Here is a 57,671-nt window from a genome sequence, read left to right as displayed (position 1 = left end):
GCGTGAGCACTGTGTAGAGAGCACTGATTCGTCGTGCTCACTTCGCATGTGCGATGTGCTTCGAAGGTCTTCGCGACATCGAGAGCGTGTGTGAAAGACGGTGTTCGCCGCGCGCTTTTCGCTTGCGCTGCGAGTGCGTTTTCACGCGCCGCTCACTGCTTGCCGCGCGCGGCGCTGGAGGCTCGCGCGGCCTTGAGTCTTGTCCCTGCGAGAAACTCCAGGGATTCCTTCCTGTTGCCTCTTTCGCGTACTGCAACGCGCGTGGCGCGAGTTGCCGGGGGAGTCGGCGCGCATTGCGCGCGCCTCTTTCGTTGTTACATCTCGCTACGACCGCTTCGACTACTGTTTACTACTGATGCTTCGGTCCTCGCATGATGCGAGCGGCGTTGCACCGCACGCATCATGCGCAGCCGGCTTTACTGGCAAGCCTCGCACTCTTCGAAGCCGGGGTCGCCCGGACGCATCATGCACACCGGACCCTCTGCTTGCGGCGCCGCTTCAACCGCGGCTTGCGGGGCGGCCTGCATCTTGGTCGCCCCTGCTGCACCGCCGAACGCGCCGCCCGTTGCGCCGCCGAATGCGCCGCCTGCATTGCCGCCACCTTCGCCGCCCGTCGGCACGGCGTTGAGCGCGCCATGCGCAACCGTCGACTTCTCGACGTGCGTCGCCGCCATCGTGCGCAGGTAGTACGTGGTCTTCAGGCCGCGCACCCATGCGAGCTTGTAGATTTCGTCGAGCTTCTTGCCCGACGCGCCCGCCATGAAGATGTTCAGCGACTGCGCCTGGTCGATCCACTTCTGACGACGCGATGCGGCTTCGACGAGCCACGTCGGGTCGACTTCGAACGCCGTTGCATACACAGCGCGTAGATCGGCCGGCACGCGATCGATGCGCGAGAGCATGCCGTCGAAGTACTTCAGGTCGGCGACCATGACTTCGTCCCACAGGCCGCGCGCCTTCAAGTCGCGCACCAGGTAGTCGTTGACCACCGTGAATTCGCCCGAGAGGTTCGACTTCACGTAGAGGTTCTGGAACGTCGGCTCGATGCAAGGCGACACGCCGATGATGTTCGAGATGGTCGCGGTCGGCGCGATCGCGATGCAGTTCGAATTGCGCATGCCGTGCGTCGCGATGCGCTCGCGCAGCGCCGTCCAGTCCATCGACTCGCTCGAGTCGACTTCGACGTAGCCGCCGCGCGCTTCGGCGAGCAGCTTGAGCGTGTCCTGCGGGAGGATGCCGCGATCCCACAGCGAGCCGCGGTAGGTCGAGTAGCGGCCGCGCTCGGCTGCCAGCTCCGTCGACGCCCAGTACGCGTAGTAGCAGACGGCTTCCATCGAGCGGTCGGCGAACTCCACGGCTTCCTGCGAAGCAAACGGCGTGCGCAGAACGTGCAGGCAGTCCTGGAAGCCCATGATGCCCATGCCCACCGGACGGTGCTTCAGGTTCGAGTTGCGCGCCTTCGACACCGCGTAGTAGTTGATGTCGATGACGTTGTCGAGCATGCGCATCGCCACGCTGATGGTGCGCTTGAGCTTGTCGTGGTCGAGCGCGTACGTGCCGTCGGCCTGCTCCACCATGTGCGCGACGAGGTTCACCGAGCCCAGGTTACACACGGCGATTTCGCTGTCGCTGGTGTTCAGCGTGATTTCCGTGCACAGGTTCGACGAGTGGACGACGCCTACGTGCTGCTGCGGCGAGCGGATGTTGCACGGATCCTTGAACGTGATCCACGGGTGACCCGTTTCGAACAGCATGCCGAGCATCTTGCGCCACAGTTGCGCGGCCGGCAGCTTCTTGAACAGCTTGATCTCGCCGCGCGCGACCTTCTCTTCGTAAGCCGTGTAAGCCTGCTCGAACTCGGCGCCGAACTTGTCGTGCAGATCGGGGCAGGTCGAGGGCGAGAAGAGCGTCCAGTCGCCGCCTTCCATCACGCGCTTCATGAACAGGTCGGGAATCCAGTTCGCCGTGTTCATGTCGTGGGTGCGGCGGCGGTCGTCGCCCGTGTTCTTGCGCAGCTCGAGGAATTCCTCGATGTCGAGGTGCCACGATTCCAGGTAGGCGCACACCGCGCCCTTGCGCTTGCCACCCTGGTTCACGGCGACAGCCGTGTCGTTCACGACCTTCAGGAAGGGAACCACGCCTTGCGACTTGCCGTTGGTGCCCTTGATGTGCGAACCGAGCGCACGCACGCGCGTCCAGTCGTTGCCCAGACCGCCGGCGAACTTCGAGAGCAGCGCGTTGTCCTTGAGCGCTTCGTAGATGCCGTCGAGGTCGTCGGCAACCGTCGTGAGGTAGCACGACGAGAGCTGCGAGCGGTGCGTGCCCGAATTGAACAGCGTGGGCGTGGACGACATGAAGTCGAACGACGAGAGCACGTTGTAGAACTCGATCGCGCGCGCTTCGCGGTCGATCTCGTTGAGCGAGAGGCCCATCGCGACGCGCATGAAGAATGCCTGGGGCATTTCGATGCGCGTGCCGCCGACGTGCAGGAAGTAGCGGTCGTAGAGCGTTTGCAGGCCGAGGTAGCCGAACTGCAGGTCGCGGCTCGCGTCGAGCGCGTTGCCGAGACGCTTGAGGTCGAACTGCTGGAGCTTGTCGTCGAGCAGGCCCGCTTCCACGCCGCGCTTGATGAACTGCGGGAAGTAGTCGGCGTAGCGCACGGCCATTTCGGCTTGCGTCACTTCCTCTTCGAGAATTTCGCGACGGATCGTGTGCAGCAGGATGCGCGAGGTCACCTGGCTATACGCCGGGTCCTTTTCGATCATCGTGCGCGCAGCGAGGATGGCCGAGTCGTAGACCTGGCTCATCGGCACGCCGTCGTACAGATTCTTCACCGTCTCCGCGACGATCGGCTCAGCGTTGACCGCGTCGCCGAGACCGTCGCACGACGAGTCGATCAGCGCGCGCAGCGCACGCATGTCGAGCGGGCGCGTCACGCCGTTGTCCGTGACGTTGATGCCGGGCGCTGCGGGCGCTGCCGTCTCCACCGCGTGCGCGCGCTCCTGGTTGCGCTTCTCGCGATACAGCACGTAGGCGCGCGCGACGTTGTGCTCGCCGCCGCGCATCAGCGCGAGTTCGACCTGATCCTGGATGTCTTCGATATGGAACGTGCCGCCGTTCGGACGGCTGCGCACGAGTGCGCGCACGACGTTCTGCGTGAGCTGCTCGACGAGTTCGCGAATGCGCGCCGAAGCCGCGCCCTGGCCGCCGTTCACGGCGAGGAAGGCCTTCGTCATCGCGATCGCGACTTTCGAAGGCTCGAACGACACCACGCTACCGTTGCGGCGAATCACCTTGTGGTCGGCGAACTGCTGCGCGCTCGTCTGGCCGTCCTGCGGTTGGCCACCCAGCGTGTGCGCGGCAGGCGCGCCTTCATACCGGGTCGAGACGTTATCGGTCGTTTGCATGTGCAAAGCTCCTGGGTCCTGGAAAGGTGCGAAGAGAGTTCGCGGATTAGTACGGACGCCGACGCCGCGCCCCCGAGTGCGCGATCGATCGGGCAGAGAAAAAAGTCCAGCCTGGCGAGGCTGCCGGATGCGACAAGGCAGATGAAATACGGACAGCTTCGGTCTTCATCGTGGATGTCGCGATCATTGGCTGTACCTTCTCTCTCGATTACAGCCGGTGCGCCGGTTCTCTCGGCCGACGGCACCGTACAAAGTTTCTGTTTTTTCTATGCCGGTAACGCGCGCGGCGCCGTGCTCGTGAAGCGGGGCGCCGCAGTACAACACAACATATGGTGTGAAGCCTTGTTTCGGGTACCAAGTATAGTGGAAGAAACAGTACGATCAAACGGCTTTTTTTGCTGGTCCTATCTTGACAAGGCCACAAGGCAAGCCACGCGGGGCCTGGCGGCGAATGCCCCATCGAGTGGTCTGCGAGGCGCGCGCGAAGACCCTGCGTTTGCGCGCAAGAGGTGCTTATTTCTTGTGCAGCCGGAGCGGGTTTGTGCAGGCGTTCGAGCGTGTCACGTCGCCGCGTTTTGCGCGCCGCGCCCCTGGATATAGGGGAAGCTGGCATCGGCGAGCTGCGTATCGTGTTTGAGGCGCGCCCAGTCGAAGTGCGGGCCGGGGTCGGTCTTGCGGCCAGGCGCGATGTCCGAATGGCCTGCCAGCGCCTCGATCGGATAGTGCGCGACGAGCGCCTTCACGAGCGCGGCGAGCGTGGCGTATTGCGGCGCCTCGAAGGCCGTCGTGTCGCTGCCTTCCAGCTCGATGCCGATGGCGAAATCGTTGCAGCGCTCGCGCCCGAAGAAGCTCGACGCGCCCGCGTGCCACGCGCGCTCGTCGCACGAGACGAACTGCTCGAGCGCGCCGTCGCGATGAATGACGAAATGCGCCGAGACGCGTACGCCGCGCAGGTTGGCGTCGAAGTACGGATGCGCGTCGCAGTCGAGGCGGTTGAGAAAGAGATCGGCGATCTCGGGGCCGCCGAAAACGTTGGGCGGCAAGCTGATGTTGTGAACGACGATGAGTGTCGGCACGGCGCCTTGCGGGCGGGCCTCGAAGTTAGGCGAAGGCAGGCGGCGCGCGCCGGACACCCAGCCCTGCGCGTCGACTTCGTACGCGCGAGACACTGGCAAACCTGGCGATGCAGCAGCGCTCATCGTGCGGGGCGGTCCTGGGCCGTGGTGCGCGCGTCGTAGGCGCGCGCGTGCCCGGAACTGCAGAACGAGCGCGCGCCGACATTCACCGACTCGCTGCGCGGCGCATGCACGCCGCACTCGGCGCAACGGACCATCGGCTCGGGCAGCGCAGCCTTGCCGCTCGCGCCACCATTGGCGCTGCGCGCGGCGCCCTGCCCCGGCTGCGCCCCTTGCCCCGGTTGCGTACCGGCACGCGTTTGCGTCTGCGCACGGCGCAGCGCCTTGACGAACCACTGTCCGACCACGAACAGCAGGACGAGGAGAAGAATCTGTCTCATCGGAACACGCGACTCACACGACTCACACTACAGGGCGGTGCAGCAGCACCTCGAAGACGAACCGGCTGCCCACGTAAGCGAGCAGCAAGGCGATGAACGACGCGATCACCCAGCGCAGCGCAGCGCGGCCGCGCCAGCCGGAAATCTTGCGCGCGGTGAGCAGCGCGCCGAACATCAGCCACGAAAGAATCGCGAAGACGGTCTTGTGATCGAGCGAAAGCGGCCGGTCGATCAACTGCTCGCTGAACACGATGCCCGAGACGAGCGTGGCCGTGAGGAGCACGAAGCCCGCGCCGATCAGGCGGAACAGCAGCTTTTCCATCGTCAGCAGCGGCGGCAACGTTTCGATCCAGTTAGAGAGCCAGCCGCCGCCGCGATTGCTCGCGTTGCGCTGGAAGCCGGCGCCCTTCAGGGCATGCAGCCGGCGCTCGACGGCGAGCATCAGCACCGCATGCAACGCCGCGATCGCAAAGAGCCCATAGGCGATGTTCGCGATGACGAAGTGCAGCTTGAACATCGGCGCGGCCGCATAGGGCAGCACGCGCACGCCGCCGAACACGAGCGGCAGGACCGACGCGACGGCCGCCAACGGCAGCAGCAGGAGACGCAGGCCGTCGAGCGCAAAGAAAAAGCTCTCGATCCAGTAGATGCCTGCGCCGAGCCAGAACATGGCCGACAGCGCGAAGGCGAAGCCGAACACCATTTCGTTGGCGGGGAAGATCGTCATGTGCAGGAGCACACCGTGCGCGGCGAGCGCAACGAAGAGCAGCGCGCGGGAAAGCGGGCCGAAGGTCCGCGCGCGCAGGGCGTCACCACCCAGGCCCGCGCCCGCGCCGAGCGTCACCGGAACGGGCGGCACGCTGCCGAGCAGCGGCGCGGCGCCCGCGCGGCGCAGCGCGCGCCAGTCGGCGGCGCACAATCCGCCGTACAGGAGCACGGTGAGGGCATACAGTACAATATCCATGTTCGAAGTTTACTATAGGCCCCCTGGCCGCGCGGCAAACACACAGAAGCGCGGCGAAACGCGGCGCATTCCCGTTTTTGCGTGCGCGGGCCGGGCCGCACTGCTCACCGCCTCCCCATGCTCGACACTCTCACTCAACGGATGGCGCGCGTCGTCAAGACGCTGCGCGGCGAAGCCCGGCTGACCGAAGCCAATACGCAGGAAATGCTGCGCGAGGTGCGTCTCGCCCTGCTCGAAGCGGACGTGGCGCTGCCCGTCGTGCGCGAATTCATCGCCAAGGTGAAGGAGAAGGCGCTCGGCGAGGAAGTGATCGCCAGCCTCTCGCCGGGCCAGGCGCTCGTCGGCGTGGTGCAGCGCGAGCTGACCGCCGTGATCGGCGGCGACTATGAAGGCAAGGCCGCGGAACTCGATCTCGCCGTCACGCCGCCTGCCGTCATCCTCATGGCGGGTCTGCAGGGCGCCGGTAAAACCACCACCACCGGCAAGCTCGCCAAGCTCCTGCGCGAGAAGTACAAGAAGAAGGTCCTCACCGTTTCGTGCGACGTCTATCGCCCTGCCGCTATCGCGCAGTTGAAGACGGTGACGGAACAGGTCGGCGCCGACTTCTTCCCCTCGCAGCCGGACCAGAAGCCCGTCGAGATCGCCGCCGCGGCGGTCGACTGGGCCAGGCGCCACTATCACGACGTGCTGCTCGTCGACACGGCCGGCCGCCTCGGTATCGACGAGGCGATGATGAACGAGATCACCGCGCTGCACGCGTCGCTCAAGCCGGCTGAAACGCTCTTCGTGGTGGACGCCATGCTCGGCCAGGACGCGGTCAACACCGCGAAGGCGTTCAACGACGCCCTGCCGCTCACCGGCGTCGTGCTCACCAAGCTCGATGGCGACTCGCGCGGCGGCGCGGCGCTCTCCGTGCGCCACATCACGGGCAAGCCGATCAAGTTCGTCGGCGTCGCCGAAAAGCTCGACGGCCTCGAGGTGTTCCACCCGGACCGCATGGCGAACCGTATTCTCGGCATGGGCGACATTCTCGCGCTCGTCGAGGAAGCGCAGCGCGGCGTGGATGTTCAAGCCGCGCAAAAGCTCGCCGACAAGGTCAAGAAGGGCGGCGACTTCGACCTCAACGACTTCCGCGCGCAACTCACGCAGATGAAGAGCATGGGCGGCCTGTCGTCGCTCATGGACAAGCTTCCCGCGCAGTTCCAGCAGGCGGCGTCGGGTGCCGACATGGGCCAGGCCGAGAAACAGATGCGCCGCATGGAAGGCATCATCAACTCGATGACGCCCGCCGAGCGCGCCAAGCCCGAACTCATCAAGGCCACGCGCAAGCGCCGCATTGCGGCGGGCGCGGGCGTGCAGGTCCAGGAAGTGAACCGCATGCTCAACCAGTATGAGCAGATGCGCACCATGATGAAGAAGCTCAAGGGCGGCAATCTGCAAAAGATGATGCGCGGCATGAAGGGCATGATGCCCGGCATGCGCTGATCCTGCGGGCCGCGCGGCGCACCTCGCGCGCACGGCGGCCCCGCTCGAGGCGGCGCACGACGGACCCAATGCGCGGGTTTATGCTGTAGCGCGCACCGCCGTTATTTTCCACACTTCAGTAGCGACCGCTACCTTCCCGCCAGAGTCATGAATCGCGAAGAAGCCCTGCACATTTTCCGCCACTCCGAAGAGATCGTTTCGGAAGGCGACGTCAATGCGTCGATCGGCCGGATGGCCGACGCCATCCGCGCCGAGATCAGCGAGGACTTCCCGCTCGTGCTCTCGGTCATGGGCGGCGCCGCCGTGTTCACCGGCATGCTGCTGCCGCACCTCGACTTCCCGCTCGAGTTCGATTACATCCACCTCACGCGCTACCGCAACGCGATCAAGGGCAGCGCCGAGATGCAGTGGCGCGTGGCGCCGCGCGAGTCGGTCAAGGACCGTGTGGTGCTCGTGCTCGACGACATCCTCGACGAAGGCGAGACCATGGCCGCGATTCGCGACCGCATCATGGACATGGGTGCGAAGCGTTTCCTCTCGGCCGTGTTGTGCGAGAAGACGCTCACGAAGACCAAGCCGCTGTATCCCGACTACTGCGGCTTTTCGGTGCCGGACCGCTACGTGTTTGGCTGCGGCATGGACGCCAAGGGTTACTGGCGCAATCTGCCGACCATCCGCGCGCTGACCGAAGGCGCGTGAAGCGCGCGTCCGCCTTTGGACGCACCATCGAAAAAGCAGCCCGCGGGCTGCTTTTTTGTTGCGCGCGACGCCCGCTGCACGCGGCATCAGAGGTGATGCACGAAGTTGGCGATGCCCGCGAGAATCATTTCCACCGATATCGCCACGAGCACGAGGCCCATCAGCCGCTCGAAGGCCGTCACCACGCGCTCGCCCAGCCACTGCTGGATGCGTTCCGCCATCACCAGCACGACCGCGCAGATCACCATCGTCACGACGAGCGCGGCCACCCATTCATAGAGCTTGCCGGGCGCCTGCGAGGTAAGCAGCATGACCGTGGCGAGCGCCGAAGGCCCCGCCAGCGCGGGAATGGCGAGCGGCACGATGAGCGGCTCGCCGCCCTTGTCGCCGCCGCCGAACGGGCCGCCCGGATGCGGAAAGATCATGCGCAGCGCGATGAGGAACAGCACGATGCCGCCGCCGATGCGCAGCGAGGTATCGGTGAGCCCCATCATGCGCAGGAAGCTGTTGCCGGCGACCATGAAGACGAGCAGGATCATGAACGCAATCGCGACCTCGCGCAGGATCACGATCGCGCGGCGCTGCTTGGCAACGCCGCGCAGGCAGCTGATGAAGAGCGGAATATTACCGAGCGGGTCGGTGATGAGGAGCAGCAGGACCGTAGCGGACAGAAAACTGTACTGCACGCTCGCAGCGCTCCTTTACCCGGAATGAACCGTCGTTAAACCGCGAGCGCCGCGCGGACCTTCTGCGCCGCCGTCTGCGCGGCCTCATCGGCTGCGAGCAGCGTCGCTTCGGTATCGCGGCGGCCCTGGTACTCGATCTTGCCGTCCTTCAGGCCGCGCTCGCCGATCACGAGACGATGCGGCACGCCGATCAGCTCCCAGTCGGCGAACATCACGCCCGGGCGCTCGCCGCGGTCGTCGAGAATCACGTCCACGCCCGCTTCGAGCAGTTCGTTGTAGACGCGTTCGGCGTGCTCGCGCACGAGCTCGCTGCGGTCCATGCCCATCGGGCACACGACGACCTGGAACGGCGCGATCGACTCAGGCCAGATAATGCCCTTCTCGTCGAAGTTCTGCTCGATGGCTGCACCGAGAATACGCGTGATGCCAATGCCGTAGCAGCCCATCTGCATCGGCGCGGGCTTGCCGTTCTCGGCGAGGAACGTGGCGTTCATCGCTTCCGAGTACTTCGTGCCGAGCTGGAACACGTGGCCCACTTCGATGCCGCGGCAGATGTCGATCACGCCCTTGCCGTCCGGCGAGGGATCGCCCTTCTTCACGTTGCGGATGTCGGCGACAACGGGCTCCGGCAGGTCGCGGCCCCAGTTCACGCCCGTGGTGTGGAAATCGACTTCGTTCGTGCCCACCACGAAATCGCTCATGTTCGCGACCGTGCGATCGGCGATCACCTTGACCGGCTTCTTCGTATTCAGCGGTCCGAGGTAGCCCGGGGGCGTACCGAACCACTCGACGATTTCCGCTTCGGTCGCGAAGCGAAAGCCGCTCAGGCCTTCGAGCTTGCCGACCTTGATCTCGTTCAGGTCGTGGTCGCCGCGCAGCATCAGCAGCCAGATCGTGGGCTCGGCGCCTTCGTTGTCCGTCGCGAGGATGATCGACTTGATGGTGCTCTCGAGCGGGATGCCGAGCAGCTCGGCAACTGCCTCGCACTTGGCCGCGCCCGGCGTGGGCGTTTTCGTGAGCGCCTGGGTGGGGGCGCCGCGCTGCGCGATGAGCGGCAACGCTTCGGCGGCTTCGACGTTGGCCGCGAAGTCCGAGGTCGGACAATAGGCGATGTCGTCTTCGCCCGTTTCCGCGATCACGTGGAACTCGTGCGAGCCGCTGCCGCCGATCGAGCCGTTGTCGGCCGCGACCGCACGGAATTGCAGGCCGAGACGCGTGAAGATGCGCACGTAAGCGTCGTACATCTTCTGGTACGAAAGCTTGAGCCCTTCGACGTCCTTATCGAACGAGTACGCGTCCTTCATGATGAATTCGCGCCCGCGCATCACACCAAAACGGGGACGGATTTCGTCGCGGAACTTCGTCTGCACCTGATAGAAGTTCACCGGCAGCTGGCGATAGCTCTTGATCTGGCCACGCGCGATGTCGGTGACGACCTCTTCGTGCGTCGGGCCCATCACGAAGTCGCTCTGCTTGCGATCCTTGAAGCGCAGCAGTTCCGGCCCGTATTGTTCCCAGCGACCCGATTCCTGCCACAGCTCGGCCGGCTGCACGGCCGGCATGAGCAGTTCGATGGCGCCGGCGCGGTTCATTTCCTCGCGCACGATCTGCTCGACCTTGCGGATCGAACGCAGGCCGATCGGCAGATAGTTGTAAATGCCGCCGGCGACGCGACGGATCATGCCCGCGCGAACCATCAGCTTGTGGCTGACGATTTCCGCGTCAGCGGGCGCTTCCTTCAGGGTGCCGATAAAGAAACGGGAGGCTTTCATTCAAATTATCCAAAAGCGGCGGCCCGGTGCAGACCGCCCGAAGAAGTGACCAACGGAGGAGTTCACGAACTCGCCATTATGACAACGCGCCGCGAGCCGCGCCGATGACGCCGGCCAGATTCCAGGCCGATCGCGCCCCGAGGCTGTTTTGCGCGGCCGTGGCCATTCGCTCGACTTTCCGGATGGCGGGTCACGGACGGCGGGTGCGTGAGGGCCGTTATCTGTTTATAATCAAAGCAATTTTAAAGGATTCGAAGGTGGTTGTATGCTGGATCGTGAGGGGTTTCGCCCGAACGTCGGCATCATCCTCTTGAACGCGCGAAACGAGGTGTTTTGGGGCAAGCGGGTTCGCGAACATTCCTGGCAGTTTCCGCAAGGGGGCATCAAGTATGGTGAAACCCCCATGCAGGCAATGTTTCGGGAGTTGCACGAAGAAACCGGTTTGCATCCGGAGCACGTCAAGATCGTCGGTCGCACACGCGACTGGTTGCGTTATGAGGTGCCGGACAAGTTCATCAAGCGCGAAGTGCGCGGCCATTATCGCGGCCAGAAACAGATCTGGTTTCTGCTGCGTATGGTCGGGCGCGACTGCGATATCTGCCTGCGGGCAACGGAGCATCCCGAGTTCGATGCGTGGCGCTGGAATGAATACTGGGTGCCGCTCGAAGCGGTCATCGAGTTCAAGCGCGACGTCTATCAGCTCGCGCTGACCGAACTCTCGCGCTTCCTGCGTCGGCCCGCGCCGCGTCAGGAACGCCTGGGCGCGCAGGCTCACGAGGTGCGCTACCCGCGCATCGTGACGTCGGCGCACGCGAACGCGGTGCACGCCGAGCCGTATGAGGCCGCGCCGGAAGGCGTACCCGAACGTACGCCGCGTACGCCGCGTACGCCGATCGAAAGCGATTGCGCGTCGGCGCAGAGTATCATCGAGCCTGCGCAGGACGAGCAGGATCAAGGGGCTTGAGCCAACGCAAAGAACGCCCGAACCGGCGGGGCCCGGCGCATCGCGCGCAGGGCCCCGCCGGTTCGCATTCGCGGCGCAGTTCGTTCGCAACGCGCGCCCGTGCTTCGAGGAAAACCAATTTGAAACGATTTGCTCTTGCTGCGGCTTGCGCCGCAGGCGGTGTGCTGCTTGTGTCAGGACTGGCCGCGTGCTCCAGTTCCGGTCCCACGAACAAGGACGACAGCGCGTTCGTCTACCTTCTGGACCGCAAGGGCGAATGGCAGGAAAACAAGCTCGAGGGCCTGCCGCCGCTGCCGCAGGCCGGCGCGACGCTGCTGCCGTTCGACGTCTCGAACAATTCGCCGCTCAAGTTCGCCGTCGATCCAGCTTCGGTCACGGTCGGCACGGACGGCGTCGTGCGCTACACGATCGTCATCACGAGCCCGAGCGGTGCGCGTAACGTGAACTACGAGGGAATTCGCTGCGACACTTACGAGTGGCGCCTCTACGCGAGCCTCGACGCCGATCACAACGGCTGGGACCAGACCGTCGCGAACAACTGGTCGCGCATCGAGAACGGCACGCTCAATGCGTACCAGTCGAGGCTGTATCAGGACTACTTCTGCGCCAACAAGATGCCGATCGCGAAGGCGCCGACCATCATCGAAAATCTGCGCTACGGCCGCACGCAGTCGACGCTGGTGCGTTAAGCCGCGCTACGTCATGCTGTGGTGGGCATGAAGAAAGCCGCTGTGGACCTTTGGTCACAGCGGCTTTTTAACTTCAGGCGAAGCGCGGCTGGCTGGGGCTGGCCGGGAACGGCTGTCAAACCAGCACGAGATTGTCGCGGTGGATCAGCTCCGGCTCGAGCATATAGCCCAGGATGCCCTCGATCTCGCCGCTCGGATGGCGCTGGATCAGCTTCGTTTCCGCGCTGCTGTAGTTGGTGAGCCCGCGCGCCACTTCCACGCCCGCGCCGTTCAGGCAGGCGATGACTTCACCGCGCGCGAACGCGCCCTGCACGCCGGTCACGCCGATGGGCAGCAGGCTCTTGCCGTCCGCCGTGAGCTTCTGCACCGCGCCGTCGTCGATCACGACGTGGCCGCGCACCTGCAGGTGGTCGGCCATCCACTGCTTGCGCGCCGCCATGCGCGCCGTGCGAGCGATGAGCTGCGTGCCGATCGCCTCGCCGGCAGCGAGGCGCACGAGCACTTGCGCTTCACGCCCGCTCGCGATCACCGTGTTCGCGCCGCTATGCGCGGCACGCTTGGCCGCGAGGATCTTGGTGAGCATGCCGCCGCGACCGATGCTCGAGCCGGCGCCGCCCGCCATTGCCTCGAGTTCCGGCTTGCCTGCGTCGGCCTCCTGGACGAGCGTTGCGCTCGGATCCTTGCGCGGATCGGCCGTATAAAGGCCGCTCTGGTCGGTGAGGATGATGAGCGCGTCGCCTTCGATCAGGTTCGCGACGAGCGCGCCGAGCGTGTCGTTGTCGCCGAACTTGATTTCGTCGGTGACCACGGTGTCGTTCTCGTTGATGATCGGCACGACGCCGAGGCGCAGCAGCGTGAGCAACGTGGAGCGCGCGTTGAGATAGCGTTCGCGGTCGGCCAGATCGGCATGCGTGAGCAGGATCTGCGCAGTGCGGATGTCGTGCTCGGCAAAGCGGCTTTCGTAGACCTGCGCGAGCCCCATCTGCCCGACTGCCGCGGCAGCCTGAAGCTCGTCGATCTCGCGCGGACGCTTCGTCCAGCCGAGCCGTTGCATGCCTTCGGCGATCGCGCCCGAACTCACGAGCACGACTTCCTTGCCCTGCGCACGCAGCGCCGCAATTTGCGCGGCCCAGCGGCCGATTGCCGCATGATCGAGCCCGCGGCCGTCGTTGGTGACGAGGCTCGAGCCGACTTTCACTACCAGACGCCGCGAATCGGCGATGACGGAACGCATGCTGCGCGGTCTCCCAAATGACTGATGACGCGTGAAGTTTCCCTGGCTCGGCCTGCGCGGCTCGCGTGCCGGCCGGTGCGGCGAATTACTCCTGTGGCTGCTGCGCGTTCCCGCCCTGCCCTTCGCGGAAGCGCACGTCGGAGGCGAGGTCTTCGGCTTCGGCCGCACGGCGCGCGTCCGAGTGCGCGGAAACGTAGTCGTACACCGCGTAGCACAGATTTTCGCAGCCCTGCCCTGTGAGCGCGGAAATCTCGAACACGGGACCGTCCCACTCGAAGCGCTTCACAAAGTCGGCAATGCGCTCGGCGCGCTCTTCCTCCGGCACCATGTCGAGCTTGTTCAGCACGAGCCAGCGCGGCTTTTCATAGAGCGTCTCGTCGTACTTGCGCAGCTCGCCGACGATCGCCTTCGCCTCGGCAACCGGATCGACGCTTTCGTCGAACGGGGCGAGGTCGACCAGATGCAGCAGCAAATTCGTGCGCTGCAGATGGCGCAGGAACTGGTGACCGAGGCCCGCGCCTTCCGCGGCGCCTTCGATCAGGCCCGGAATATCGGCGATCACGAAGCTCTTGCTCGGCCCCACGCGCACCACACCCAGATTCGGCGCAAGCGTCGTGAACGGGTAGTCGGCGATCTTGGGCTTCGCGTTCGAGACCGAAGCGATGAACGTGGACTTGCCCGCGTTCGGCATGCCGAGCAGGCCGACGTCGGCCAGCACCTTCAGCTCGAGCTTGAGCATGCGGCGCTCGCCGGGCTTGCCGTCGGTCTTCTGACGCGGCGCGCGGTTCGTGGACGACTTGAAATGCAGGTTGCCGAGGCCCCCCGCGCCGCCCTTCGCGACCATCACCTGCTGCTCGTGCTCGGTCAGGTCGGCGATCAGCTCGCCCGTGTCCTGGTCGGTGATGACCGTGCCCACCGGCATGCGCAGCGTGATGTCGTCGCCGCCCTTGCCGTAGCAGTCGGAGCCGCGTCCGTTCTCGCCGTTGCGCGCCTGATGCTTCTTCGTGTAGCGGTAATCGATGAGGGTGTTGATGTTGCGGTCCGCGACTGCGTAAACGCTGCCGCCGCGCCCGCCGTCGCCGCCGTCCGGCCCGCCGAACGGGACGAACTTCTCGCGTCGCATCGACGCGCTGCCATCGCCCCCATCGCCGGCGATGACTTCGATCTTCGCTTCGTCAATGAACTTCATGAGTTACTCCGTCCCGTGAATGTCGATATTTTGCCCGCCATGGCCGAAACTGGCCAACCTGGCCGAACGGCCAACGCCGCTCGCGCAGTCAAACCGAAGCCCGTTACGACCCCGAAAGACTGTGGGTAAATAAAAAGGCCCCGCAAACTTCGCGGGGCCTTTCTTGCGTCGCGTGTAGCCCGCTCGCGAGCGGTCTAAAGCTTAAGCCGCTGCCGGGACGACGTTGACCGTGTGCTTGTTGGCTGCGCCCTTGGTCGTGAACGAGACATGACCGTCGACCAGCGCGTAGAGCGTGTGGTCCTTGCCGATGCCGACGTTGTTGCCCGGGTGCATGCGCGTGCCGCGCTGGCGAACGATGATGCCGCCGGCGAGGATGGCCTGGCCGCCGTACACCTTCACGCCAAGTCGTTTCGACTCTGAGTCGCGGCCGTTGCGTGACGACCCGCCTGCCTTTTTGTGTGCCATTTGTTTGCTCCTTTACCTGCGTGCGCTTACGCGTTGATCGCGTCGATGCGCAGTTCGGTGTAGTTCTGGCGGTGGCCGCCATGCTTCTGGTAGTGCTTCCGGCGACGCATCTTGAAGATGGTCACTTTGGCGTGCCGACCTTGCGACACAACGGTGGCCTTGACGGAAGCCCCACTCACCAGCGGCGTACCGAACTTAATCGATTCGCCTTCGCCCACTGCGAGAACCTGGTCGAGCGTGATTTCTGCGTCAATGTCAGCCGGTATCTGTTCTACTTTAAGTTTTTCGCCAACGGCAACCTTGTACTGCTTGCCGCCGGTTTTTATGACCGCGTACATTGAGAACCTCACTCTTCAATAATTTCGGGACACACTGCGCGCCCGAAACCTTAGATTATACATAGAGTTAGCTTCGCGGTCAAAAGGTGTGCAAGCGGTGTGCAAGGCCGTTGCGCGTGTATGCGCGAGGGATCTGGAGCCTGTCTGACGGGTTCCGGGGCTATGCGCACGGCATAGCGCCAGCATCCATGCGCCCGTCCGGGCCGCGAGAAAATAGAAGGGGCCCTCAGCACTGCGGCAGCGGAGCGTCCGGCATGCAGCCGATTCGCCTTATAATCCGCGGCACTACCCCTATTTGCCATCATGTCGTCCACCGCCACCCCATCCCCCAGCGCAGCCACCCTGCTTGCCCCCATCGCCAGTGACATGGAGCAGGTGAATCGTGTCATCCGGCAGAGCCTGGCGTCCGAGGTGATGCTGATCAACCAGATCTCCGAGTACATCATCGGCGCGGGCGGCAAGCGGCTGCGTCCGGCGCTCCTGCTGATGGTGGCCGGGGCGCTCGGCGACCGCGGCACGCAGCGCCATGTGCTCGCGGCGGTCGTCGAGTTCATTCATACGGCGACCCTCCTGCACGACGACGTCGTCGACGAATCGGACCTGCGGCGCGGCCGCCAGACGGCCAATGCCCTCTTCGGCAACGCCGCCAGCGTGCTGGTGGGCGATTACCTGTATTCGCGCTCGTTCGAGATGATGGTGGGCGTCGGCAAGATGCGCGTGATGGAAATCCTTTCCGCCGCCACGACGATCATTTCCGAGGGTGAAGTCCTGCAGCTGCTGAACATGCATGACGCCGACGTGGACACCGACCGCTACATGCAGGTGATCCGCTACAAGACCGCCAAGCTTTTCGAAGCCGCGGCGCAACTCGGCGCGGTGCTTTCGGGGGCGGATGCACGCACCGAGGAAGCCGCGGCCGAGTACGGGCGGCGCATCGGCACCGCGTTCCAGATCATGGACGACTGGCTCGACTACACGGGCACGCCCGAATCGATGGGCAAGAACGCCGGCGACGACTTGCGCGAAGGCAAGCCCACGCTGCCGCTCATCTGGCTGATCGAGCACGGCACGGCGGCGGAAGCCGCGCTTGCGCGCGAAGCGATCGAGCAAGGCGGCACGACGCGCTTCGACGAAATCTTCGCGGCGATCACGCGCTCGGGAGCGCTCGAGCACACGCTGCAATGTGCGCGTACCGAGGCCCAGGCCGCCGCCGATGCGATTTCAACGTTCCCCCCTTCCATTTACAAAGATAGCCTGCTAGAATTATGTTCTTACTCGACGACGCGCCTGTCTTGAAACAGACGGACAGATGAAACGGGTCGTGGAGTCCAGCAGTCAATTCGGGGTGTAGCTTAGCCTGGTAGAGCGCTACGTTCGGGACGTAGAGGCCGGAGGTTCGAATCCTCTCACCCCGACCAGAATTCGAAAAAAACCGCGCAATGCATTGCGCGGTTTTTTTTCGTCCGGATCTCGCGTACTTGCGTCCTGTCCGGGCAACCCTCGGCGCACCACGCCTCGCCCGGCCGGCAGCGGCCTTGTCCGTTCGGCCAGTGGCCCATGGAACTGCAGTACCCCTCTGTTATAGTTTCCCCATCCGCCCCCCTCATTTTCTCGACGCGTGGACCACCTCCCCTTATGGGCGCAGATTTGCGCCGTCTTCGTCCTGCTCATCTGCTCCAGCTTCTTCTCCATCTCCGAAACGGCGATGATGGCGCTCAATCGCCATCGCCTAAAATACCTCGCCAATCACGGCACGCTCGGCGCGAAAACCACCCAGAAGCTGCTCGCGCGCACCGACCTGCTGCTTTCGGTGATCCTGATCGGCAACAATCTCTTCAACACCATCATCCCGGTCCTCACGACCTCGATCGCGCTCCATACCTTCGGCCGCAACAACCTCGTGCTGTCGATCGCAACGGGCATCGTTGCGTTTCTCATCATCGTGTTCGCGGAAATCACGCCGAAGATTGTGGGCGCAACGTTTCCGGAAAAAATCGCGCTGCCCGCGAGCCTCCTGATCGCGCCGCTCATGCGTGTGACGAAGCCGATCATCTGGTTCGTCAACATGTTTGCGAACACCATCCTGCGCATCCTGCACATCAATACGCACAAGGCGCACGACCAGCGGCTCTCCACCGAGGAGTTGCGCACCATCGTGCTCGAGTCGGGCAGCTTCATGCCGACCAAGCACCGCAGCATCCTGCTGAACCTGTTCGACCTGGAGAACATCACCGTCGACGACGTGATGATTCCACGCCGGCGCATCGAGGCGCTCGATTACGACGCCCCGCTCGAGGACATCCTGCATCAGCTCGAGACCTGCTATCACAACAAGCTGATCGTCTATCAAGGCGACATTGACCGCGTGCTTGGCGTGCTGCACGTGCGCAAGACGCTGGCCGCGCTGCACAACCAGGATTTCGAGCGCGAAACGCTGCGCGAACTGCTCGCCGAGCCGTACTTCGTGCCCACCGGCACGCCCGGGTTCCAGCAACTTCAGTATTTCCAGGAAAGCCGGCATCGCATTGCACTCGTCGTGAACGAGTACGGCGAGATGGAAGGCCTCGTGACGCCCGAAGACATCATCGAGGAGTTGATCGGCGAATTCACCACGTCGATGCCGCGCAGCGGCACCGGACGCGGCGGCTGGAACGACGAAGGCGAATGTATCGTGCCGGGCAGCATGCCTTTGCGCGAACTCAACCGCTGGCTTCATATCAAGCTGCCGACGGATGGGCCCAAGACGCTCAACGGCCTGATCCTCGAAGTGCTAGAAGAGATTCCCGAAGGCGACGTGTGCCTGCAGATCGGCGACGTGAAGCTCGAAGTGCTTCGCAGCGACGACCAGGCCGTACGCACGGTCAAGCTCTTCAAGCCCGGCGCCAAACCGCGCCAGGGCACGCTGCAAAAGGCGAAGAAGCTGCTGCCGGGACGTTAGCCGCTCGGCCAGGTGGCGGCGCAGTGCGTCGCGCGCCATGATGAAGGCGTCATCCGTTCGAGGCGGCTTCGCGCCGGCATGCCGATGCTTTCTACTCCTTATCGTGCGATCTTTACTCCTTATCGCGCGCGCCCTTTGGCTGCCGCGGCCGCCGAAGGCGGTGCGGGCGGTGGAGAAACGGCGCGCACATCTCCACCTGTCTCCGCACCGCAGCTCGACGACGCACCCGCCGTTCGCCTGCTCTCCGAAACGTTGCGCGAAGCCGCACGGCGCAACGCCTCCGATCTGCACATCGAGCCGATGGAACACGGCTGGCGCGTGCGTCTGCGCATCGACGGCGTGCTACATGAAATGGCGCGGCCGCCTGCGCATCTGCGCGATGCGTTCGTCACGCGCATCAAGGTGCTCGCGCGCATGGACATCGCCGAGCGGCGCATTCCGCAGGACGGCAAACTGCGGCTCGCGTCCTCGATGGCGTCGCGCGCCGCCGAGGACTATCGCGTGAATTCGCTGCCCACGCTGCACGGCGAAAAGCTCGTCTTGCGCAGGCTCGAAGCGCTTCCCGCCGATCTGTCGCTCGCCGAACTCGGGCTCGACGAAGCCCAGCAGCACGCAGTAGCCGAAGCGATCGGCGCGCCGCACGGTCTTGTCCTCGTCACGGGCCCCACCGGCAGCGGCAAGACGCTCTCGCTCTACTGCTTCCTGCAAAGGCTCAACATCACGGCGCGCAATCTCTGCTCGGTGGAAGATCCCGCCGAAATCCAGCTCGCGGGCATCAATCAGGTCAACGTGCGCGAGAAGGCCGGGCTCACCTTTGCGGTGGCGCTGCGTGCCCTGCTGCGCCAGGACCCGGACGTCATCATGATCGGCGAAATTCGCGACGAAGAAACCGCCGGTGTGGCCGTCAGGGCCGCACAGACGGGCCATCTCGTACTCTCGACCGTGCACACGAACGACGCCAGCGCGGCCTGCGCACGGCTCGTCGACATCGGCGTCGAACCGTACAACCTGGCGGGCTCGCTGCGGCTCGTCACGGCGCAACGTCTCGTGCGGCGGCTATGTCCGTCATGCCGCGTGCACGGCGAAGCTTCGCCGGCGGCGCTCGTCGCGGCGGGGCAGAACATTCGCAACAGTGCGATGACGCAGCCTTATGTCCCGCGCGGCTGTGAGGCTTGCCATGGCATCGGTTATCGCGGTCGCGTGGGAATTCACGAGGTATTGCCGATCTCGGAGACCATACGTGACCTGATCGTCACAGGCCGCGGCGCGCCTGAAATTGCTCGCGAAGCACGCAGAAGCGGCGTGGCAACCTTGCGCGACGCGGCGCTCGCACGCGTGCGGGACGGCACCACGAGCCTCGCCGAAGCGCTTGCGGCTACGGAAGCACCATGAGCGCCGTGCACGCCCATCGCGGCCCACCGGAGTGGCGCTTCGCGTGGCGCGGCCTCGACGCATCGGGCGCGACCAGACGTGGCACGCTGATCGCGCTCGACGCCGCGGCTGTACGCGTCGCGCTCAAGCGCGAGCGCATCACCGTGCTCGCCATCGAGCGCAGAGCGAGCGCGGGCGCGCCCAAGGCGCGCCACGCGGACGTCACGCGCTTTACACGTCAGCTCGCGAGCCTCCTGCGCGCGGGACTGCCGCTTGCGAACGCGCTCGAGCTGCTCGCCCTCTCGCCGGGGCCGAACGGCATGCCGCGCATTGCCGCGGCGCTCGCGCGCGACATCGCCGGAGGCCTGCGCTTTGCCGACTCGCTCGCGCAACATCCGGCGCGTTTCAACGCACTGTATTGCCAGCTCGTGGCCGTTGGCGAAGCCTCGGGTGCGCTTGCCGCCGTACTCGCGCGCCTCGCCGACGACCGCGAGCGTGCCGCCGCGCAGCGCGCCAAGGTGCGGGCCGCGCTCACCTACCCCGTCGCGGTGCTGCTGCTCGCGTTTGTCATTACCGCCGCGTTGCTGGTCTGGGTCGTGCCCACGTTCAAGCAGATCTTCGACGGCTTCGGCGCCGCACTGCCCGCGCCCACGCAGTTCGTGCTGGTGCTCTCCGCGGGCGCCGCGCGCTGGAGCGTGCCGGCCGCCGTAGCCGCAGCCACCGGCACGCTCGCCCTGCAAGCGGGTTTACGCCGCTCGGAAGCCGCGCGCCTCGCGTTCGGACGCGCGCTGCTGAGGCTTCCGCTTTGCGGCGCGCTGCTCACCACACTGTGCGCCGCCCGCTGGAGCCGAGCGCTCGGCACGCTGCTCGCCGCCGGCACGCCGCTCGCCGACGCCTTCGATTCGCTCGCGCACGCAAGCGGCAACGCATTCTTCGATCGCGCGAGCGCGGGCATCAGCGAGCGCCTGCGCCACGGCGAGCGGCTTGCCGCAGCCATGCGCGCGGCAGGATGCTTTCCGGCCGATGTGGTTCAGCCCGTTGCCGTCGCGGAAGAATCGGGCGCGCTCGACGCGATGCTGCTCGATGTCGCCTCGCTCGCCGACCGTCAGGTCGACGAAAAGATCGCGCTCGTGTCGAGCCTGTGCGAGCCGCTCGTGATTGTGGTGCTCGGTGCGCTGGTCGGCGGCCTCGTCGTTGCGATGTATCTTCCCATCATTCAACTGGGCAACGTGGTGTAGCATCGCTGCCAGTATCCCGGTTCCGTCTCATGCCCGTCCAACTCCTTTCCGCGTCCGATACTACAACGCCGCTCGCAGCCGCTCTCGCCGGTCTGCCCTTCGGCGTGCTCATGGTCTTCGCCATTGCGTTCGGGCTCGTCATCGGCAGCTTTCTCAACGTCGTCGTACACCGGCTGCCAATCATGCTGGAGCGCGCGTGGCGCGCCGATGTGGCCGAAGCGACCGGCACACCCGGTCCGCTCTTCGAAGAAGACGGGCTGCCCGTGCGCTACAACCTCTGGCTGCCGCGCAGCGCGTGCCCGCACTGCGGTCACGTCTTGCGCGCCTGGGAAAATATTCCGGTGCTCAGTTGGGTCGCGTTGCGCGGGCGCTGCTCGCACTGCCATATACGCGTGAGCGTGCGCTACCCGCTCATCGAGATCGCGAGCGCGGCCTGCGCGGCCGGTGCATTGCTCGCCTTCGGGCCCACCGGCAAAGCGCTCGCCGCCTTCGTGCTGTGCGCCACGCTCATCGCCGCGAGCGCCATCGACCTCGAACACCAGATGCTGCACGACGAGATCACGCAGCCGCTGCTGTGGGCCGGGTTGCTGGTCAATTTTGCCGGCACCTTCGTCACGCTGCGGACAGCGGTGATCGGTGCGGTCGCGGGTTATCTGGCGCTCTGGTGCGTGTACTGGGTCTTCAGGCTGTTGCGTGGCGTAGAAGGCATGGGCCATGGCGATTTCAAACTGCTCGCCGCGCTCGGCGCATGGCTCGGCTGGAGTGCGCTGCCGCAGATCGTCGTGATCGCCGCAGTAGGCGGCGCGCTCGTCGGCATAATCGCTACGTTGACGGGACGCATGCGCTTCGAAGAGCCGCTGCCGTTCGGCCCGTATCTGGCCGCTGGCGCGCTCATCACATTGTTTGCAGGCACACCGCTCTATGGCGTATTTGCGTGGGGGAACTGATCACATGTTCGCGGTCGGATTGACTGGGGGCATCGGCAGCGGCAAATCCACGGTTGCGGATGGCTTTGCCGCACGCGGCGTGACGATCGTCGACACCGACCTCATCGCGCATCGCATTACCGCGCCGCATGGTATCGCCATGGCGCGGATCGCCGCGGAATTCGGCCCTCAATTCGTCGCGGCGGACGGCTCGATGGACCGCGCGCGCATGCGCACGCTCGTGTTCGGCGACGAGTCCGCGCGCAAGCGGCTCGAGGCCATCACACACCCGCTGATCCGCTCCGAGACCGAACGCGAAACGCGAGAGGCCAGCGGGCCCTACGTCATCGTGGTCGTGCCCTTGCTCGTGGAGTCAGGCACCTGGAAGACACGTGTCGATCGCGTGCTCACTGTCGATTGCAGCGTGGAAACCCAGATCGAGCGCGTCATGCGCCGCAATGGCTTCACGCGTGAGCAGGTGCTCGCGATCATCGCGCGGCAGGCCACGCGCGAAGCGCGCCTCGCGGCTGCCGACAACGTGGTGGTGAACGACAACGGCGCGACGCTCGAAACGCTCGATCACGACGTCGACGCGTTGCATCAGACGTATCTCAAGCTTGCTGCCAAAAAGGCCAGCAACGCTTAAAGCGCGCCATCCGCACGCAATTAGCGGGTCACATCGGCAAAGCACCGAGCCGGCGCGATTGCGACCGTAGTCCCACGGCATTAGAATGTCCTGCAATCCGTCACCTACCACGCCCGAGGCGAGCGCGCTTGATCCTTTACGAGTATCCCTTCAACGAGCGAATCCGAACGCTGCTGCGCCTCGAAGACCTGTTCGAGCGCTTCACGTTTTTCCTGACCCAGGAGGATCCGAGGGAACATCACGTCGCGCTCACGACGCTCTTCGAAATCGCCGAAGTCGCAGGCCGCGCCGACCTGAAGTCGGATCTCATGAAGGAACTCGAGCGGCAACGCCAAACGCTCGCGCCGTTCCGCGGCAATCCCGGCATCGAGCAGAATGCGCTCGAAACCGTGCTGGGCGAAATCGAGCAGACGCTCGCCGGTCTCACGCAGATGCAAGGCAAGACGGGCCAGCATCTGATGGACAACGAGTGGCTCACGAGCATTCGCAGCCGCGCGATTATTCCCGGCGGCACCTGCAAGTTCGATCTGCCGTCATACTATGCGTGGCAGCAGTTGCATCCGGATCAACGCCGCCAGGACATTGCGAAATGGGTCACGCCGCTGCTGCCGCTGCGCGACGCCGCCGCCATCGTGCTGCGCCTCGCGCGCGAGTCGGGCCAGGCGTCGAAGGTGATGGCGATGCAGGGCAGCTATCAGCAGATGCTGTCCGGCCGTGCCTATCAGCTCATGCAAGTCCGCGTGGCACCGGAATTGCGCATGATTCCCGAAGCGAGCGCCAACAAGTACATGCTGTGGGTGCGCTTCACCGTGCAGGACGGCGATCTGCGTCCGCGAGCCGTCGATCAGGACGTGCCGTTCCAGCTCACGCTCTGCAGCCTGTGAAACCCAACGCGCCGCCACGCCAGACTCAACGCAACCCAAGTTCTATCGCATGACCACTGTCGTCAAATGTCCGACCTGCGGCAAGGAAGTCCGCTGGGTGCCGGAAAACCGCTTCCGGCCGTTCTGCTCCGAGCGCTGCAAGCAAATGGACCTCGGCGCATGGGCGGCCGAAAAGTACCGCATCGGCGGCGCCGACGACGAAACGCCGCCAGAAGACGCGCCGCCCACCGATACGCGGCAGTAAGCGCCGCGACGCACGTGCGTGCGTGCGCCAGACAAAAAAAGGCCGCTGTGCATCACGCACAGCGGCCTTTTGCATGGTGGCGGCCCGCACAAGGCGTTACTCCGCGGCAAGCCACTCCAGCACAGGAATCGTCGCGGGAAGGAGCGGCTCGACGCTCGCCGGCAGCGACTGCCAGATGAACGCCTGGCCTTCGCGGCCATGCGGCTCGCCGGTCCACTCGGTCACCTTGCAGAAGTAGAGCCGCACATAGGCGTGCGGGTAATCGTGTTCGAGCGTGTGCCACAGGCGGCACGCCTTCACGTCGATGCCCAGTTCCTCGTGCAACTCGCGCGCGAGCGCCGCTTCGACGGTTTCGCCCGCTTCCAGCTTGCCGCCCGGAAACTCCCAGTAGCCTGCATACGGCTTGCCTTCGGGGCGCTGCGCGAGCAGATAGCGGCCATCGGGTTGGACCAGCACGCCCACCGCGACTTCCGTCACGGGACGTGCGTTTGCGCCAGCATCCTTCGTGGTGTGGGCTTCGGCGCTCATGCCTCTTGCGCCTTCTTGCCCGACCAGTCGCGCGCGAACTGCCACGCCACGCGGCCCGAACGCGAGCCGCGCTCCAGCGCCCAAACGAGTGCGTCGCCGCGCGCCGACTCGACTTCAGTGTCGTCGCAGCCGAAATGGCGCAGCCAGTGGCCGACAATCGTCAGGTAGTCGTCCTGCTTGAACGGATAGAAGCTCACCCAGAGGCCAAAACGCTCGGAAAGCGAAATCTTCTCCTCCACCACTTCGCCCGGATGAATCTCGCCGTCGGGCATGTGCTTGTACGTCTCGTTGTCGCTCATGTACTCGGGCAGCAGATGGCGCCGGTTCGAGGTCGCGTAAATCAGCACGTTGTCCGACTGGGCGGCCACCGAGCCGTCCAGCGCCACCTTCAGCGCCTTGTAGCCCGATTCGCCTTCCTCGAACGAGAGGTCGTCGCAGAACACGATGAAGCGCTCGGGGCGCGTCGAGATGAGATCGACGATATCGCCGAGGTCATGCAGATCGTCCTTGTCGACTTCGATCAGGCGAAGACCGTCCTTCGCGTACGCGTTCAGGCAGGCCTTGATCAGCGACGACTTGCCCGTGCCGCGCGCGCCGGTGAGCAGCACGTTATTCGCGGGCTTCTTTTGCACGAACTGGCGCGTGTTGCGGTCGATGAGATCTTTCTGCCGGTCGATGTTCTGCAGGTCGTCGAGCGAGATCAGCGAGATCGCGGGCACCGGCTGCAGGAAACCGCGCCCCTGGCGCTTGCGCCAGCGAAACGCGACGGCTGCGTTCCAGTCGACATCGGGTGCCGAGGGCGGCAGCACGGCCTCGAGGCGGCCGAGCAGCGCTTCGGCGCGGGTCAGAAACTGTTCGAGTTTGTCCATGTGGTAAAGGCGCCTGAAATCAGGAGCGGTAGTCCGCGTTGATGCTCACATAGTCGTGCGAGAGGTCGCAGGTCCAGATCGTGGCCTGCGCGTCGCCGCGGCCAAGCAGGACGCGAATCAGGATCTCGCTCTTCTTCATGACGCGCTGGCCGTCCTCTTCGCGGTAAGCCGGGTTGCGGCCGCCCGCTTTCGCCACGAGTACGTCGTCGAGATACAGGTCGATCTTGTCGACGTCGAGGTCCGTTACGCCGGCATAGCCGATCGCCGCGAGGATACGGCCGAGGTTGGGGTCCGATGCGTAGAACGCCGTCTTCACGAGCGGCGAATGGCCGATCGCATAGGCGATCTGGCGGCACTCCGCCACGTCCTTGCCGCCTTCCACCTGCACGGTCATGAACTTGGTTGCGCCTTCGCCGTCGCGCACGATGAGCTGCGAGAGTGCCTGGGCGACAGCCGTCGCGGCGTCGCGCAGCGCGGCGTAGGCGGGCGTGTCAGTCGAGGTGATCGCGGGCAGGCTCGACTTGCCCGAGGCGATCATGATGAACGAGTCGTTGGTCGAGGTATCGCCGTCGATCGTGACGCAGTTGAACGAGCGGTCGGCCACGTACTTCACGAGTTCGTCGAGCACGGGCTGTGCAACGTTCGCGTCGAAAGCGAGGAAGCCGAGCATGGTCGCCATGTTCGGCTTGATCATGCCCGCACCCTTGCTGATGCCCGTGAACGTGACGGTGTGGCCGTCGATCGTCACCTGGCGCGACACGGCCTTCGGCAGCGTGTCGGTCGTCATGATGGCCTGCGCGGCGTCGTACCAGTTTGCAGCCTTGCGGTTCGCCAGCGCAGCGGGAAGTCCCGCTTTCAGGCGGTCGATAGGCAGCGGCTCGAGAATCACGCCAGTCGAGAACGGCAGCACCTGCGAGGACTCGAGGTCGGCAAGACGCGCGAGTTCATCGCAGGTCTCGCGGGCGTGCTTCATGCCCGGCTCGCCGGTGCCCGCGTTCGCGTTGCCGGTGTTCACCACCAGCGCGCGAATGCCCTTGCCGCCCGCGCGCACCTTCGCGAGATGTTCGCGGCACACGGTCACCGGCGCGGCGCAGAAGCGGTTAAGCGTGAACACGCCGGCTACGCTCGCGCCTTCGTCGACGGAAATCACCAGGACGTCTTTGCGATTGGGCTTGCGGATGTTGGCTTCCGCCCAGCCGAGCGTCACGCCGGCGACCGGATGAAGTTGAGCGGGATCAATCGAGGGGAAATTGACAGCCATGGTGGCGACCTGTCGAAAAGGCGATGCCGGCCAAGGCGCTCAGGCCTGGCCGGCATCGGGATTCAGAACTCAAGGCCCGCCAGGAGCAGCGGGCCACCGGAATCTACGATCAAGCCTGCGTCACGTGATCTTGCCGTGACACAGCTTGTATTTCTTGCCGCTGCCGCACGGGCAAGGATCGTTGCGGCCCACCTTCGGCAGCTCGCTGCCCACCGGCGGCGTATGGCTCATGGCCGCGCCCACCATGGCGGCGGCTGCGTCGGCGGCCACCGGCGCGGCAGCCGCGGGAGCCGGCGCTGCGTCGGCTTCGGCGAACTCGGCATGGCGGAACTCGACGTTCTCGACATGATGGCCCTGTTCTTCTATCTGCTCGGCCGCTTGTTCGAGCTGCTCCGGCGACTGGATCTGCACGTTCATCACGATACGCGTGACTTCAAGCTTCACGGCTTCGAGCATCGCGGCGAACAGTTCGAACGCTTCGCGCTTGTACTCCTGCTTCGGGTTCTTCTGCGCATAACCGCGCAGATGGATGCCCTGGCGCAGGTGGTCGAGCGCCGCGAGGTGTTCGCGCCAGCTGCGGTCGAGCGTTTGCAGCATGACCGAGCGCTCGAATGCGCTGAACGATTCGCGCCCCACGAGCGTGACCTTCTGCTCGTACGCTTCGTCGGCGGCGGCGAGCACGGCTTCGAGAATCTCATCGGCGTCGATCGACGACGACTCGTTGATCATCTCCTGGATCGCGAGGTCGAGCTGCCATTCGTTGCGCAGCACTTCTTCGAGCTCGGGCACGTCCCATTGCTCTTCGATACTGCCGTGCGGCACGAACTGGCGCACGATGTCGGTGATCACGCCATGACGCATCGCGCCGATCGTTTCGGTGATGTCATGCGCTTCGAGCAGTTCGTTGCGCTGCTGGTAGATTACCTTGCGCTGGTCGTTCGAGACGTCGTCGTATTCGAGCAGTTGCTTGCGGATATCGAAGTTGCGCGCTTCGACCTTGCGCTGCGCCGACTCGATCGAACGCGTGACGATTCCCGCCTCGATCGCCTCGCCTTCCGGCATCTTCAGGCGTTCCATGATCGCGCGCACGCGGTCGCCCGCGAAAATACGCAGGAGCGGGTCTTCGAGCGAGAGATAGAAACGCGACGAGCCCGGGTCGCCCTGACGGCCCGCACGGCCACGCAGCTGGTTGTCGATCCGGCGCGACTCGTGACGCTCGGTACCGATGATGTGCAGACCGCCGGCGGCCTTCACCTGATCGTGCAGCGTCTGCCATTCGTCGTGCAGCTGCTGGATGCGGCGCGCCTTTTCGTCGGCGGGAATCGCTTCGTCGGCTTCGATGAACGCGGCCTGCTTCTCCGCATTGCCGCCCAGCACGATGTCGGTACCGCGGCCGGCCATGTTGGTGGCGATGGTGACGCGCTGCGGACGACCGGCTTCGGCGACGATCGCGGCTTCACGCGCGTGCTGCTTCGCGTTGAGCACCTCGTGCGGCAGCGCGGCCTTCGTGAGCAGGTTCGAGAGCAACTCGGAGTTTTCGATCGACGTCGTGCCGACCAGGACCGGCTGACCACGCTCGTAGCAGTCGCGGATGTCGCGAATCACGGCGTCGTAGCGTTCCTTCGCCGTCTTGTAGATCTGGTCCTGCTTGTCGATCCGCTTGGGCGTGCGGTTCGTCGGAATCACGACCGTCTCGAGCCCGTAGATCTCGTTGAATTCGTACGCTTCGGTGTCGGCCGTACCCGTCATGCCCGAGAGCTTCGCGTACATGCGGAAGTAATTCTGGAACGTGATCGAAGCGAGCGTCTGGTTCTCGCTCTGGATCTTTACGTGTTCCTTCGCTTCCACAGCCTGATGCAGACCGTCCGACCAGCGGCGGCCGGCCATGAGACGGCCGGTGAATTCGTCGACGATGATGACTTCGCCGTTCTGCACCACGTAGTGCTGGTCCTTGTGGAACAGCGTGTGGGCGCGCAACGCGGCGTACACGTGGTGCATCAGCGTGATGTTCTGCGGTGCGTAGAGGCTTTCGCCCTGACCGATCAGCCCCCACTCGGCGAGCATGCGCTCGGCCTTCTCGTGGCCCGACTCGGTGAGGAACACCTGGCGCGCCTTTTCGTCGAGCGTGTAGTCGCCCGGCTTCTCCACGCCCGTGCCATCGGCCTTCTCTTCGCCGATCTGCTGCTCGAGCAGCGGCGGCAGCGCGTTCATGCGCACGTAGAGTTCGGTGTGGTCTTCGGCCTGTCCGGAGATGATGAGCGGCGTACGCGCTTCGTCGATCAGGATCGAGTCCACTTCGTCGACCACGGCGAAGTTCAGCGCACGCTGCACGCGCGCCTCGGTCTCGTAGACCATGTTGTCGCGCAGGTAGTCGAAGCCGAACTCGTTGTTCGTGCCGTACGTGATGTCCGCGGCGTACGCTTCCTGCTTCATCGCATGGTCCATCTGCGACAGGTTGATGCCGACGGACAGACCGAGGAAGTTGTAGAGCCGCGCCATCCATTCGGCGTCGCGCTGCGCGAGGTAGTCGTTCACCGTCACGACGTGCACCCCGCGGCCCGACAGCGCATTCAGGTACACGGGCAGCGTGGCGACCAGCGTCTTGCCCTCGCCGGTGCGCATTTCAGCGATCTTGCCGTAATGCAGCACCATGCCGCCGATCAACTGCACGTCGAAGTGGCGCATCTTCAGCACCCGCTTGCTCGCCTCGCGGCAAACGGCGAACGCCTCGGGCAGCAGCTCGTCGAGCGACGTGCCATTGGCCACGCGCTCACGGAACTCGGCCGTCTTCGCGCGCAGCTGCTCGTCGCTGTACTGCTCGATCTTCGGTTCGAGCGCGTTGATCGCCACGACCGTCTTCTGATATTGCTTGATCAGGCGCTGATTGCGGCTGCCAAAGATTTTCTGTAAGAAACCGGTGGTCATCGGATCGGTGTCTGCGTCGCGGCTTCGGCCGGGATTCCTGAGGGTGGGTTCAGCGGATGTGCAACGTCTGCTGGCGTCTGCACTACGCATCCGGACCGGAGGGACCTCGGCGGCTTTAGCCCAAAATTGGTGGATTCGAATCGGGCATTTTAGCACGCGCCCTCTCACCCGCCTGTGTCAGCGCGGAGACGGCTCTGGCGCGCGCGATGCCCGCATGGACGGCCTTCCCGCCGGGCGGTGAAGGGCCGCGAAGCGGCCCTGGCCGAATGGCCTGAAGGCGTTTGGACGAGCGGTGCGCAGGCTACAATGACGGCATCGCAGCCCCGCCTGCGCGCTCGCCCATCCTTACACGACATGAGCCGTTTCTCGCCGTTTTCAAGGTCCATGGGACCACGCGCCCCACAGCCGCTCGCCGAAGTGCTCAGCCGCACCGACGCGTTCGCGCCGCTGCGCGCCGGCGTCGAACAGATCGCGGCGATCCAGCGCGACCTGAATGCGCTGCTGCCCGACTATCTCGCGGCTAGCGTCGAGCCGGGCTTCATCAAGGACGGCACGCTGGCCCTTTTCACTGCGCACAACGCGCTCGCGGCGCGGCTGCGGCATCTGGAGCCGCGTCTCGTGGCCGACCTGCAGGCGCGCGGCTGGGCATTGAACAGCGTGCGCATCCGCGTGCGTCCGCAAGCCGTGAAAGATCCCGCTCCGCCCAAGCAGGCGCGCATGTCGCCGGCTGGCGCGGCAGCGCTCCAGGCGCTCAGTGAAACGCTGCAAGCCTCGCCGCTGCAGGCAGCGCTCGCGAAGATGGCGGCGCGCCACACGAAAAAGCGCTGATCCGGCGCGCCAACGTTTCACGAAACGGCACTCAGGAAACCGCGCGACGAAGCCGTGCAAAAAAGAAAAAGGGCAGCATGAAGCTGCCCTTTTTACTGGCAAATCGCGCTCGAAACTCAGGCGAATGCCGTCTGTGCCTCGTAGCCGAAGCCACGCGGCGCCTTCTGCGGATCGTCGAATGTGACGATCTCGTAGGCGTCCTCATTCGCGAGCAGTTCGCGCAGCAGCGCGTTGTTCAGGCCGTGGCCCGACTTGTACGCGTCGTACGCCGCCAGCAGCGGATGACCGACCACATACAGGTCGCCGATCGCGTCGAGCATCTTGTGCTTCACGAACTCGTCGTCGTAGCGCAGGCCGTCGTTATTCAGAATGCGGTACTCGTCCAGCACGATGGCGTTGTCCATGCTGCCGCCGCGTGCAAGGCCCAGTTCGCGCATCATCTCGACTTCGTGTGCGAAGCCGAACGTGCGGGCACGCGCGATCTCGCGCACGTACGAGGTATTCGCGAAGTCCACTTCGAGCGCCTGGCCCGTCTTGTCGACGGCCGGATGGCGGAAATCGATCGTGAACTTGAGCTTGAAGCCAAAGTAAGGCTCGAGGCGCGCGAACTTGTCGCCATCGCGGATCTCAACCGGCTTCTTGACCTTGATGAACTTCTTCGGAGCATTCTGCTCCTCAATACCCGCCGACTGGATCAGGAACACGAACGAAGCGGCGCTGCCGTCCATGATCGGAATTTCCTCGGCGGTCACGTCCACATAGAGGTTGTCGATGCCAAGGCCAGCGCAGGCAGACATGAGATGCTCGATCGTCGAGACACGTGCGCCGTCTTTCTGCAGCACCGAGGCGAGGCGCGTGTCGCCAATCGCCATCGCCGATGCGGGGATGTCAACCGGCGTCGGCAAATCCACGCGCGAAAACACGATGCCCGTGTTCGGCGCCGCCGGACGCAGCGTCAGGTCGACCTTGCGCCCCGAGTGCAGGCCGATGCCGACTGTCTTCACGATTGATTTGATGGTTCGCTGCTTCAACATGGTCTTCTTGCTCATTGAAAATCCCAATCGGGACTTTTTAATTCATAGCACGAATTATACTCCAGTTGCGTCGAGTCCGTCGTTTTCGCCGGCGTGACAAACTGTTTCCGCTGCGTTACCCATCAGGGATGGAGCGCGGGCCGATGCCCGGAACGGAGGCGTTCCCGGGGTGATCGGCCCGCTGCGCTCACGTAATCGCCTGTCACATTTGCGTCGCAATTGCGCGTTGCGTCAGGGCAACGCAGCGCCCGCGAACGCGCTCATGCGCGGGTCAACGTGGCAAGTATGCTCGCAGCATCGCTCACTTCGAACTTGCCGGGTGCTTCGACGTGCAGCGTCTTGACCACGCCGTCGTCGACCACCATCGCATAGCGCTGGGAGCGGATTCCCATGCCACGCGCCGACAAATCCTGCTCCAGTCCAAGTGCACGAGTCAACGCTGCGCTGCCGTCGGCCATCATGCGTACCTTGCCCGAGGTACGTTGATCGCGTCCCCACGCGCCCATGACGAACGCGTCGTTGACGGACACGCACCAGACCTCGTCGACACCGGCCGCGCGCAGCGCGTCGAAGTGTTCGACGTAACCCGGCACGTGCTTCGCGGAGCACGTGGGCGTGAATGCGCCCGGCAATCCGAAGATCACTACGCGCTTGCCCGCCGCTTCCTTTTGCACGTCGAAGCTGTTGGGCCCCAGCGTGCAACCCTCGCGCGCGTCTTCGACGAACTCGAAGAGGGTCGCTTCGGGCAGCGTTTCACCCTGTTTGATCATGACTCGTCCTTCGCAACGATGCGCAAGCTTGTTCAAGCCTCATGCGCTGGCGTCGTGCAATGTTGGGCAACGATGTACTCCAAGGTTAGCAGGTTCGCCCGGCGACACCGCGCCTGTCCCCCACGCTCCACGCGTGGCGGGCAACCGTCCCTGCCGCGCATCCTCGCGGATGCGGCCTTGCTGGTCTTGCTCGCCTTCATTGCTACGCAGCGCGCTATCTGTCTGCGGGCGAGGGCAACGCGTGCCCTGCCGCAGTCAGATCGGCTTGCGTGTCAGTCCGCCTGCTTGCGCAGGAACGCCGGGATATCGTACGTGTCGACGCCCTTTTCCTGCAACGCCTGCACGTGCGAAGCCGCGGTGTCGCGCGACGTGCGCCACACTGCCGGCGTGTCGAGCGCGCCGTAGTCGGCCGTGTTGCCGTGGCCGCTGTGCTGCGGTGCGTATGCACCCGCCGGAGCCGGGATCGGCTGGTTGTCCGTGCCCGTGCGCAGCAGTTGCATCGGCGCGGCTTGCTGCTTCTTCGCAGCACGGCCAAGGCCCGTTGCCACCACCGTCACGCGCAGCGCGTCGCCCATCGCGTCGTCGTACACCGCACCGAAGATCACCGTCGCGTCTTCTGCAGCATAGCTCTTGATGGTGTTCATCACTTCGCGCGTTTCCGACAGTCGCAGCGAACGGCTCGACGTGATGTTGACCAGCACGCCGCGCGCACCCGACAGATCGACACCTTCGAGCAGCGGGCTCGCCACGGCCTGTTCCGCCGCGAGGCGTGCGCGATCGACGCCGGCAACCGTCGCCGTGCCCATCATCGCCTTGCCCTGCTCGCCCATCACCGTCTTCACGTCTTCGAAGTCGACGTTCACGAGGCCGTCGACGTTGATGATTTCGGCGATGCCTGCCACTGCGTTGTTCAGAACGTCGTCCGCGCACTGGAAGCACTTGTCCATCTCGGCGTCATCGCCCATCACGTCGAACAGCTTGTCGTTCAGGACGACGATCAGCGAGTCGACGTGATCCTCCAGTTGCTGCGAGCCGGCTTCCGCCACACGCATACGCTTGCCGCCTTCGAACTCGAACGGCTTGCTCACCACGCCAACGGTGAGAATGCCCATTTCCTTGGCGATCTGCGCGACGACCGGGGCTGCGCCCGTGCCGGTGCCGCCACCCATGCCGGCGGTGATGAACACCATGTGCGCGCCGCGCAGTGCGTCGGCGATGCGCTCACGGGCTTCTTCCGCTGCCGCGCGGCCCATCTCCGGCTTCGCACCGGCGCCAAGGCCCGTGTTGCCGAGTTGAATCACGGCCGATGCACGCGAGCGCGAGAGCGCCTGGGCATCCGTGTTCATCACGATGAAATCGACGCCTTGCACGCCGCGGTTGATCATGTGCTGCACGGCATTGCCGCCCGCACCACCAACGCCTACCACCTTGATGATGGTGCCGTTGGTTTCCGTTTCCAGCATCTGGAATTCCATGTTGCCTCCGTCAAGAAAAAGATTCCGCTCCTCGGCCGTTATCCAGTGGAAGATCGGGCAACCCTCCACTGCGCGCCAGCCGCCGTCACCAGCGCGATTTTCGAAGCTTGTACTTCGCCTTCTGTCCTGCGACTTCTGTCGTTAGAAGTTGCCGAGGAACCAGTCCTTCATGCGTGAAAAGACCTGGCCCATCGACCCCGACTGCACGGCAACCTTGCGCCCGCGCATGCGCTGCGAGCGGCCTTCGACGAGCAGGCCCATCGCCGTCGAGTAGCGCGGATTGCGCACCACATCGGCCAGACCGCCCGCGTACTCCGGCACGCCGATGCGCACCGGCTTCAGGAAAATGTCCTCGCCCAGCTCCACCATGCCCGGCATCATCGCGGCGCCGCCCGTGAGCACGACACCCGAGCTCAGCAGTTCTTCGTAGCCCGACTCGCGCACCACCTGCTGCACGAGCGAGAAAAGCTCCTCCACGCGCGGCTCGATCACGGCGGCCAGCGCCTGGCGCGACAGCGTGCGCGGACCGCGCTCGCCCAGACCCGGCACTTCGATCATCTCGTCCGGGTCGGCCAGCGCCTGCTTCGCGATGCCGTAGCTCACCTTGATGTCTTCCGCGTCGGGCGTGGGCGTGCGCAGCGCCATGGCGATGTCGCTCGTCACCTGGTCGCCAGCGATCGGAATCACCGCGGTATGGCGAATCGCGCCTTCGCTGAAGATCGCGATGTCGGTCGTGCCGCCGCCCACGTCGACGAGCACCACGCCCAGTTCCTTCTCGTCCTCGGTCAGCACCGCCAGCGACGAGGCGAGCGGCTGCAGAATGAGGTCGTTCACTTCGAGGCCGCAGCGGCGCACGCACTTCACGATGTTCTGCGCCGCGCTCACCGCGCCCGTCACGATATGCACCTTCACTTCGAGGCGAATGCCGCTCATGCCGATCGGCTCGCGCACATCTTCCTGGCCGTCGATGATGAATTCCTGCGTGAGGATATGCAGCACCTGCTGGTCGGTCGGGATGTTGATCGCCTTCGCCGTTTCGATCACGCGTGCGACGTCTGCCTGCGTGACTTCCTTCTCCTTGATGGCGACCATGCCGCTCGAGTTGAAGCTGCGAATGTGGCTGCCCGCAATGCCGGTGAATACGTTAGTGATCTTGCAGTCGGCCATGAGTTCCGCTTCTTCGAGCGCTCTCTGGATAGACTGCACAGTGGCCTCGATGTTCACCACCACGCCCTTCTTGAGACCTTTCGATTCGCTCTGGCCGAGACCGATCACTTCGTAGTGGCCTTCGCCCTTCAGTTCGGCGACGACGGCCACCACCTTCGACGTCCCGATGTCGAGGCTGACCAGCAGATCCTTATAGTCTTTACTCATATCGTGCTCGTTGCGTGTGATGTCCTGTTACTTCTTGCCCGGAGCGGGCGTGTCACTGATGAAGCGCATGCCGGCCGCCCTTATCGCAAACCCGTTCGGATAACGCAAGTCCGCGTATTCGATCTCTTTGCCCCACCGTTGCGTCACCGCCGACCATGCCGCGATGAGGCGGTGCGAACGCTCGCTCAGCGTGTCGGCGTTGCGCTCGCGGCCCAGCTCCACCTGCATGCCGTTCGAGAGCTTCACCGTCCACGCGTAGCGCGGCGAGAGCGTCACCTCGTCGGGCGTGAGCCCGAGCGGCGCGAACCACTTCTCCAGGTCGCGGTAGCGCGCGACCACTTCAGGCGCCGTGCCGTCGGGGCCGTCGAACGCGGGCAGTTCTTCGTCGAGTTCGCCCTGGTTCGCCGTGAACAGCTCGCCGTCCGTGCTCACGAGCTGATCGCTGCCCCACGTGCCCAACGGTTTGTACTCTTCGAGCGTGACAGCCAGTGCGTTGGGCCACACGCGGCGCACGCTCGCGTGACGTACCCACGGCATCTGCTCGAACGCCGCGCGCGCCGCATCGAGATCGACCGTGAAGAAGTTGCCCTTGAGCCGGCCGACCACGCCCGCGCGCACGGTGGGCGAATTGATGTGCTCGGTGTCGCCCTCGATGCGGATTTCCCGCAGCGCGAAGTTCGGGCGCTGCACGAGCCAGTAGCAGCCAGCCGCCAGAAGCGCGAGCGCGAGCAGCGCGTGCAACGCGTTGGCGGCTAGGTTGAGCTGGCGTACGTTATTCCACATTTCGAGATTGTCGGTTTAGTCCAGGTTCGGCAATTCGTCGGTCAGCGATTATTTAGGGGTTCAATCTTTCAGCGTCAGCGCAAGCACGCGCACCACGAGGTCGCGATACTCGATGCCCACCGCGCGCGCGGCCTTCGGCGGCAGCGAGTGATCGGTCATGCCCGGCGCCGTGTTCACTTCGAGGAAGTACGCGTTGCCCGCGCTGTCCAGCATGAAATCGGCGCGGCCCCAGTCGGTGCAGCCGAGCACGTCGAACGCGCGGCGCGCGAGCTTCTTCAGTTGCGCCTCTTTCTCCGGCGCGACGCCGCAGGGAATCAGATACTGCGTCGTGTCGAGGATGTACTTCGCGTCGTAGTCGTAGAACTCGCCCGCCGGCACGATCTTGATGATCGGCAGATCGAGGTCGCCCGCGATACACGCCGTGTATTCGCCGCCGCCTTCGATGCTCTTTTCCACCAGCACGATCTTGTCGAACTTCGCGGCTTCTTCGAGCGCCGGCACGAGTTGGCTTTCCGCCTTCACCTTGATCACGGCCACGCTCGAGCCTTCGCTCGCGGGCTTCACGAAGAGCGGCAGGCCGAGTTTCGCGACGATCTGCGGCGCGCGCGCCGCGTAGTCGTCACCGCGCAGCACCGCTTCGAACGGCGGCGTGGGAATGCCGAGCTGCTGCCACACGAGCTTGCTGCGGAACTTGTCGAGCCCGAGCGCGGAGCCGAGCACGCCTGTGCCCGTATAGCGAATGCCGTAGAAGTCGAGCGCGCCCTGGATCTGGCCGTTCTCGCCGTAGCCGCCATGCAGCGCGTTGAACGCGCGCACGAAACCTTCGTCCTTCAACGCCGAAAGCGGGCGCTCGGACGGGTCGAACGGATGCGCATCGATGCCGGCGCTCTGCAGCGCCTGCAGTACGAGCGTGCCGGATTTGAGCGATACCTCGCGCTCGGCGGACACGCCGCCGTACAACACCGCCACCTTGCCGAACGGCTTCGGGTCGAACTTCGGATCGATACTGCTCATGTCACTCACGCCTTCTGTTCCTGGGCTGCGATCCGGCCCGGCACACCGCCGATCGAACCCGCGCCCATCGTAATCACCACATCGCCGTCGCGCACCACTGCCGCAAGCGCCTCCGGCACTTCATCCACGGTCTCGACGAACACCGGCTCGACCTTGCCCGCTACGCGAATCGCGCGTGCGAGCGCGCGGCCATCCGCAGCGACGATCGGCGCTTCGCCGGCCGCATAGACATCGGTCAGCACGAGCGCGTCGACGGTCGACAGCACGCGCACGAAATCTTCGAAGCAGTCGCGCGTGCGTGTGTAGCGGTGCGGCTGGAACGCCAGCACGAGACGGCGCTCGGGAAACGCGCCGCGCGCCGCCGCGATCGTCGCGGCCATTTCCACCGGGTGGTGGCCATAGTCGTCGATCAACGTCCACGCGCCGCCGCCGTTGACGGGAATCTCGCCATAGCGCTGAAAACGGCGGCCCACGCCGTTGAATTCCGCGAGCGCGCGCTGGATATCGGCGTCTTTCACTTCGAGTTCGGTCGCGATCGCAATCGCGGCGAGCGCGTTCTGCACGTTGTGCGTGCCCGGCAAATTCAGCACGATATCGAGTGACGGCGCGTCTTCGCGCATCACCGTGAAGTACATCTTGCCTTCGCGTGCGATCACGTTCACCGCACGGACCTGCGCGTCGGACGCGAAACCGTAGCGGATGATCGGCTTCGAGACGAACGGCAGAATCTCCTTCACGTTCGGGTCGTCCACGCACAGCACCGCGATGCCATAGAACGGCAAACGGTGCGTGAACTCGATGAACGCCTGCTTCAGGCGCGCGAAGTCGTGCCCGTAGGTGTCCATGTGATCGGCGTCGATGTTCGTAATGACTTCGATCACCGGGAACAGGTTCAGGAACGAGGCGTCGGATTCGTCGGCTTCGGCCACGATGAAGTCGCCCGTGCCGAGGCGCGCGTTCGCGCCCGCGCTGATCAGACGCCCGCCGATCACGAAAGTCGGGTCGAGTCCGCCCGCCGCCAGCACGCTCGCCACAAGCGAGGTCGTGGTGGTCTTGCCGTGCGTGCCCGCGATCGCGATGCCCTGCTTCAGACGCATCAGTTCTGCGAGCATCACGGCGCGCGGCACGATGGGAATGCGGCGATGACGTGCCGCGAGCACTTCGGGATTGTCGCTGCGAACCGCGGTCGAAACGACCACGGCATTGGCGCCTTCGATGTTCTCTTCGGCATGGCCGATCGCGATGCGCGCGCCGAGCGCGGCGAGTCGATCGGTGACCGCGTTCTTCGCGAGGTCCGAGCCGCTGACCTGATAGCCGAGGTTGACGAGCACTTCGGCGATGCCGCTCATGCCCGCGCCGCCGATGCCGACGAAATGGATGTGTTTGACGATGTGTTTCATTGCTTTCCTCCCGCTACTACGCCCGCCACGGCCGCGCAGATGCGCGCGACCTGATCGGCGGCGTCGGGTTTCGCGAGCGCGCGGGCGCGCCCGGCCATTTCCGCCAGCGTTGTTCTGGTCTGATGCCGCAACCAGTCGGCGAGTCCTTCCGCCGTCAGGTCGCGTTGCTGCACCACGAGCGCTGCGTCCTTGTCGGCAAGGAACGCGGCGTTGGTGGTCTGGTGGTCGTCCACGGCGTAGGGGAACGGCACGAAGCATGCCGCCACGCCCACGGCCGCTATCTCGGCCACCGTCATCGCGCCCGAACGGCAGATCACGAGATCCGCGTTCCGGTAGGCGCTCGCCATGTCGTCGATGAACGGCACGAGCTGCACCGTGTCGTTCAGTTCGAGTCCGGCGTCGAGATAGTTTTGACGCAAGGCGTCGATGTGCTTCGCGCCCGCCTGATGCACGATGTGCGGACGCTCTGCGGGCGCAAGCCGCGACAGCGCGCGCGGCACCACTTCGTTGAGCGCCGTGGCGCCGAGACTGCCGCCCACCACGAGCACGCGCAGCGGGCCGCTGCGCGCGGCGTAGCGCGCCGCCGGGGCGTCGACGTGTTCGAGCGCTTCGCGGATCGGGTTGCCGGTCCACTCGGCATTCGGCAAGGCGCCCGGAAACGCCACGAGCACCCGCCTCGCCAGCTTCGCAAGCACCTTGTTCGCGAGACCCGCAATGGAGTTCTGCTCATGCAGCACGAGCGGACGGCCCGAAAGCGCGCTCATGACGCCCGCCGGGAACGTGATGTAGCCGCCCATGCCGAGCACGACGTCGGGTTTCACGCGGCGCAGCGCCGCGAGGCTCTGCGTGCAGGCGCGCAGCAGGTTCAGCGGCAGCATCAGCTTGGTCTTGATGCCCTTGCCGCGCACGCCGCCGAAGCGCACGTATTCCATCGGGATGCCGTGCTTCGGCACGAGCGTCGCTTCCATGCCCGCGGGATTGCCCAGCCACACCACGCGCCAGCCCCACTGCTCCATGCGATGCGCGACGGCGAGCCCCGGGAACACGTGCCCCCCGGTGCCGCCGGCCATCACCATGAGCGTGCGCGTCGCTGCGGTCATACCTTGCCCCCGCGCATCAGGACCCGGTTTTCGTAATCCACACGCAACAGCAGCGCCACCGCAACGCAGTTCAGCAGGATGCCCGAGCCGCCATAGCTCACGAGCGGCAGCGTAAGCCCCTTGGTCGGCAGGAGACCCAGATTCACGCCCATGTTGATGAAGGCCTGCGCGCCGAACCACACGCCAAGCCCCTTGGCGACGAGTCCCGCGAACGTGCGGTCGAGCGCGAGCGCCTGGCGGCCGATCTCGAACGAGCGGCGCACGATCCAGTAGAACAGCAGGATCACGATGAGGACGCCGACGAAACCGAGTTCCTCGCCGATCACGGCGAGAATGAAGTCGGTGTGCGCTTCCGGCAGATAGTTGAGCTTCTCGACGCTGCCGCCAAGACCCACGCCGAACCACTCGCCGCGGCCGAACGCGATGAGCGAGTGGGTGAGCTGATACGCCTTGCCCTGCGCGTAGCGGTCGTCCCACGGGTCGAGGTACGCGAAGATCCGCTCGCGGCGCCACGGCGAGGCCCACACGAGCAGCGTGAAAGTGCCCACGGCCGTGGCCACGAGGCCGCCGAACAGCTTGCCGTTCACGCCGCCGAGGAACAGCACGCCCATGGCGATCGCTGCGATCACCATGAATGCGCCCATGTCGGGCTCGAGCAGCAGCAGCGCGCCGACCACGCCCACGGCAAATGCCATCGGCAGGAAGCCTTTCGCGAAGCTGTGCATGTATTCCTGTTTGCGCACCGTGTAGTTCGCCGCGTAGATCGTGACGGCGAGCTTCATGATTTCCGACGGCTGCATGTTCGTGATGCCGAGCGGAATCCAGCGCCGCGCGCCGTTCACGCCCTTGCCGATGTGCGGAATCAGCACGACCACCAGCATGGCGAGCGCAATGAGAAAGAGCTTCGGCGCGTAGCGGTCCCACGTGGAAACAGGAATGCGGAACGTGACGAGCGCCGCGACCGTGGCGATCACGAGCGAAACGATGTGGCGCGCGAGAAACGCCCAGTCGCGGTACGAGGCGTACTTGGGCGAATCAGGCATGGCGATCGAGGCCGAGTAGACCATCACGACGCCAAGGCCGAGCAGCGCGATCACGGCCCACAAGAGCGAATGGTCGTAGTCGAGCATGCGCGAGCGGCCGGGACGCACGCCGTTGACGACGCTCGCAAGACCGCCCGAGCGCGCGCCGCCGCCCGACGAAGCGCCGGCCTGACCGTCTTCGCGCGAGAGGCGCGCACCGAATCGCTCGGACCAGCTCATATCATCGTCCCCCGTTCTGCGGCGATTTCTTCTACGGTGTCGTGGAATACGGCCGCGCGATGGGCGTAGTTGCGGAACATGTCGAGGCTCGCGCAAGCGGGAGAAAGCAGCACGACGTCGCCGGGTTGCGCAAGCGCGGTCGCCGCGCGGGTGGCTTCTTCGAGCGTCGCGTGGTCGCTCATTGCGATGCCCGTTTCTTCGAGCGCCGCGCGGATCTTCGACGCGTCGCGGCCGATCAGCATCACGGCGCGGCACCAGCGCGCAACCGGCGCCGCGAGCGGATCGAAGTCCTGGCCCTTGCCGTCGCCGCCGGCGATCAGCACCGCGCGCTGCGCAAGGCCGTCGAGCGCCGCAACCGTCGCGCCGACGTTCGTGCCCTTGCTGTCGTCCACGTAGTCGATGCCGTCGATCGACGCGATCAGCTCCACGCGATGCGGCTCGCCCCGATACTCGCGCAGGCCGTGCAGAAGCGGCGCGGGCGCGAGGTCGATCGCGCGCGTGAGCGCAAACGCCGCGAGCGCGTTGGCCGCATTGTGCAGGCCGCGAATGCGCAGGGCATCCACCGGCATGAGGCGCTTCATGCCGAGGTTCACCGGCGCGGCTTCCTGCTGCTTGCGGCGTCGCCCAGACACAGGCACGTCGGCCGCGTCGAGATCGTGCGCCTGCACGAGCCACTGCATGCCGTTCTCGCGCAACAGACCCAGGTCGCCGTCGTTCTCCGGCTCGTTCAGGCCGAAGGTCACGATCTTCGCGTCGCCGCTTGTCTTCACGCTCGCGAGCGACATGACGCGCGCGTCGTCGCGGTTGAGCACGCGCGTCGTGCGCGGCCCGAAGATGCGGCCCTTCGCGGCCGCGTAAGCGTCGAGGCCGCCGTGCCAGTCGAGATGGTCCTGCGTGATGTTGAGGACCGCCGCGGCGTCCGGTTCGAACGTGTGCGCCGTCTCCAGCTGGAAGCTCGACAGTTCGAGCACCCAGACGTCGGGCAGCGCGGTGTTGTCGATGGCGTCGGCGAGCTTGTCGAGCATGGCCGGGCTGATGTTGCCCGCCACCGCCACGCGCTTGCCCGCGCGCTCGCAGAGCATGCCTGTGAGGCTCGTCGTGGTGGTCTTGCCGTTCGTGCCGGTGATGGCGAGCACCTTCGGCGCGTAGCCGCTCTCGCCGAGATGACGCAGCGCCTGCGCGAAGAGTTCGAGCTCGCCCCACACTTCGATGCCGCGCTCGCGCGCCGCCGCGATCAGCGGCACGAGATCTTCGGCCAGCGGCGAAAGGCCCGGGCTGATTGCAACGAGCTCTACGCCATCGAGCAGCGCCGTCGTGAACGGCCCGCCGACGAAATCGGCGTCGATGCCGCGCGCGGCGAGTTCGGGAAGATTGGGCGGCGCTTCGCGCGTGTCGGCAATGCGCAGGCGGCAACCATGCCGCGCGCACCAGCGCGCCATCGCGAGACCCGATTCCCCGAGTCCCAGCACGAGCACCATCGGCTTTTGCCGATCCCGAAACTTCTCGCCGAACATCGCTTGCTTCCCTTGCTTGCTTAAAGGCTCAACGCAGCTTGAGCGTGGACAGACCGATCAGACACAGCATCAGCGTGATGACCCAGAAACGCACGACAACTTGCGTTTCTTTCCAGCCAGACAACTCGAAATGGTGATGCAGCGGCGCCATCTTGAAGATGCGGCGCCCTTCGCCGTAACGCTTTTTCGTGTACTTGAACCAGGTAACCTGGAGCATCACGGAGAGCGTCTCCGCGACGAAGATGCCGCCCATGATGAAGAGCACGATTTCCTGGCGCACGATCACCGCAATGGTGCCAAGCGCGCCGCCGAGCGCGAGCGCGCCCACGTCGCCCATGAACACCTGCGCCGGATACGTGTTGAACCAGAGAAACGCGAGGCCTGCCCCGCCCATCGCCGAACAGAAGATGAGCAGTTCGCCCGCGCCGGCGATGTGTGGGAAGAGCAGATACTTCGAATAGACCGAGCTGCCCATCACATACGCGAACACGCCGAGCGACGCGCCGACCAGCACGACGGGCATGATGACGAGGCCGTCGAGGCCATCGGTAAGGTTCACGGCATTGCTCGCGCCGACGATCACGAAGTAGGTGAGCGCGATGAAGCCCCACACGCCGAGCGGATAGCTGATCGACTTGAGGAACGGCAGCAGCAGGTCGGCGCGCGCGGGCAGCCCCATCGACAGACCGCTGCGCACCCACGCCATGAAGAGATCGAACACGCGCACGTTGCTCGCCTCGGAGACGCTGAACGCGAGATACACGGCCGCAAAGAGACCGATGACCGATTGCCAGAAGTACTTCTCGCGCGAAGACATGCCGCGCGGGTCCTTGTAGACGACCTTGCGATAGTCGTCGACCCAGCCGATCGCCCCGAAGCCGAACGTGACGAGCATCACGATCCAGATGAAGCGGTTCGTGAGATCGCCCCACAGCAAGGTGGAAACCGCAATGCCCAGCAGAATGAGCACGCCGCCCATGGTAGGCGTGCCGGACTTCACGAGGTGAGTTTGCGGGCCGTCCGTACGCACGGCCTGGCCGACCTTCATTGCGGTGAGCTTGCGGATCACCAGGGGGCCGAGGAAAAGCCCGATCGCCATCGCGGTGATGGTGGCCATCACCGCACGGAACGTCAGATAACTGAACACGCGCAAGAAGCTTGCGTCATTCTGCAGCCATTGCGCCAGCGCCAGTAGCATGCCTTGTATTCCTTAGTATTTCAGTGCGTACCGGACTGGGCGTCCGGCGCAGGGTTTTGCGGATTCGTGAGCGGATTTGTCAACGCCGCCACCACGCGCTCCATCTGCATGAAGCGCGAGCCTTTCACGAGAATGGTCGTGCCGGCGCCGTAACCCGCGCCAGCCAGCGCACGCACGAGTTCGCCCACATCCGCCGAATGCTGCGCCTGGGCGCCGAACGCCGCTGCGCTGTCACGCGCCGCGCCGCCGAGTGTGTAGAGCGCGTCGATGCCGCGTTGCTTCGCGTAAGCGCCCACCTCGCGGTGAAACGCGGGACCGTCGTCGCCGACTTCGCCCATGTCGCCCAACACGAGCACGCGCGGCGACACGCGGGAAGCGAGCACGTCGATCGCCGCACGCACCGAATCGGGATTCGCGTTGTAGGTGTCGTCGATCACCGCCGCGCCCGCCAGCTCGCCGAGCGCCGCGCGCTTCACCTGCAGGCGGCCCTTCACCGGCTCGAACGCCTCCAGTCCGCGGCCGATCGCGTCGAGCGATACGCCCGACGCGATCGCCGCCGCCGTGGCCGCGAGCGCGTTGTGCGCGTTGTGCGCGCCCAGCACCTTCAACTCCACTTCGAGATGGCCTTCCGGCGTCGCGATCGCGAGACGGTTGCCGCCTTGCGCGCCAACGAGCTTGCCGGTAACGGCCGCTTCGACCGCGCTTGTTTCCGTATGCAGCGCGAAGTCGAGAATGCGCGAACCCGTAGCGGCCACGCGCCAGATGCTCGCGTAGGCATCGTCGGCGGGAAACACCGCGACGCCCGTGGGCTTGAGCGCATGGATCGCGCTCGCATGCTCGAGCGCGACGGCTTCCACCGTCGCCATGAATTCCTGATGCTCGCGCTGCGCGTTGTTCACCACCGCAACTGTCGGCTCGGCGAATTTCGCGAGCAATTCGGTCTCGCCAGGGTGATTCATGCCGAGTTCGACCACCGCCAGCTGATGAGCGCCGCTCAAACGCAGCAACGTTAACGGCACGCCGATGTCGTTATTGAGGTTTCCGGTAGTCGCGAGACGCGAATTCTCACCGACGGCCGCCGCGAAGATCGACGCGATCATTTCCTTGACCGTCGTCTTGCCGTTGCTGCCCGTCACGGCGACGAGCGGCATCGAGAAGCGGCGGCGCCAGCCGAGCGCGAGCGCGCCGAGCGCCTTGCGCGTGTCGTCCACGCGCAGCGCGGGAATGCGCCAGTCGCCTGGGCTGCGCGAAACGAGCGCGGCGCTCACGTGGCGGCTCGCGACCTCGCCGAGAAAGTCGTGCGCGTCGAAGCGCTCGCCCTTGAGCGCGACGAAGAGATCGCCGGGGCCCGCAGTGCGGCTGTCGGTCGAAATGCGCTCGAACGTGGCGTTCTCGTCGCCGAGGACGCTCGCGCCGGGAATCAGCGCCGCGGCTTCGCGCAGGGAAAGCATCGTCATTCACCACCTCCGCGCCCGTGCGTCGCGCGGGCGGCGAGTGCAAGCCGCGCGTGGTCCTGATCGGAGAACGCGCGCTTCTTGCCCATGATTTCCTGGGTCGCCTCATGGCCCTTGCCGGCCAGCAAGACGACGTCTTCGCGCGCCGCCCCGCGCACCGCTTGCAGGATCGCGCTCGCGCGGTCCTCGATGCGGCGCGCCTTCGCGGGCTCGCGCATGCCTTGCGCGATCTGGTCGATGATCGCTGCGGGCGATTCGCTGCGCGGGTTATCGCTCGTCACGACGACCTGGTCGGCGAGACGTTCCGCGATCGCGCCCATGAGCGGCCGCTTGGTCGCGTCGCGATCGCCGCCGCAGCCGAACATGCAGACGAGCTGGCCGCCGCGTGCGGCTGCCATCGGGCGCAGCGCTTCGAGCGTTTTTTCGAGCGCATCCGGCGTATGTGCGTAATCGATCACGACGAGCGGCTCGTCGTGGTCGGCGCGACCGCCAAGACGCTCCATGCGGCCGTTCACCGGCTGCAGCTTCGAGATCTCGTTGAGCGCCGCGACGAGCGGCACGTTCGCCGCAAAGAGCGCGCCGAGCACGCCGAGCAGATTGCTCACGTTGAAGAGGCCGAGAACGTTCGCCTCGACTTGTGCCTCGCCCCAGTCCGACGTTTCCAGACGGAACGCCGTGCCGGTGGCAGTCGCTCGCACGTCGCTCGCGCGCAGCCACGCGTCGGCAACGGGCGCGTCGGCCGCGGGCGTCGCCACGCTATACGCAATCGTGCGAGCCTTGCCGCGCGTCGCGGCGATCAGGCGGCGCCCCGCTGCGTCGTCGGCATTGACGATCGCGGCGCGCAGGCCCGGCCATGCGAACAGACGCGCCTTCGCGGCCTCGTAGGCCTCGAACGTGCGGTGATAGTCGAGATGGTCTTGCGTGAGATTCGTGAAGACGGCGATGTCGAACGACGTGCCGTTCACGCGGCCCTGATGCAGCGCGTGCGAGGAGACTTCCATCGCAATCGCCTGTGCACCTTCGCCGCGCAATTGCGCGAGGCTGCGCTGCAGCTGCGGCGCATCGGGTGTGGTGAAGCCCGTATGCACGAGCTGGCCCGGAAAGCCCGTGCCCAGCGTGCCGACGATCGCGCACTTCTGGCCGATGGCGGTGAACGCCGAGGCGATCCACTGGCTGCACGACGTCTTGCCGTTCGTGCCCGTCACGCCGACCACGAGCATCGCATCGCTCGGGTCGCCATACCAGCCGCTGGCGATTTCCCCGGCGAGCCCATCGAGTTGCGGCACAGCGAGCGCGCTCGACGCGTCGAGCTTGTCGCCCGTATAGCCCTCCGGCTGATACAGCACGGCCGCGGCGCCACGCTCGATGGCGTTGGCGATGTGCGGGCGGTTGTCCGCGCCCTCGACGGCGTAAGCGAGAAACACGTCGCCCGGCTTGAGCGAGCGCGTGTCGGCGTGCAGGCCGGCTGCAGGCGCGACGTGCGCGCGCAGCCATGCGAGCGCGTCCGCGATCTGCCGGTGCGCGGGATGCTGGGTGCGCGCGGCGCTCATCGGACGACTCCGGGTCGATTTTTCGCGTTGTCCGCGACGGTCATGTGACGCGCGGCTGCGGCGTTTTTCGCGGCGCCCGCGTTCGCCACGTGCTTCACAGGCGCAGCGGGTGCGTTCGCGACGGCCGGGGCCGAAGCGCCGGCAGCGCTGTTGTCCTCGACGACGAGCTGCTTCACCGGCATGTCCGGCGGGACGTTGAGCGAGCGCAGCGTATCGCCGACGATGCCCGAGAACACCGGACCCGACACCGCGCCGCCGAAGTGGCTGCCGGCCGTCGGTTCGTCGACTGTGACGGCCACGACGATGCGTGGATTCGGCATCGGCGCCATGCCGACGAACGACGCGCGGTATTTCGAATGATCGTAGCCGTGCGGGCCGTGCTTGTATGCCGTACCGGACTTGCCGCCCACGCGGTAGCCGGGCACGGCGGCGTCGGGCGAGGTGCCGTCCTTCGACACCACGCTCTCCAGCATCGTGCGCACTTCACGCGCCGTGGTCGGCGCGAAGACCTGGGTGCCCTGCACCGGCTGCGTGTCGCCGGGGTGGCGGAAGATCGTCACCGGCAGAATCTGGCCGTCATGCGCGATGGCGGTGTACGCACGCGCGAGCTGGAACAGCGAAACAGAGAGGCCGTAGCCGTAGGACATGGTCGCCTGCTCGATGCGGCGCCAGCTTTTCCACGGACGCAAACGGCCCGCCGCCGCGCCGGGGAACCCGACCTTCGGCGCCTGACCGAGACCGATGCTGGTGTACATGTCCCACATTTCTTCGGGCTTGAGCGTCATCGCGATCTTGGTCGCGCCGATGTTGCTCGACTTCTGGATCACGCCGCCGACCGTCAGGACGCCGAACGCCGCGTCGTCGGTGATGGTCGCGCCGTCGAGCGTGAAGTGGCCCGGGCCCGTATCCACCAGTGTACTCGGCGAGACGCGATGCAGGTCCAGCGCGAGCGACACCGTGAAGGGCTTCATGATCGAGCCCGGCTCGAACACGTCGGTGAGAATGCGGTTGCGCAACTGCTCGCCCGTGAGGTGCGAGCGGTCGTTCGGGTTGTAGGTCGGATAGTTCACGAGCGCGAGCACTTCGCCCGTGCGCACGTCCACCACCATCGCGGCGCCGGCCTTGGCCTTGAACTTCTCGACGGCCGCTTTCAGGTTCGAATAGGCGATGTACTGAATCTTGCTGTCGATCGACAGTTCGACGTCCGTGCCATCGTGGGGCACGACCGTTTCGTCGACGTCCTCGACGATGTGGCCCATACGGTCCTTGATCACGTGGCGAATGCCCGGCACGCCCGCGAGCACCTTCTGGTCCGACAGTTCGACGCCTTCCTGACCTTCGTCCTCGACGTTGGTGAAGCCGATCAAGTGCGCGGTGACGTCCCCTTCCGGATAAAAGCGCTTGTATTCGTTGCGCTGGTAAATGCCCGGAATGTCGAGCGCCGTCACTTGCTGCGCGACGTCGAGCGGCACCTGGCGCTTCACGTAGACGAACGTCTTGTCTTCGGAGAGCTTCGCGCGCAGCTCTTTGGTGTTCATGCCGAGCAGCGCGCCGAGCTGGTTGAGCTTGTCGGCGCCGAGATCGTCGGGCACGGCTTCGGGAATCGCCCAGATCGCGCGCACGGGCAGGCTCGTGGCGAGCACGAGGCCGTTACGGTCGAGAATCTTGCCGCGCGTCGCCGGCAACTCGATCGTGCGCTGGTAACGGCTTTCGCCCTGTTTTTGATAGAACGCGTTGCCCGGGCCCTGGATCCAGAACGCGCGCGCGGCGAGCGCGACGAACGCCATGAAGAGCAGGAACACGACGAGCTTCGAGCGCCACATCGGCAGGCGCACGGAGAGAATGGGGTTGGCGCTGAATGCGACGCTCTTGCGGCGATTGTCCTTTTTCATCGCGCGCCTCCGCGGCGGCCAGGCGTGGGCGCGGCGCCCTGCGGGGGCGCCGAGGTCGGCACGGGGGCGTCGACAGCCGTTGCGCTGCCGGGCGCGAGCGTCAGATATTGCGTGCGTCCGGTCGTGACGGGCTGCATCTTGAGCGAGTCGGTGGCGATCTGTTCGATGCGCGACGTTCTCGACAGCGCGCTCTGCTGATATTGAAGCTGTGCGTAGTCCTGCTGGAGCTGATGCTCCTGCGACTGCGCGCGTTGCAACTGGATGAAGATCTGGCGCTGCTGATTGGTGGCGTTCACGACGGAAAGCGCGCACCCCATGACGACGATCAGCAGGAAGATGTTCAGACGATTCATGGCGTGACGCGCTCCGCGATGCGCATCACGGCCGAGCGGGCGCGCGGGTTCGCGGCGACTTCCTCGTCGCTCGCGAACACGCGGCCGAGCAGCTTCAGCGGCGGGCTCGGCAGGTCGACGGCGCGGATCGGCAGGCGACGGTCCACCGCCGGCGCGCTCGCGTGCGCCTGCATGAACCGCTTGACGATCCGGTCTTCGAGCGAATGAAAGCTGATGACCACCAGCCGCCCCCCCTGTTCCAGCAACGACAGTGCTGCTTCTAGAACGACCTGCAGCTCCGCAAGCTCTTGATTGACGTGAATCCGTATAGCTTGAAAGGTGCGGGTTGCCGGGTCCTTACCCTTCTCACGGGTTTTGACGACGTTAGCCACGATTTGGGCAAGCTCGCCCGTGCTGTCGAGAGGCCCGAGACGGTCGGACTCTGCCCGGCGAGCAACAAGCGCCTTTGCAATCTGAAAAGCAAACCGTTCTTCCCCATAATCCCGAATTACCTCCGTCAGTTCCTGCAACGTGGCCCGAGCGAGCCAGTCAGCGGCGGACTCGCCGCGCGTCGGGTCCATCCGCATGTCGAGCGGACCATCCGCGCGGAAACTGAAACCGCGCTGCGGATCGTCGAACTGCGGCGACGACACGCCAAGATCCAGCAACACTCCCGACACACGCCCTACCCCGCGCGACGCGAGCTCGTCGCGCAGCGAAGCAAAACTCTCATGCACGATCGAAAACCGCGCGTCGCTCACGGTTTGCGCCGTCGCGATCGCCAGCGGGTCCTTGTCGAACGCGATCAGGCGCCCGGCCTCGCCGAGACGCCCGAGGATCGCGCGACTGTGCCCGCCGCGGCCGAACGTGCCGTCCACATAGACGCCGTCCGCGCGCGTGATCAGCGCATTCACCGCTTCGTCCAGCAGCACCGTGCGATGCTGCAGTCCCTGTCCCATCGCAGATGCCATAGCTTTTTGAACCGCGATCAGAACGTGAAATTTTTCAAGGCGTCGGGCATGCCCTGCGCCATCGCCGCCTGTTCCTTGGCGGCGTAGGTCTGCGCATCCCACAACTCAAAATGACTACCCATGCCGAGCAGCATGACTTCCTTTTCCATTCCCGCCGCCAGACGTAATTCAGGTGAGACGAGCACGCGGCCCGCACTGTCGACATCGACGTCGGACGCATTGCCGAGAAAAATGCGGCGCCACCAGTGCGCGTCCATCGGCAACGCGGCGACCTTCGAGCGGAACACTTCCCATTCGGGGCGCGGAAACAGCAACAGGCAGCCGTCCGGGTGCTTGGTGATCGTCACCCGTCCTTCTGCCTGTTGTTGCAGCGCTTCCCGATAGCGCGACGGAATCGACATCCGTCCTTTCGCATCGAGTGTCAGCGCCGACGCCCCCTGGAACAATTTGCTCCCCCCTGATGCGGCGCCTTTCGCCGCCCACCTGAATTCCCGGAAAATCTACCTGAATACGCGCTTGAAATCACACAAAAATACACTTTCTCACACTGTCTCCCACTTTAGAGGAACGCCCAACGAGGGTCAAGGGAGACTGGACGTTTTTTGACGAAATTTATCCGCTAGAACAAGGACTTAGCGGCGCTTGTTGAAGTCCGGACAAAAGCCAAAAACCGTTATGAATGAATGAGCTAACGCAGGTTCTGAAGGTGATACGTGAAAAGCGCGGCGATAAACGGCCTTCGGTGGGATCGAGCGGGGGCTTGCGGGGATTAAAACCGGGTGCTGAAAGCTCTGAAAGATAAATCCTGGTTTGAGCCGGCAGCGATTGCCGGCCCAAGCCCATTAATCAGATGTAGTAGGCGGTGCGCGTCATGACTTTCGATGCTACACGCATTAGCGAACGCACCGGCAAAGGCAATTCGACTCCGCCCAGATCGGTGGCCGATTTTGCGTGCGAGATTTCGTCGGCGCGCATCTGCTCGACGACCGCGCGCGACTCGAGATCGGCGGGGGGCAGGCTGTCGAGATGGCTGTCGAGATGATGCTCGACCTGGCGTTCGGTTTCGGCCATGAAGCCGAGACTCACCTTGTCGCCCAGACGGCCGGCGGCGAAGCCGATCGCGAGCGCGCCCGCGTACCAGAGCGGATTGAGCAGGCTCGGGCGCGAGTCGAGCGCCTGCAGGCGGCGCGAGGTCCACGCGAGGTGATCCTCTTCTTCGCGCGCAGCCTGCTCGAAGGCCGCCTTGAGCGAGGGCGAGCGCGCCGAGATTTTCTGCGCCTGATACAGCGCCTGCGCGCACACTTCGCCGACGTGATTGACACGCATGAGGCCGGCGGCGTGGGTGCGCTCGGCGGGCGTGAGTTCGCTGCCGGCTGGCATGGCATCGCCCTCGGGCGTCACTTCGATGGTAACGGGGGAAGGCTGCGGCATCGGACGCGTCATGCGCGACACGCCGGTGAGCGAGCGCAGGCCCCGGTCGAATTCGGTAATCAAGTCGTCTAGCAGCATCCAGCCTCCTTTCGTGTCTTCGGCGAGCCGGCCTTCCCGCTCGCCCGGACTGCCCCTCCACCCCTACACAAACTCACGGAGATCCGTCAATCCGGGGCAGAGCCGATAGATAGGCGCGTATTCTAGACCATGTTGTGTAAACGAAACAGGTACTTAGCGGTGACCCGGCTTTTCCTTTGTGACTATTAACCCTTTTGTTACATTACGTGGCAACTTCTCGCGAAGTTAGAAGGACGGGACCACGCACGATAAAAAACCGGTTCCGTTACAAGACGCAAAAGATTCGCAAACACTGGAGATCATTCAATGAAGAAGTCGCTTCTCGCGCTTGCTGCGCTGGGCGCGTTCGCGGGCGTTGCTCACGCCCAGAGCAGCGTCACGCTGTACGGTATCATCGACGAAGGTTTCAACATCAACACGAATGCGGGTGGCAAGCACCTGTACAACCTGTCGAGCGGCGTGATGCAAGGCAGCCGTTTCGGCCTGCGCGGCGCTGAAGACCTCGGCGGCGGCCTGAAGGCAGTCTTCGTGCTCGAAAACGGCTTCGACGTGAACAACGGCAAGCTCGGCCAGGGCGGCCTGATGTTCGGTCGTCAGGCATACGTCGGTCTCTCGAGCGCACAGTTCGGCACGGTCACGCTGGGTCGCCAGTACGACTCCGTCGTCGACTACGTTGGCCCGCTGGAAGCCGGCGACCAGTGGGGCGGCTACATCGCAGCTCACCCGCAGGATCTGGACAACTTCAACAACGCCTACCGTACGAACAATACGGTCAAGTTCACCAGCGCCAACTACGCTGGCCTGACGTTCGGCGGCACGTACAGCTTCGGCGGCCAGGCAGGCAACTTCTCGGCGAACCAGATCTGGTCGTTGGGCGCTGGCTATAACAACGGTCCCCTCGTGCTCGGCGTTGGTTACCTGAACGCACGTACGCCGAACGCTTTCGGCGGTATCTTCAACACCGGCAGTACGAGTTCGCCGCTGACGGGTACGAGCGGCGTGACGGGCACGACGTTCAACACGGTTTATGGCGGCTTCGCTTCGGCCAACACGTACCAGGTCATCGGTGCAGGCGGCGCATACACGTTCGGCGCGGCAACGTTCGGCGTGACATACTCGAACGTCAGCTTCCGCAACCTCGGCACGACCTCGGCATCGATCTTCGAGCGCGGCACGAACGCCACGTTCAACAACGTCGAAGCGAACTTCAAGTACCAGTTCACGCCGGCTCTGCTGGCTGGCTTCGCGTTCGACTACACGGACGGCAACAGTGTCACGCGTGCGAACGGCTCGAGCCAAAGCGGCGCAAAGTACTACCAGTACGCACTGGGCACGGACTACTTCCTGTCGAAGCGCACGGACGTCTACGTGATCGGCGTGTACCAGCACGCTTCGGGCAACGACTCGACGGGTGGCTCCGCGGTTGCGTCGATCAACGGCCTGACGCCGTCGAGCAACGAAAACCAGTTCACGGCTCGCGTCGGTATCCGTCACAAGTTCTAAGAAGAACAGTCGCTGTAATCTCGAAGGCGCCTCCGGGCGCCTTTTTTCTTTGACGCGTTCCGTCGTTTCGCGACAATGCGTACAAAAAAAGCGGCCTGCCCTCCCATGGGCAGGCCGCTCTTCGCTTGTGACTCATCGGCCTTTCGCTTTGCGCTTGCGTTTTCAGGCTTTTCAGGCGCGACCGTCGCGCAGCTCGCGGCGCAGGATCTTGCCGACGTTGCTCTTGGGCAGATCATTGCGGAACTCGATGATCTTCGGCCGCTTGTAGCCGGTGAGCTGCGTCTTGCAGTACTCGAACACGTCCTGGTCGGTGAGCGCCGGGTCCTTCTTGACGATATAGAGCTTCACTGCCTCGCCCGAATTCTGGTCCGGCACGCCCACCGCCGCCACCTCGAACACGCCCGGCAGTCTGGCCACGACGTCCTCGACTTCGTTCGGATAGACATTGAAGCCCGAGACCAGAATCATGTCCTTCTTGCGGTCGACGAGCTTGATGTAGCCGCGCGCGTCGATGAGACCGATGTCGCCCGACTTGAAGTAGCCGTCCGGCGTCATGACCTTTGCCGTTTCTTCCGGGCGCTGCCAGTAGCCCGCCATCACCTGCGGCCCGCGGATGCAGATCTCGCCCGTTTCGCCGATCGGCAGTTCGTTGCCGGCGTCGTCGCGGATCGAGATTTCGGTGGAAGGCAGCGGCAGGCCGATCGTGCCGGTGTATTCCGTCGCCGTGACCGGATTGCAGGTCACGCTGGGGGAGGTTTCCGAGAGGCCATAGCCTTCGACGATCGGCGTATGCGTGCGCTCGTACCAGCGCCTGGCCACCGCTTCCTGCACCGCCATTCCGCCGCCGTTCGCAACGAGCAGGTGCGTGAAGTCCAGATTGCCGAAATCCGGATGGTTGAGCATCGCGTTGTAGAGCGTGTTCACCGCGGGGAAACACGTGATCGAGTAGCCACGCAGCGACTTGATCATGCCGGCGATATCGCGCGGATTCGGAATCAGGATCGCGAGACCGCCGGTGCGCAGCGACAGGAGCCCGCAAACGGTCAACGCAAACACATGATAAAGCGGCAGCGCCGCGACCGTCACAGGCTGCGCACCGGACGGCAATTTCGCAAGCGCGGGCTCGGTCCATGCCGCCGACTGCAGCACGTTGGCGATCAGGTTGCGATGCAGCAGCGTCGCCCCTTTGGCCACACCGGTCGTGCCGCCCGTGTACTGGAGGAAGGCGACGTCCTCGGGTGTCTGCTCGACGCGCTTGAAGCCTTTGCGCGCTCCTTCGGCGAGCGCGTCGTTGAAGCGCACGTGGCCGGGCAGGTTCCAGGCGGGCACCATCTTCTTCACGCGCCGCACGACGAAGTTGACGATGAAGCCCTTCGCGCCAAGGAGATCGCCCATCGCCGCGACGAGCACGTGCTTCACGCGCGTATTGGCGACGACCGCGCTCACGGTCCCGGCGAAATTCTCGAGGACGACGATCGCCTCGGCGCCGCTGTCCTTCAACTGGTGTTCGAGTTCGCGCGGCGTGTAGAGCGGGTTCACGTTCACGACGACGTATCCCGCGCGCAATACGGCGGCGAGCGCGACCGGATACTGGAGCACGTTGGGCATCATGAGCGCGATGCGCGCGCCACGTGCGATGCCGCGCGACTGGAACCACGCGGCCAGGCGCTGGGAGAGCCGATCCAGCTCACCGTAGGTGATCGTCTTGCCCATGCAGGCGAAAGCGGGCTTTGCACGGAATTCGCTGAAGCTCTCCTCGAGCAGCGCAGTGATGGACGCGTAACGGCTCGCGTCGATTTCAGCGGGAACGCCGGGCGGGTACGATTTCAGCCAGACTTTTTCCATGCAGCGTCTCCTCCTTGATTTTTCGAATGGTCGTGCTAAAAATTGGGATCGTAGCATGGCGACCCAGCTTTTATGTCAGTAAATCAGCGAGTTAGAAAGGCCCCTCGAACAAGCGCTGCGGGGCCGCTAGCGCCATCGCGAGGCGCTTTCAGGCGCGCTCGACCTCGACCAGGCAATCGTAGAAAGTCGCCGAGCCGCCAAGGTCGGTGAGCGCCTGGCTCGTCACTTCGTTAGCGTTGCGGCCGTCCGGCGCAAGCTTCTTCCACCAGATCGACAGGCCCACCACGAGGCCGCTGCGTGCCCGATCGGTCACACGCGCCCGTGCGCGCATCGAGCCGCGGTCGTTGAACACGCGGACCTCGTCGCCATCGGCAATCTCGCGGCGGGCGGCATCGGCCGGATGGAGGTCCACGTGCGGCTCCCCTTCTGTCGCGCGCAGGCTCTCCACGTTCACGAAGGTGCTGTTCAGGAAGTTGCGCGCGGGCGGCGAAATCATCGCGAGCGGATAACGCGCTGCGAGCTCGGGCGAGCCGTCCGCCGACTCGTGCGGCGGCAGGTAATCGGGCAGCGGATCGAGCCCTGCCTGCGCAAGCGCCTCGCTATGGAACTCGCACTTGCCCGTGGGCGTGCGAAAACCGCCGTTCGCGAACGGCGCGTCGGGAATGTCCAGCTTCAGCCAGCCTTCGCGTTTGAGCGCCGCCCAGTCGGCGCCGCCCAGCGCGGGATCACTCCAGTCGAATGCCTGGGCCGCCACGTCTTCGTCGCTTTCGAACAGGGCCGGCTCGATCAGGCCCATCGCGCGCGCGATGCAACGGAAGATTTCGGTATTCGGCCGCGCCTCGCCAACGGGCGCGATGGCAGGCAGGTTCGCCATGACGTGCGTATGGCCGTAGGACTTGTGGACGTCGAGATGTTCGAGCTGGGTCGTGGCGGGTAGCAGCAGGTCGGCATAATCGGCGGTGTCGGTCTGGAACTGCTCGAGCACGATCGTGAAGAGGTCTTCGCGTGCAAAACCAGCCGCGACCTTCGCCGACTCGGGCGCAACGGCAACCGGATTCGAGTTGTAGACGACGATCGCTTCGATTTTCGGCCCGAATGCTGCGTCGTCTGTATGTGTGAGCGCGTCGCCGATCTGGTTCATGTTGACGATGCGCGGCTGGTGCTGCGGCCAGCCCGGGATCAGATCCGGACGCTGGAGCGCATTCGCATCAACGGGAGCCCAGCCCGACGACGAAAGCAGCACGCCGCCGGCGCGCTCGCGCCACGCGCCCGTCAACGCGGGCAGGCAGGCAATGGCGCGCACGGCGTTGCCACCGCCGCGCACCCGTTGCAGGCCATAGTTCATGCGAATGGCCGCCTTGCGCGTCGAGGCGTAGAGGCGCGCGAGATCAACGACGACCTGTTCCTCGATGCCGCAGATCGCGGCGACGCGCGCGGGCGTGTAGGTTAGCGCACGCGCCTTCAGCGCTTCAAAGCCGTGTGTGTGGGCCGCAATGTAATCGTGGTCGAGCCGCTCCTCGGTGATCAGCAAGTGCATCATGCCGAGCGCAAGCGCGCCGTCTGTACCGGGCTTGAGCGCAATGTGCTGGTGGCACTTCTCGGCCGTGAGCGAACGATACGGATCGATCGCGATCAGCTTCGCGCCGTTGCGTTTCGCTTCTTGCGCGCGGGTCCAGAAGTGCAGGTTCGACGCGATCGGGTTGGCGCCCCAAATCAGGATCACTTCGCTTTCTGCGAAATACTCCGCGAGCATGCCGAGGCTCGAGCCGAACGTATAACGCAGCCCGGCGGCGCCCGCTGCCGCGCAGATCGTTCGATCGAGACGCGACGCGCCGAGCGTGTGAAAGAAGCGCTGGGCGATGCTATCGCCCTGAACGAGCCCCATCGTGCCGGCATAGCTGTACGGCAGGATGGCTTCGGGGGCGCGCTGCGCGATCTCGCCGAGGCGTTCAGCGGCGATCCGGGTGGCCGCGTCCCAGCTGATCGGCTCGAAACGCCCTTCCCCCTTGCGCCCGACCCGTTTCATCGGCTGCGTCAAGCGCTTCGGGTGATGGACTCGTTCGGCATAACGGGTCACCTTCGTGCACAACACGCCCTGCGTAGGCGGATGGTCGGGGTCGCCGCTCACCTTGATCGCCCGGCCGTTTTCGACGGTCACGCGCATCGCGCAGGTATCGGGGCAATCGTGCGGGCACACTGCACGCGCAAATTCGGCTGGGGCGTTCATCGGAAATCCTTGGGTAAGGCGCTCTGGCGTTCTGGCGTAACTGCGATTTTATTATGTCCAGCGCGCGCGCCCTGTCGGCACCAGGTGGGTTGGCGCGAAAAAAAAGGTTCGGCGTAGAATGGTCCGTCTAGACCCGGCCTATTTTGGAGACAAAGGCCGGGTGCCCACTTTTTGAGCACCGTCCGCCATGAAACTGATTCCGGAAATCCAGGCCGCGCAAGGCGAAATTCAGGGCCTCCGACGAACGATCCACGCACATCCCGAATTGCGCTACGAAGAAACCCAGACCTCCGACCTCGTTGCGGCAAAGCTCACAGAATGGGGCATTGACGTGCATCGGGGCATGGGCAAGACCGGCGTCGTCGGCGTGCTCAAACGCGGCACCGGTAAACGAATGGTCGGATTGCGCGCCGATATGGACGCGTTACCGATCCAGGAGCTCAACACGTTCGATCATCGCTCGCGCAACGAAGGCAAGATGCACGCGTGCGGTCACGACGGCCATACCGCGATGCTGCTTGGCGCTGCGCAATATCTCGCGCAGCATGGACAGTTCGACGGCACGATCGTCTTTATTTTCCAGCCCGCCGAAGAAGGCGGTGCGGGCGCGAAAGCCATGATCGAAGATGGCCTCTTCACGCAATTTCCGGTGGATGCCGTTTTCGGCATTCACAACTGGCCTGGCATGCCGGCCGGCTACTTCGGCGTGACCGAAGGGCCGATTATGGCTTCAAGCAACGAATTCCGCATTGAAATCAAGGGCGTAGGTTCGCATGCCGCACTGCCGCACAATGGCCGGGATCCGGTCTTCACGGCGGTGCAGATCGCGAACGGCTTGCAGAGCATCATCACGCGCAACAAGAAGCCGCTCGATACGGCCGTCCTCTCGATCACGCAGATTCATGCGGGCGACGCAGTCAATGTGGTGCCGAACACGGCCTGGATCGCGGGAACGGTGCGCACCTTTACGACGGAAACGCTGGATCTGATCGAATCGCGACTGCGCAAGATCGCCGAAAGCACGGCTGAAGCGTACGACTGCTCGGTCGACATCACCTTCCATCGCAACTATCCGCCGACTGTGAACAGCAGCGCGGAGACGCAGTTCGCCGCGGAGGTCATGCGTGAGGTGGTCGGCGCCGATCACGTCGATGCGAACGTCGAGCCGACCATGGGCGCCGAGGACTTCTCGTTCATGCTGCTGGAGAAGCCCGGCTGCTACGCGTTTCTGGGCAACGGCGAAGGCGGCCACCGGGATGCAGGACATGGCGCAGGCCCTTGCATGTTGCACAACGCGAGCTATGACTTCAACGATCAACTGCTGCCGGTCGGATCGTCGTTTTGGGTGCATTTGGCGACGAAATTTCTGGCTCGACAGTAATTCGAGGCAATCGACGC

48 protein-coding genes, 1 tRNA gene and 1 pseudogene are annotated in these 57,671 nt (G+C 64.9%); 16 read left to right on the top strand and 34 right to left on the bottom strand.

The features are described from left to right. Window positions 1-416 precede the first annotated feature (416 nt). From BHE01S_RS29845 to BHE01S_RS29830, 4 genes are all read right to left on the bottom strand, one after another. Entirely contained in the window at window positions 417-3,407 is a 2,991-nt protein-coding gene (locus tag BHE01S_RS29845) for a ribonucleoside-diphosphate reductase subunit alpha (RefSeq protein WP_042270368.1), read from the bottom strand. A gap of 560 nt (window positions 3,408-3,967) precedes the next feature. Next, complete coding sequence (gene ampD, locus BHE01S_RS29840; protein WP_174479540.1) at window positions 3,968-4,576, bottom strand: 1,6-anhydro-N-acetylmuramyl-L-alanine amidase AmpD; 609 nt, start codon at window positions 4,574-4,576, stop codon at window positions 3,968-3,970. A gap of 26 nt (window positions 4,577-4,602) precedes the next feature. Beyond that, on the bottom strand, window positions 4,603-4,923 hold the full coding sequence (locus tag BHE01S_RS29835) for a PP0621 family protein (protein WP_042270364.1): 321 nt from the start codon (window positions 4,921-4,923) through the stop codon (window positions 4,603-4,605). Window positions 4,924-4,945: 22 nt separating this feature from the next. Further along, entirely contained in the window at window positions 4,946-5,887 is a 942-nt protein-coding gene (locus BHE01S_RS29830) for a cytochrome C assembly family protein (protein WP_042270362.1), read from the bottom strand. 117 nt (window positions 5,888-6,004) lie between these two features. Here BHE01S_RS29830 and ffh point away from each other — a divergent pair, with 117 nt between their 5' ends. Then, window positions 6,005-7,372 (top strand): signal recognition particle protein, encoded by a 1,368-nt coding sequence (gene ffh, locus BHE01S_RS29825; protein WP_042270359.1) that lies wholly within the window; start codon window positions 6,005-6,007, stop codon window positions 7,370-7,372. A 147-nt stretch (window positions 7,373-7,519) separates the two neighbouring features. Further along, window positions 7,520-8,071, top strand: a complete 552-nt coding sequence (locus BHE01S_RS29820) for a hypoxanthine-guanine phosphoribosyltransferase (protein WP_042270358.1) — start codon at window positions 7,520-7,522, stop codon at window positions 8,069-8,071. Between the two features lie 86 nt (window positions 8,072-8,157). On the opposite strand, the gene BHE01S_RS29815 is transcribed toward BHE01S_RS29820, so the two are convergent. After that, complete coding sequence (locus BHE01S_RS29815; protein ID WP_042270356.1) at window positions 8,158-8,757, bottom strand: MarC family protein; 600 nt, start codon at window positions 8,755-8,757, stop codon at window positions 8,158-8,160. 35 nt (window positions 8,758-8,792) lie between these two features. Further along, window positions 8,793-10,529, bottom strand: coding sequence for a proline--tRNA ligase (locus BHE01S_RS29810; RefSeq protein WP_042270354.1), 1,737 nt, complete (start codon window positions 10,527-10,529; stop codon window positions 8,793-8,795). A gap of 265 nt (window positions 10,530-10,794) precedes the next feature. Between BHE01S_RS29810 and BHE01S_RS29805 the strand changes: the two are divergent. Together BHE01S_RS29805 and BHE01S_RS29800 are read left to right on the top strand one after the other, a co-directional pair. Then, window positions 10,795-11,328, top strand: a pseudogene (locus BHE01S_RS29805) (RNA pyrophosphohydrolase); the annotation flags it as partial. Between the two features lie 284 nt (window positions 11,329-11,612). Further along, window positions 11,613-12,182: a CNP1-like family protein gene (locus BHE01S_RS29800; RefSeq protein ID WP_042270370.1), complete on the top strand. Its 570-nt coding sequence runs from the start codon at window positions 11,613-11,615 to the stop codon at window positions 12,180-12,182. 115 nt (window positions 12,183-12,297) lie between these two features. On the opposite strand, the gene proB is transcribed toward BHE01S_RS29800, so the two are convergent. From proB to rplU, 4 genes are all read right to left on the bottom strand, one after another. Then, window positions 12,298-13,416 carry a glutamate 5-kinase gene (proB, locus tag BHE01S_RS29795; RefSeq protein WP_042270350.1) on the bottom strand — a complete coding sequence of 373 codons (1,119 nt, stop codon included), beginning with the start codon at window positions 13,414-13,416 and terminating at the stop codon, window positions 12,298-12,300. Between the two features lie 85 nt (window positions 13,417-13,501). Further along, window positions 13,502-14,605, bottom strand: coding sequence for an Obg family GTPase CgtA (gene cgtA, locus BHE01S_RS29790; RefSeq protein WP_042270347.1), 1,104 nt, complete (start codon window positions 14,603-14,605; stop codon window positions 13,502-13,504). Between the two features lie 201 nt (window positions 14,606-14,806). After that, a complete protein-coding gene (gene rpmA / locus BHE01S_RS29785) occupies window positions 14,807-15,070 on the bottom strand; it encodes a 50S ribosomal protein L27 (RefSeq protein ID WP_042270345.1) in 264 nt (87 codons plus the stop codon). Between the two features lie 26 nt (window positions 15,071-15,096). Further along, window positions 15,097-15,408 carry a 50S ribosomal protein L21 gene (rplU, locus tag BHE01S_RS29780; protein WP_007180329.1) on the bottom strand — a complete coding sequence of 104 codons (312 nt, stop codon included), beginning with the start codon at window positions 15,406-15,408 and terminating at the stop codon, window positions 15,097-15,099. A gap of 303 nt (window positions 15,409-15,711) precedes the next feature. Between rplU and BHE01S_RS29775 the strand changes: the two genes are divergently transcribed. From BHE01S_RS29775 to BHE01S_RS29735, 9 genes are all read left to right on the top strand, one after another. After that, on the top strand, window positions 15,712-16,704 hold the full coding sequence (locus BHE01S_RS29775; protein WP_042270339.1) for a polyprenyl synthetase family protein: 993 nt from the start codon (window positions 15,712-15,714) through the stop codon (window positions 16,702-16,704). Window positions 16,705-16,749: 45 nt separating this feature from the next. Then, a tRNA-Pro gene (locus BHE01S_RS29770) sits at window positions 16,750-16,826 on the top strand. 200 nt (window positions 16,827-17,026) lie between these two features. Beyond that, window positions 17,027-18,346: an HlyC/CorC family transporter gene (locus tag BHE01S_RS29765; RefSeq protein ID WP_042270337.1), complete on the top strand. Its 1,320-nt coding sequence runs from the start codon at window positions 17,027-17,029 to the stop codon at window positions 18,344-18,346. Window positions 18,347-18,430: 84 nt separating this feature from the next. After that, a complete protein-coding gene (locus tag BHE01S_RS29760) occupies window positions 18,431-19,738 on the top strand; it encodes a GspE/PulE family protein (protein ID WP_084069362.1) in 1,308 nt (435 codons plus the stop codon). Further along, complete coding sequence (locus BHE01S_RS29755) at window positions 19,735-20,955, top strand: type II secretion system F family protein (RefSeq protein ID WP_042270333.1); 1,221 nt, start codon at window positions 19,735-19,737, stop codon at window positions 20,953-20,955. Before BHE01S_RS29760 ends, BHE01S_RS29755 begins: the two co-directional genes overlap by 4 nt. A gap of 29 nt (window positions 20,956-20,984) precedes the next feature. After that, window positions 20,985-21,902 (top strand): prepilin peptidase, encoded by a 918-nt coding sequence (locus tag BHE01S_RS29750; RefSeq protein ID WP_042270331.1) that lies wholly within the window; start codon window positions 20,985-20,987, stop codon window positions 21,900-21,902. Window positions 21,903-21,906: 4 nt separating this feature from the next. Then, window positions 21,907-22,527 carry a dephospho-CoA kinase gene (coaE, locus tag BHE01S_RS29745; RefSeq protein WP_042270329.1) on the top strand — a complete coding sequence of 207 codons (621 nt, stop codon included), beginning with the start codon at window positions 21,907-21,909 and terminating at the stop codon, window positions 22,525-22,527. Between the two features lie 128 nt (window positions 22,528-22,655). Further along, on the top strand, window positions 22,656-23,411 hold the full coding sequence (gene zapD / locus BHE01S_RS29740; RefSeq protein WP_028207804.1) for a cell division protein ZapD: 756 nt from the start codon (window positions 22,656-22,658) through the stop codon (window positions 23,409-23,411). Window positions 23,412-23,460: 49 nt separating this feature from the next. Continuing rightward, the gene (locus tag BHE01S_RS29735; protein WP_028207803.1) at window positions 23,461-23,655 is read left to right on the top strand and encodes a DNA gyrase inhibitor YacG; all 195 of its coding nucleotides are present in this window, start codon (window positions 23,461-23,463) and stop codon (window positions 23,653-23,655) included. Between the two features lie 96 nt (window positions 23,656-23,751). Here BHE01S_RS29735 and mutT read toward each other — a convergent pair whose 3' ends face one another. The 4 genes from mutT to secA all read right to left on the bottom strand — a co-directional run bounded on the left by mutT (window position 23,752) and on the right by secA (window position 29,238). Beyond that, complete coding sequence (gene mutT / locus BHE01S_RS29730; RefSeq protein ID WP_042270327.1) at window positions 23,752-24,183, bottom strand: 8-oxo-dGTP diphosphatase MutT; 432 nt, start codon at window positions 24,181-24,183, stop codon at window positions 23,752-23,754. After that, window positions 24,180-25,052 carry an ATP-binding protein gene (locus BHE01S_RS29725; protein WP_042270325.1) on the bottom strand — a complete coding sequence of 291 codons (873 nt, stop codon included), beginning with the start codon at window positions 25,050-25,052 and terminating at the stop codon, window positions 24,180-24,182. Before BHE01S_RS29725 ends, mutT begins: the two co-directional genes overlap by 4 nt. Window positions 25,053-25,071: 19 nt before the next feature. Then, a complete protein-coding gene (argJ, locus tag BHE01S_RS29720) occupies window positions 25,072-26,313 on the bottom strand; it encodes a bifunctional glutamate N-acetyltransferase/amino-acid acetyltransferase ArgJ (protein WP_042270323.1) in 1,242 nt (413 codons plus the stop codon). Between the two features lie 120 nt (window positions 26,314-26,433). Beyond that, window positions 26,434-29,238: a preprotein translocase subunit SecA gene (secA, locus tag BHE01S_RS29715; protein WP_042270321.1), complete on the bottom strand. Its 2,805-nt coding sequence runs from the start codon at window positions 29,236-29,238 to the stop codon at window positions 26,434-26,436. Window positions 29,239-29,592: 354 nt separating this feature from the next. Between secA and BHE01S_RS29710 the strand changes: the two genes are divergently transcribed. After that, complete coding sequence (locus tag BHE01S_RS29710) at window positions 29,593-30,066, top strand: DUF721 domain-containing protein (protein ID WP_042270319.1); 474 nt, start codon at window positions 29,593-29,595, stop codon at window positions 30,064-30,066. A 116-nt stretch (window positions 30,067-30,182) separates the two neighbouring features. Here the strand turns inward: BHE01S_RS29710 and lpxC are convergent, their stop codons facing one another. The 18 genes from lpxC to coq7 all read right to left on the bottom strand — a co-directional run bounded on the left by lpxC (window position 30,183) and on the right by coq7 (window position 50,698). After that, entirely contained in the window at window positions 30,183-31,100 is a 918-nt protein-coding gene (gene lpxC / locus BHE01S_RS29705; RefSeq protein WP_028207797.1) for a UDP-3-O-acyl-N-acetylglucosamine deacetylase, read from the bottom strand. 260 nt (window positions 31,101-31,360) lie between these two features. Next, window positions 31,361-31,870, bottom strand: coding sequence for a peroxiredoxin (locus BHE01S_RS29700; protein WP_028207796.1), 510 nt, complete (start codon window positions 31,868-31,870; stop codon window positions 31,361-31,363). A 272-nt stretch (window positions 31,871-32,142) separates the two neighbouring features. After that, entirely contained in the window at window positions 32,143-33,345 is a 1,203-nt protein-coding gene (ftsZ, locus tag BHE01S_RS29695; protein ID WP_042270317.1) for a cell division protein FtsZ, read from the bottom strand. A 141-nt stretch (window positions 33,346-33,486) separates the two neighbouring features. Then, window positions 33,487-34,719: a cell division protein FtsA gene (ftsA, locus tag BHE01S_RS29690; protein ID WP_042270315.1), complete on the bottom strand. Its 1,233-nt coding sequence runs from the start codon at window positions 34,717-34,719 to the stop codon at window positions 33,487-33,489. A gap of 27 nt (window positions 34,720-34,746) precedes the next feature. Continuing rightward, window positions 34,747-35,502 carry a cell division protein FtsQ/DivIB gene (locus BHE01S_RS29685; protein WP_042270312.1) on the bottom strand — a complete coding sequence of 252 codons (756 nt, stop codon included), beginning with the start codon at window positions 35,500-35,502 and terminating at the stop codon, window positions 34,747-34,749. Between the two features lie 60 nt (window positions 35,503-35,562). Beyond that, window positions 35,563-36,516 (bottom strand): D-alanine--D-alanine ligase, encoded by a 954-nt coding sequence (locus BHE01S_RS29680; RefSeq protein ID WP_042270310.1) that lies wholly within the window; start codon window positions 36,514-36,516, stop codon window positions 35,563-35,565. A gap of 5 nt (window positions 36,517-36,521) precedes the next feature. Further along, window positions 36,522-37,916, bottom strand: coding sequence for a UDP-N-acetylmuramate--L-alanine ligase (gene murC, locus BHE01S_RS29675; protein WP_042270308.1), 1,395 nt, complete (start codon window positions 37,914-37,916; stop codon window positions 36,522-36,524). After that, on the bottom strand, window positions 37,913-39,016 hold the full coding sequence (gene murG / locus BHE01S_RS29670; RefSeq protein WP_042270306.1) for an undecaprenyldiphospho-muramoylpentapeptide beta-N-acetylglucosaminyltransferase: 1,104 nt from the start codon (window positions 39,014-39,016) through the stop codon (window positions 37,913-37,915). The genes murC and murG overlap by 4 nt, the downstream gene beginning before the upstream one ends. Beyond that, a complete protein-coding gene (gene ftsW, locus BHE01S_RS29665; protein ID WP_042270304.1) occupies window positions 39,013-40,278 on the bottom strand; it encodes a putative lipid II flippase FtsW in 1,266 nt (421 codons plus the stop codon). Before ftsW ends, murG begins: the two co-directional genes overlap by 4 nt. Further along, window positions 40,275-41,792, bottom strand: a complete 1,518-nt coding sequence (murD, locus tag BHE01S_RS29660) for a UDP-N-acetylmuramoyl-L-alanine--D-glutamate ligase (RefSeq protein WP_042270302.1) — start codon at window positions 41,790-41,792, stop codon at window positions 40,275-40,277. Before murD ends, ftsW begins: the two co-directional genes overlap by 4 nt. A 28-nt stretch (window positions 41,793-41,820) precedes the next feature. Continuing rightward, window positions 41,821-42,990 (bottom strand): phospho-N-acetylmuramoyl-pentapeptide-transferase, encoded by a 1,170-nt coding sequence (mraY, locus tag BHE01S_RS29655; RefSeq protein WP_042270300.1) that lies wholly within the window; start codon window positions 42,988-42,990, stop codon window positions 41,821-41,823. Window positions 42,991-43,010: 20 nt separating this feature from the next. Beyond that, window positions 43,011-44,447, bottom strand: coding sequence for a UDP-N-acetylmuramoyl-tripeptide--D-alanyl-D-alanine ligase (locus BHE01S_RS29650; protein ID WP_042270297.1), 1,437 nt, complete (start codon window positions 44,445-44,447; stop codon window positions 43,011-43,013). Further along, the gene (locus BHE01S_RS29645; protein ID WP_042270295.1) at window positions 44,444-45,994 is read right to left on the bottom strand and encodes a UDP-N-acetylmuramoyl-L-alanyl-D-glutamate--2,6-diaminopimelate ligase; all 1,551 of its coding nucleotides are present in this window, start codon (window positions 45,992-45,994) and stop codon (window positions 44,444-44,446) included. Before BHE01S_RS29645 ends, BHE01S_RS29650 begins: the two co-directional genes overlap by 4 nt. Then, entirely contained in the window at window positions 45,991-47,886 is a 1,896-nt protein-coding gene (locus tag BHE01S_RS29640; protein ID WP_042270293.1) for a peptidoglycan D,D-transpeptidase FtsI family protein, read from the bottom strand. The genes BHE01S_RS29645 and BHE01S_RS29640 overlap by 4 nt, the downstream gene beginning before the upstream one ends. Continuing rightward, entirely contained in the window at window positions 47,883-48,239 is a 357-nt protein-coding gene (gene ftsL, locus BHE01S_RS29635; RefSeq protein WP_042270291.1) for a cell division protein FtsL, read from the bottom strand. The genes BHE01S_RS29640 and ftsL overlap by 4 nt, the downstream gene beginning before the upstream one ends. Then, on the bottom strand, window positions 48,236-49,189 hold the full coding sequence (gene rsmH / locus BHE01S_RS29630; protein WP_042270287.1) for a 16S rRNA (cytosine(1402)-N(4))-methyltransferase RsmH: 954 nt from the start codon (window positions 49,187-49,189) through the stop codon (window positions 48,236-48,238). Before rsmH ends, ftsL begins: the two co-directional genes overlap by 4 nt. Window positions 49,190-49,206: 17 nt before the next feature. Beyond that, the gene (mraZ, locus tag BHE01S_RS29625; RefSeq protein ID WP_028207782.1) at window positions 49,207-49,635 is read right to left on the bottom strand and encodes a division/cell wall cluster transcriptional repressor MraZ; all 429 of its coding nucleotides are present in this window, start codon (window positions 49,633-49,635) and stop codon (window positions 49,207-49,209) included. A 400-nt stretch (window positions 49,636-50,035) separates the two neighbouring features. Then, window positions 50,036-50,698, bottom strand: coding sequence for a 2-polyprenyl-3-methyl-6-methoxy-1,4-benzoquinone monooxygenase (gene coq7, locus BHE01S_RS29620; protein WP_042270285.1), 663 nt, complete (start codon window positions 50,696-50,698; stop codon window positions 50,036-50,038). Between the two features lie 306 nt (window positions 50,699-51,004). Between coq7 and BHE01S_RS29615 the strand changes: the two genes are divergently transcribed. Next, the gene (locus BHE01S_RS29615) at window positions 51,005-52,201 is read left to right on the top strand and encodes a porin (protein ID WP_042270283.1); all 1,197 of its coding nucleotides are present in this window, start codon (window positions 51,005-51,007) and stop codon (window positions 52,199-52,201) included. Between the two features lie 171 nt (window positions 52,202-52,372). Here BHE01S_RS29615 and BHE01S_RS29610 read toward each other — a convergent pair whose 3' ends face one another. Beyond that, entirely contained in the window at window positions 52,373-54,046 is a 1,674-nt protein-coding gene (locus BHE01S_RS29610; RefSeq protein WP_042270280.1) for a long-chain fatty acid--CoA ligase, read from the bottom strand. A 148-nt stretch (window positions 54,047-54,194) separates the two neighbouring features. Next, the gene (locus BHE01S_RS29605) at window positions 54,195-56,273 is read right to left on the bottom strand and encodes a molybdopterin-containing oxidoreductase family protein (RefSeq protein WP_042270278.1); all 2,079 of its coding nucleotides are present in this window, start codon (window positions 56,271-56,273) and stop codon (window positions 54,195-54,197) included. A gap of 187 nt (window positions 56,274-56,460) precedes the next feature. On the opposite strand from BHE01S_RS29605, the gene BHE01S_RS29600 reads away from it, so the two are divergent. Next, complete coding sequence (locus BHE01S_RS29600) at window positions 56,461-57,654, top strand: M20 aminoacylase family protein (RefSeq protein ID WP_042270276.1); 1,194 nt, start codon at window positions 56,461-56,463, stop codon at window positions 57,652-57,654. Window positions 57,655-57,671 lie beyond the last annotated feature (17 nt).

The organism is Paraburkholderia heleia NBRC 101817, from assembly GCF_000739775.1.
Classification (GTDB): Bacteria; Pseudomonadota; Gammaproteobacteria; order Burkholderiales; family Burkholderiaceae; genus Paraburkholderia; species Paraburkholderia heleia.
This window is presented reverse-complemented; position numbering and strand designations above follow the sequence as displayed.

Coding starts and splice junctions, on each gene's coding strand:
- murC (WP_042270308.1), bottom strand. CDS start 37,916: ATGAAACACATCGTCAAACACATCCATTTCGTCGGCATCGGCGGCGCG.
- ftsZ (WP_042270317.1), bottom strand. CDS start 33,345: ATGGAATTCCAGATGCTGGAAACGGAAACCAACGGCACCATCATCAAG.
- BHE01S_RS29680 (WP_042270310.1), bottom strand. CDS start 36,516: ATGAGCAGTATCGATCCGAAGTTCGACCCGAAGCCGTTCGGCAAGGTG.
- coq7 (WP_042270285.1), bottom strand. CDS start 50,698: ATGCTGCTAGACGACTTGATTACCGAATTCGACCGGGGCCTGCGCTCG.
- BHE01S_RS29725 (WP_042270325.1), bottom strand. CDS start 25,052: ATGGACAAACTCGAACAGTTTCTGACCCGCGCCGAAGCGCTGCTCGGC.
- BHE01S_RS29750 (WP_042270331.1), top strand. CDS start 20,985: ATGCCCGTCCAACTCCTTTCCGCGTCCGATACTACAACGCCGCTCGCA.
- BHE01S_RS29830 (WP_042270362.1), bottom strand. CDS start 5,887: ATGGATATTGTACTGTATGCCCTCACCGTGCTCCTGTACGGCGGATTG.
- BHE01S_RS29755 (WP_042270333.1), top strand. CDS start 19,735: ATGAGCGCCGTGCACGCCCATCGCGGCCCACCGGAGTGGCGCTTCGCG.
- mraY (WP_042270300.1), bottom strand. CDS start 42,990: ATGCTACTGGCGCTGGCGCAATGGCTGCAGAATGACGCAAGCTTCTTG.
- BHE01S_RS29640 (WP_042270293.1), bottom strand. CDS start 47,886: ATGAAAAAGGACAATCGCCGCAAGAGCGTCGCATTCAGCGCCAACCCC.
- ftsL (WP_042270291.1), bottom strand. CDS start 48,239: ATGAATCGTCTGAACATCTTCCTGCTGATCGTCGTCATGGGGTGCGCG.
- ftsA (WP_042270315.1), bottom strand. CDS start 34,719: ATGAGTAAAGACTATAAGGATCTGCTGGTCAGCCTCGACATCGGGACG.
- ftsW (WP_042270304.1), bottom strand. CDS start 40,278: ATGAGCTGGTCCGAGCGATTCGGTGCGCGCCTCTCGCGCGAAGACGGT.
- BHE01S_RS29775 (WP_042270339.1), top strand. CDS start 15,712: ATGTCGTCCACCGCCACCCCATCCCCCAGCGCAGCCACCCTGCTTGCC.
- BHE01S_RS29835 (WP_042270364.1), bottom strand. CDS start 4,923: ATGAGACAGATTCTTCTCCTCGTCCTGCTGTTCGTGGTCGGACAGTGG.
- BHE01S_RS29605 (WP_042270278.1), bottom strand. CDS start 56,273: ATGAACGCCCCAGCCGAATTTGCGCGTGCAGTGTGCCCGCACGATTGC.
- cgtA (WP_042270347.1), bottom strand. CDS start 14,605: ATGAAGTTCATTGACGAAGCGAAGATCGAAGTCATCGCCGGCGATGGG.
- BHE01S_RS29760 (WP_084069362.1), top strand. CDS start 18,431: ATGCTTTCTACTCCTTATCGTGCGATCTTTACTCCTTATCGCGCGCGC.
- proB (WP_042270350.1), bottom strand. CDS start 13,416: ATGCGTTCCGTCATCGCCGATTCGCGGCGTCTGGTAGTGAAAGTCGGC.
- BHE01S_RS29615 (WP_042270283.1), top strand. CDS start 51,005: ATGAAGAAGTCGCTTCTCGCGCTTGCTGCGCTGGGCGCGTTCGCGGGC.
- BHE01S_RS29810 (WP_042270354.1), bottom strand. CDS start 10,529: ATGAAAGCCTCCCGTTTCTTTATCGGCACCCTGAAGGAAGCGCCCGCT.
- secA (WP_042270321.1), bottom strand. CDS start 29,238: ATGACCACCGGTTTCTTACAGAAAATCTTTGGCAGCCGCAATCAGCGC.
- murG (WP_042270306.1), bottom strand. CDS start 39,016: ATGACCGCAGCGACGCGCACGCTCATGGTGATGGCCGGCGGCACCGGG.
- BHE01S_RS29645 (WP_042270295.1), bottom strand. CDS start 45,994: ATGAGCGCCGCGCGCACCCAGCATCCCGCGCACCGGCAGATCGCGGAC.
- argJ (WP_042270323.1), bottom strand. CDS start 26,313: ATGGCTGTCAATTTCCCCTCGATTGATCCCGCTCAACTTCATCCGGTC.
- BHE01S_RS29845 (WP_042270368.1), bottom strand. CDS start 3,407: ATGCAAACGACCGATAACGTCTCGACCCGGTATGAAGGCGCGCCTGCC.
- BHE01S_RS29820 (WP_042270358.1), top strand. CDS start 7,520: ATGAATCGCGAAGAAGCCCTGCACATTTTCCGCCACTCCGAAGAGATC.
- BHE01S_RS29600 (WP_042270276.1), top strand. CDS start 56,461: ATGAAACTGATTCCGGAAATCCAGGCCGCGCAAGGCGAAATTCAGGGC.
- coaE (WP_042270329.1), top strand. CDS start 21,907: ATGTTCGCGGTCGGATTGACTGGGGGCATCGGCAGCGGCAAATCCACG.
- murD (WP_042270302.1), bottom strand. CDS start 41,792: ATGTTCGGCGAGAAGTTTCGGGATCGGCAAAAGCCGATGGTGCTCGTG.
- BHE01S_RS29650 (WP_042270297.1), bottom strand. CDS start 44,447: ATGACGATGCTTTCCCTGCGCGAAGCCGCGGCGCTGATTCCCGGCGCG.
- lpxC (WP_028207797.1), bottom strand. CDS start 31,100: ATGTTGAAGCAGCGAACCATCAAATCAATCGTGAAGACAGTCGGCATC.
- rsmH (WP_042270287.1), bottom strand. CDS start 49,189: ATGGCATCTGCGATGGGACAGGGACTGCAGCATCGCACGGTGCTGCTG.
- rplU (WP_007180329.1), bottom strand. CDS start 15,408: ATGTACGCGGTCATAAAAACCGGCGGCAAGCAGTACAAGGTTGCCGTT.
- BHE01S_RS29685 (WP_042270312.1), bottom strand. CDS start 35,502: ATGTGGAATAACGTACGCCAGCTCAACCTAGCCGCCAACGCGTTGCAC.
- BHE01S_RS29700 (WP_028207796.1), bottom strand. CDS start 31,870: ATGATCAAACAGGGTGAAACGCTGCCCGAAGCGACCCTCTTCGAGTTC.
- rpmA (WP_042270345.1), bottom strand. CDS start 15,070: ATGGCACACAAAAAGGCAGGCGGGTCGTCACGCAACGGCCGCGACTCA.
- ffh (WP_042270359.1), top strand. CDS start 6,005: ATGCTCGACACTCTCACTCAACGGATGGCGCGCGTCGTCAAGACGCTG.
- BHE01S_RS29610 (WP_042270280.1), bottom strand. CDS start 54,046: ATGGAAAAAGTCTGGCTGAAATCGTACCCGCCCGGCGTTCCCGCTGAA.
- mutT (WP_042270327.1), bottom strand. CDS start 24,183: ATGAGCGCCGAAGCCCACACCACGAAGGATGCTGGCGCAAACGCACGT.
- BHE01S_RS29735 (WP_028207803.1), top strand. CDS start 23,461: ATGACCACTGTCGTCAAATGTCCGACCTGCGGCAAGGAAGTCCGCTGG.
- BHE01S_RS29710 (WP_042270319.1), top strand. CDS start 29,593: ATGAGCCGTTTCTCGCCGTTTTCAAGGTCCATGGGACCACGCGCCCCA.